At 64.3% G+C, this 54,908-nt stretch carries 55 protein-coding genes (1 of these 55 only partly in view); 29 read left to right on the plus strand and 26 right to left on the minus strand.

Annotated elements, in window-relative coordinates; genetic code table 11:
- Window positions 1–13 carry the 3' end of an FAD-dependent monooxygenase gene (locus HYH07_RS16625; protein WP_312016678.1) on the plus strand. The gene continues 1,583 nt to the left of window position 1, outside the view, so only the last 13 of its 1,596 coding nucleotides appear in the window; its start codon lies off the left edge, out of view; its stop codon occupies window positions 11–13.
- Window positions 14–44: 31 nt separating this feature from the next.
- Here the strand turns inward: HYH07_RS16625 and HYH07_RS16630 are convergent, their stop codons facing one another.
- From HYH07_RS16630 to HYH07_RS16645, 4 genes are all read right to left on the minus strand, one after another.
- On the minus strand, window positions 45–212 hold the full coding sequence (locus HYH07_RS16630; RefSeq protein ID WP_220003492.1) for a hypothetical protein: 168 nt from the start codon (window positions 210–212) through the stop codon (window positions 45–47).
- Window positions 213–363: 151 nt separating this feature from the next.
- The gene (locus HYH07_RS16635; RefSeq protein ID WP_220003494.1) at window positions 364–933 is read right to left on the minus strand and encodes an isochorismatase family protein; all 570 of its coding nucleotides are present in this window, start codon (window positions 931–933) and stop codon (window positions 364–366) included.
- Between the two features lie 25 nt (window positions 934–958).
- Window positions 959–1,579: a GNAT family N-acetyltransferase gene (locus HYH07_RS16640; protein ID WP_057757859.1), complete on the minus strand. Its 621-nt coding sequence runs from the start codon at window positions 1,577–1,579 to the stop codon at window positions 959–961.
- On the minus strand, window positions 1,566–2,183 hold the full coding sequence (locus HYH07_RS16645; protein ID WP_220003495.1) for a hypothetical protein: 618 nt from the start codon (window positions 2,181–2,183) through the stop codon (window positions 1,566–1,568). Before HYH07_RS16645 ends, HYH07_RS16640 begins: the two co-directional genes overlap by 14 nt.
- An 84-nt stretch (window positions 2,184–2,267) precedes the next feature.
- Between HYH07_RS16645 and HYH07_RS16650 the strand changes: the two genes are divergently transcribed.
- Complete coding sequence (locus HYH07_RS16650) at window positions 2,268–3,308, plus strand: LysR family transcriptional regulator (RefSeq protein ID WP_220003496.1); 1,041 nt, start codon at window positions 2,268–2,270, stop codon at window positions 3,306–3,308.
- Between the two features lie 19 nt (window positions 3,309–3,327).
- On the opposite strand, the gene HYH07_RS16655 is transcribed toward HYH07_RS16650, so the two are convergent.
- On the minus strand, window positions 3,328–4,506 hold the full coding sequence (locus tag HYH07_RS16655; RefSeq protein ID WP_220003497.1) for an autotransporter outer membrane beta-barrel domain-containing protein: 1,179 nt from the start codon (window positions 4,504–4,506) through the stop codon (window positions 3,328–3,330).
- A gap of 376 nt (window positions 4,507–4,882) precedes the next feature.
- Here HYH07_RS16655 and HYH07_RS16660 point away from each other — a divergent pair, with 376 nt between their 5' ends.
- Window positions 4,883–5,089 carry a cold-shock protein gene (locus tag HYH07_RS16660; protein WP_057757870.1) on the plus strand — a complete coding sequence of 69 codons (207 nt, stop codon included), beginning with the start codon at window positions 4,883–4,885 and terminating at the stop codon, window positions 5,087–5,089.
- 88 nt (window positions 5,090–5,177) lie between these two features.
- On the opposite strand, the gene purN is transcribed toward HYH07_RS16660, so the two are convergent.
- A complete protein-coding gene (purN, locus tag HYH07_RS16665) occupies window positions 5,178–5,831 on the minus strand; it encodes a phosphoribosylglycinamide formyltransferase (RefSeq protein ID WP_220003498.1) in 654 nt (217 codons plus the stop codon).
- A gap of 14 nt (window positions 5,832–5,845) precedes the next feature.
- Complete coding sequence (purM, locus tag HYH07_RS16670) at window positions 5,846–6,919, minus strand: phosphoribosylformylglycinamidine cyclo-ligase (RefSeq protein WP_220003499.1); 1,074 nt, start codon at window positions 6,917–6,919, stop codon at window positions 5,846–5,848.
- Between the two features lie 155 nt (window positions 6,920–7,074).
- Here purM and HYH07_RS16675 point away from each other — a divergent pair, with 155 nt between their 5' ends.
- From HYH07_RS16675 to HYH07_RS16705, 7 genes are all read left to right on the plus strand, one after another.
- Window positions 7,075–7,617, plus strand: a complete 543-nt coding sequence (locus tag HYH07_RS16675) for a CDP-alcohol phosphatidyltransferase family protein (RefSeq protein ID WP_220003500.1) — start codon at window positions 7,075–7,077, stop codon at window positions 7,615–7,617.
- Between the two features lie 93 nt (window positions 7,618–7,710).
- Window positions 7,711–8,388 (plus strand): DnaA ATPase domain-containing protein, encoded by a 678-nt coding sequence (locus HYH07_RS16680; protein ID WP_220003501.1) that lies wholly within the window; start codon window positions 7,711–7,713, stop codon window positions 8,386–8,388.
- Window positions 8,389–8,538: 150 nt separating this feature from the next.
- Entirely contained in the window at window positions 8,539–10,728 is a 2,190-nt protein-coding gene (locus HYH07_RS16685) for an RNA degradosome polyphosphate kinase (protein ID WP_057757885.1), read from the plus strand.
- A 15-nt stretch (window positions 10,729–10,743) separates the two neighbouring features.
- Window positions 10,744–12,246 carry an exopolyphosphatase gene (gene ppx, locus HYH07_RS16690; RefSeq protein ID WP_220003502.1) on the plus strand — a complete coding sequence of 501 codons (1,503 nt, stop codon included), beginning with the start codon at window positions 10,744–10,746 and terminating at the stop codon, window positions 12,244–12,246.
- 165 nt (window positions 12,247–12,411) lie between these two features.
- Window positions 12,412–13,485: an efflux RND transporter periplasmic adaptor subunit gene (locus tag HYH07_RS16695; protein WP_228749600.1), complete on the plus strand. Its 1,074-nt coding sequence runs from the start codon at window positions 12,412–12,414 to the stop codon at window positions 13,483–13,485.
- Window positions 13,486–16,560, plus strand: coding sequence for an efflux RND transporter permease subunit (locus HYH07_RS16700; RefSeq protein ID WP_220003503.1), 3,075 nt, complete (start codon window positions 13,486–13,488; stop codon window positions 16,558–16,560).
- Window positions 16,557–16,868, plus strand: a complete 312-nt coding sequence (locus HYH07_RS16705) for a DUF3240 family protein (RefSeq protein WP_220003504.1) — start codon at window positions 16,557–16,559, stop codon at window positions 16,866–16,868. Before HYH07_RS16700 ends, HYH07_RS16705 begins: the two co-directional genes overlap by 4 nt.
- A 4-nt stretch (window positions 16,869–16,872) precedes the next feature.
- Here HYH07_RS16705 and HYH07_RS16710 read toward each other — a convergent pair whose 3' ends face one another.
- Together HYH07_RS16710 and ndk are read right to left on the minus strand one after the other, a co-directional pair.
- Window positions 16,873–17,733, minus strand: coding sequence for a TerC family protein (locus HYH07_RS16710; protein ID WP_220003505.1), 861 nt, complete (start codon window positions 17,731–17,733; stop codon window positions 16,873–16,875).
- A gap of 34 nt (window positions 17,734–17,767) precedes the next feature.
- Window positions 17,768–18,190: a nucleoside-diphosphate kinase gene (ndk, locus tag HYH07_RS16715; protein ID WP_057757894.1), complete on the minus strand. Its 423-nt coding sequence runs from the start codon at window positions 18,188–18,190 to the stop codon at window positions 17,768–17,770.
- 322 nt (window positions 18,191–18,512) lie between these two features.
- Here ndk and HYH07_RS16720 point away from each other — a divergent pair, with 322 nt between their 5' ends.
- The 3 genes from HYH07_RS16720 to HYH07_RS16730 all read left to right on the plus strand — a co-directional run bounded on the left by HYH07_RS16720 (window position 18,513) and on the right by HYH07_RS16730 (window position 21,076).
- Window positions 18,513–18,767, plus strand: coding sequence for a sulfur globule protein precursor (locus HYH07_RS16720; RefSeq protein ID WP_220003506.1), 255 nt, complete (start codon window positions 18,513–18,515; stop codon window positions 18,765–18,767).
- A gap of 223 nt (window positions 18,768–18,990) precedes the next feature.
- Window positions 18,991–19,164, plus strand: a complete 174-nt coding sequence (locus HYH07_RS16725; protein ID WP_220003507.1) for a hypothetical protein — start codon at window positions 18,991–18,993, stop codon at window positions 19,162–19,164.
- A 46-nt stretch (window positions 19,165–19,210) separates the two neighbouring features.
- A complete protein-coding gene (locus HYH07_RS16730) occupies window positions 19,211–21,076 on the plus strand; it encodes an ABC-F family ATP-binding cassette domain-containing protein (RefSeq protein WP_220003508.1) in 1,866 nt (621 codons plus the stop codon).
- A gap of 102 nt (window positions 21,077–21,178) precedes the next feature.
- On the opposite strand, the gene HYH07_RS16735 is transcribed toward HYH07_RS16730, so the two are convergent.
- The 4 genes from HYH07_RS16735 to HYH07_RS16750 all read right to left on the minus strand — a co-directional run bounded on the left by HYH07_RS16735 (window position 21,179) and on the right by HYH07_RS16750 (window position 25,754).
- Window positions 21,179–21,850, minus strand: a complete 672-nt coding sequence (locus HYH07_RS16735; protein WP_220003509.1) for a 3'-5' exonuclease — start codon at window positions 21,848–21,850, stop codon at window positions 21,179–21,181.
- 1 nt (window position 21,851) lies between these two features.
- Complete coding sequence (locus HYH07_RS16740; protein ID WP_220003510.1) at window positions 21,852–23,654, minus strand: putative nucleotidyltransferase substrate binding domain-containing protein; 1,803 nt, start codon at window positions 23,652–23,654, stop codon at window positions 21,852–21,854.
- Window positions 23,655–23,763: 109 nt separating this feature from the next.
- Complete coding sequence (locus HYH07_RS16745; RefSeq protein WP_220003511.1) at window positions 23,764–25,455, minus strand: cation acetate symporter; 1,692 nt, start codon at window positions 25,453–25,455, stop codon at window positions 23,764–23,766.
- Window positions 25,452–25,754, minus strand: a complete 303-nt coding sequence (locus tag HYH07_RS16750; RefSeq protein ID WP_220003512.1) for a DUF485 domain-containing protein — start codon at window positions 25,752–25,754, stop codon at window positions 25,452–25,454. The genes HYH07_RS16745 and HYH07_RS16750 overlap by 4 nt, the downstream gene beginning before the upstream one ends.
- A gap of 470 nt (window positions 25,755–26,224) precedes the next feature.
- Between HYH07_RS16750 and HYH07_RS16755 the strand changes: the two genes are divergently transcribed.
- Both HYH07_RS16755 and HYH07_RS16760 read left to right on the plus strand, forming a co-directional pair.
- Complete coding sequence (locus HYH07_RS16755) at window positions 26,225–27,913, plus strand: AMP-binding protein (protein WP_220003513.1); 1,689 nt, start codon at window positions 26,225–26,227, stop codon at window positions 27,911–27,913.
- Window positions 27,914–27,937: 24 nt separating this feature from the next.
- Window positions 27,938–28,726: a class I SAM-dependent methyltransferase gene (locus tag HYH07_RS16760; RefSeq protein ID WP_220003514.1), complete on the plus strand. Its 789-nt coding sequence runs from the start codon at window positions 27,938–27,940 to the stop codon at window positions 28,724–28,726.
- Window positions 28,727–28,756: 30 nt separating this feature from the next.
- Here the strand turns inward: HYH07_RS16760 and HYH07_RS16765 are convergent, their stop codons facing one another.
- The 3 genes from HYH07_RS16765 to HYH07_RS16775 form a co-directional block, all read right to left on the minus strand.
- The gene (locus tag HYH07_RS16765) at window positions 28,757–29,254 is read right to left on the minus strand and encodes a hypothetical protein (protein WP_220003550.1); all 498 of its coding nucleotides are present in this window, start codon (window positions 29,252–29,254) and stop codon (window positions 28,757–28,759) included.
- A gap of 166 nt (window positions 29,255–29,420) precedes the next feature.
- Window positions 29,421–29,873 carry a DNA polymerase III subunit chi gene (locus tag HYH07_RS16770; protein WP_220003515.1) on the minus strand — a complete coding sequence of 151 codons (453 nt, stop codon included), beginning with the start codon at window positions 29,871–29,873 and terminating at the stop codon, window positions 29,421–29,423.
- Window positions 29,870–31,369 (minus strand): leucyl aminopeptidase, encoded by a 1,500-nt coding sequence (locus HYH07_RS16775; RefSeq protein ID WP_220003516.1) that lies wholly within the window; start codon window positions 31,367–31,369, stop codon window positions 29,870–29,872. The genes HYH07_RS16770 and HYH07_RS16775 overlap by 4 nt, the downstream gene beginning before the upstream one ends.
- 342 nt (window positions 31,370–31,711) lie before the next feature.
- Between HYH07_RS16775 and lptF the strand changes: the two genes are divergently transcribed.
- The 11 genes from lptF (at window position 31,712) to HYH07_RS16830 (ending at window position 41,647) form a co-directional block, all read left to right on the plus strand.
- Window positions 31,712–32,881 (plus strand): LPS export ABC transporter permease LptF, encoded by a 1,170-nt coding sequence (gene lptF, locus HYH07_RS16780; protein WP_220003517.1) that lies wholly within the window; start codon window positions 31,712–31,714, stop codon window positions 32,879–32,881.
- The gene (lptG, locus tag HYH07_RS16785) at window positions 32,878–33,975 is read left to right on the plus strand and encodes an LPS export ABC transporter permease LptG (RefSeq protein ID WP_220003518.1); all 1,098 of its coding nucleotides are present in this window, start codon (window positions 32,878–32,880) and stop codon (window positions 33,973–33,975) included. Before lptF ends, lptG begins: the two co-directional genes overlap by 4 nt.
- Window positions 33,975–36,461 (plus strand): LPS-assembly protein LptD, encoded by a 2,487-nt coding sequence (locus tag HYH07_RS16790; protein ID WP_220003519.1) that lies wholly within the window; start codon window positions 33,975–33,977, stop codon window positions 36,459–36,461. Before lptG ends, HYH07_RS16790 begins: the two co-directional genes overlap by 1 nt.
- Before the next feature lie 68 nt (window positions 36,462–36,529).
- Complete coding sequence (locus tag HYH07_RS16795) at window positions 36,530–37,474, plus strand: SurA N-terminal domain-containing protein (protein WP_220003520.1); 945 nt, start codon at window positions 36,530–36,532, stop codon at window positions 37,472–37,474.
- On the plus strand, window positions 37,474–38,484 hold the full coding sequence (gene pdxA / locus HYH07_RS16800) for a 4-hydroxythreonine-4-phosphate dehydrogenase PdxA (RefSeq protein WP_220003521.1): 1,011 nt from the start codon (window positions 37,474–37,476) through the stop codon (window positions 38,482–38,484). Before HYH07_RS16795 ends, pdxA begins: the two co-directional genes overlap by 1 nt.
- Entirely contained in the window at window positions 38,484–39,338 is an 855-nt protein-coding gene (gene rsmA / locus HYH07_RS16805; protein WP_220003522.1) for a 16S rRNA (adenine(1518)-N(6)/adenine(1519)-N(6))-dimethyltransferase RsmA, read from the plus strand. Before pdxA ends, rsmA begins: the two co-directional genes overlap by 1 nt.
- Window positions 39,339–39,363: 25 nt before the next feature.
- Window positions 39,364–40,422: an alcohol dehydrogenase gene (locus tag HYH07_RS16810; RefSeq protein ID WP_220003523.1), complete on the plus strand. Its 1,059-nt coding sequence runs from the start codon at window positions 39,364–39,366 to the stop codon at window positions 40,420–40,422.
- Window positions 40,423–40,473: 51 nt separating this feature from the next.
- Window positions 40,474–40,701, plus strand: a complete 228-nt coding sequence (locus HYH07_RS16815) for a hypothetical protein (protein ID WP_220003524.1) — start codon at window positions 40,474–40,476, stop codon at window positions 40,699–40,701.
- Between the two features lie 259 nt (window positions 40,702–40,960).
- Window positions 40,961–41,152 (plus strand): hypothetical protein, encoded by a 192-nt coding sequence (locus HYH07_RS16820; protein WP_220003525.1) that lies wholly within the window; start codon window positions 40,961–40,963, stop codon window positions 41,150–41,152.
- Between the two features lie 38 nt (window positions 41,153–41,190).
- The gene (locus tag HYH07_RS16825) at window positions 41,191–41,367 is read left to right on the plus strand and encodes a hypothetical protein (protein ID WP_220003526.1); all 177 of its coding nucleotides are present in this window, start codon (window positions 41,191–41,193) and stop codon (window positions 41,365–41,367) included.
- A 58-nt stretch (window positions 41,368–41,425) separates the two neighbouring features.
- On the plus strand, window positions 41,426–41,647 hold the full coding sequence (locus HYH07_RS16830; RefSeq protein ID WP_220003527.1) for a hypothetical protein: 222 nt from the start codon (window positions 41,426–41,428) through the stop codon (window positions 41,645–41,647).
- A 38-nt stretch (window positions 41,648–41,685) separates the two neighbouring features.
- On the opposite strand, the gene cax is transcribed toward HYH07_RS16830, so the two are convergent.
- Complete coding sequence (cax, locus tag HYH07_RS16835; RefSeq protein ID WP_220003528.1) at window positions 41,686–42,786, minus strand: calcium/proton exchanger; 1,101 nt, start codon at window positions 42,784–42,786, stop codon at window positions 41,686–41,688.
- Window positions 42,787–43,052: 266 nt separating this feature from the next.
- On the opposite strand from cax, the gene HYH07_RS16840 reads away from it, so the two are divergent.
- The 3 genes from HYH07_RS16840 (at window position 43,053) to HYH07_RS16850 (ending at window position 46,357) form a co-directional block, all read left to right on the plus strand.
- A complete protein-coding gene (locus HYH07_RS16840; RefSeq protein WP_220003529.1) occupies window positions 43,053–44,399 on the plus strand; it encodes a caspase family protein in 1,347 nt (448 codons plus the stop codon).
- 39 nt (window positions 44,400–44,438) lie between these two features.
- The gene (locus HYH07_RS16845) at window positions 44,439–44,954 is read left to right on the plus strand and encodes a hypothetical protein (protein WP_220003530.1); all 516 of its coding nucleotides are present in this window, start codon (window positions 44,439–44,441) and stop codon (window positions 44,952–44,954) included.
- A 215-nt stretch (window positions 44,955–45,169) separates the two neighbouring features.
- Window positions 45,170–46,357 carry a hypothetical protein gene (locus tag HYH07_RS16850; RefSeq protein ID WP_312016679.1) on the plus strand — a complete coding sequence of 396 codons (1,188 nt, stop codon included), beginning with the start codon at window positions 45,170–45,172 and terminating at the stop codon, window positions 46,355–46,357.
- Here HYH07_RS16850 and gmk read toward each other — a convergent pair.
- The 9 genes from gmk to HYH07_RS16895 form a co-directional block, all read right to left on the minus strand.
- Complete coding sequence (gmk, locus tag HYH07_RS16855) at window positions 46,290–46,943, minus strand: guanylate kinase (protein ID WP_220003532.1); 654 nt, start codon at window positions 46,941–46,943, stop codon at window positions 46,290–46,292. The two genes, HYH07_RS16850 and gmk, sit on opposite strands and share 68 nt — an antisense overlap.
- A 3-nt stretch (window positions 46,944–46,946) precedes the next feature.
- Window positions 46,947–47,834: a YicC/YloC family endoribonuclease gene (locus tag HYH07_RS16860; RefSeq protein ID WP_220003533.1), complete on the minus strand. Its 888-nt coding sequence runs from the start codon at window positions 47,832–47,834 to the stop codon at window positions 46,947–46,949.
- A 131-nt stretch (window positions 47,835–47,965) separates the two neighbouring features.
- The gene (gene mltG, locus HYH07_RS16865; protein ID WP_220003534.1) at window positions 47,966–49,237 is read right to left on the minus strand and encodes an endolytic transglycosylase MltG; all 1,272 of its coding nucleotides are present in this window, start codon (window positions 49,235–49,237) and stop codon (window positions 47,966–47,968) included.
- A 125-nt stretch (window positions 49,238–49,362) separates the two neighbouring features.
- Complete coding sequence (fabF, locus tag HYH07_RS16870; protein WP_220003535.1) at window positions 49,363–50,628, minus strand: beta-ketoacyl-ACP synthase II; 1,266 nt, start codon at window positions 50,626–50,628, stop codon at window positions 49,363–49,365.
- A gap of 108 nt (window positions 50,629–50,736) precedes the next feature.
- Window positions 50,737–50,976 (minus strand): acyl carrier protein, encoded by a 240-nt coding sequence (locus HYH07_RS16875; protein WP_008130699.1) that lies wholly within the window; start codon window positions 50,974–50,976, stop codon window positions 50,737–50,739.
- 310 nt (window positions 50,977–51,286) lie between these two features.
- Complete coding sequence (gene fabG, locus HYH07_RS16880; protein ID WP_220003536.1) at window positions 51,287–52,024, minus strand: 3-oxoacyl-[acyl-carrier-protein] reductase; 738 nt, start codon at window positions 52,022–52,024, stop codon at window positions 51,287–51,289.
- A 58-nt stretch (window positions 52,025–52,082) separates the two neighbouring features.
- Window positions 52,083–53,042: an ACP S-malonyltransferase gene (gene fabD / locus HYH07_RS16885; RefSeq protein ID WP_220003537.1), complete on the minus strand. Its 960-nt coding sequence runs from the start codon at window positions 53,040–53,042 to the stop codon at window positions 52,083–52,085.
- Window positions 53,043–53,224: 182 nt separating this feature from the next.
- Window positions 53,225–54,250 (minus strand): fatty acid desaturase family protein, encoded by a 1,026-nt coding sequence (locus tag HYH07_RS16890; RefSeq protein WP_220003538.1) that lies wholly within the window; start codon window positions 54,248–54,250, stop codon window positions 53,225–53,227.
- Window positions 54,251–54,253: 3 nt separating this feature from the next.
- A partial coding sequence (locus HYH07_RS16895) for a TetR/AcrR family transcriptional regulator C-terminal domain-containing protein (RefSeq protein ID WP_220003539.1) occupies window positions 54,254–54,908 on the minus strand: 655 nt, incomplete at its 5' end.

Genomic DNA, 54,908 nt, shown 5'->3' on the forward strand with positions numbered 1-54,908 from the left:
CGGTCGATCCTGACGAGATCGCTTCGGCCGCTGGCACGCCAACGTCAGGCCGCACCGTCGTCGTCATCGCCGGCAGCATCGATGGCTTCCCTCACCTCGACCAGGGCCATCGACAGCAAATAGACGGTCGTGGGCAGGCCGATCCGGCGCGCCGCCTCGAGGGCACGCGACAGATCGCTTGCCAGCTCCTTGAGCTCGTTTCCCCGTGACAATGTTCCGCCTGTCCATCCGCCGATCGCGTCCGCCTAAACCATGATCCGGAAAAGTGCGAAGCTGTTTTCCCTCGCGACATCAGCGGAACGCGTTTGCGCGGAGATCATGCTCAAACAAGAACCTAAAGCGCGATGACGATTCATCCTAATCTCATCGCGCTTTAGACGCGACGGCGCCGCTGGTTCTGATCAATTCGGCGCTGGACTGGACAGTAGCAAAATTGCCGATCACATTCACCACCGACTGCTTGTAGACGGCCGCCTCGCCTGTGACCGGCTGCCAGCAAGCCACGGCATCGTCGAGCACTCGATAGCGGTGGCTGCGATGAAACCCTTCGACCACGGTAGCCAGGATGGTCTCGTCGAGGGAAAAGCCCGTCATCACGCAGCACACGTGACGTAAGCTGGACATGTGGTCGGCGAAACGCGACGAGCTGTAAGCCGATGGCAGCGCGTGCTCGAACGTCATCTCGCCCGGCCGGGGCTTGGCCTCCGCAATCCAATCGGTCAGCCTGGATGACGGATCGAACCAGGCCGCCTCCGCAACCCGTTTCAGATGCATCACCGGCCATAGGTTGCTCCGCCACAGCGCCAGTAACTGAAGGCAGTGCATGATTGCGGTGTCGCCGTCGAGAATGACGTGGCGACGCCCCGGGATCAGATATTCCGCCTGGAGGTCCGCGCAGACCAGGACCAGCGGATCGTCGTGGGAGACCGGCATTGTCTTGCGCAGAGCTGCACCAGTTTCAGCGGTCAGCGAGCGCGAGGTCGCGCAGCGGCGAGGTCACCGCCCGCCCCGCCGAGGCGTCCAGCACGCCCGGGCGATCCCAGTCGCCCTCGGGACGGATGATCACGTAGGGATCGCTGTCCAGCGTGATGGCGTCCGGTCCTGGCTCGATCTCAAGCAGCATCTCCGTGTAGGAGAAATCCGAGAAGGTGATCTTCCTGTTATGGCCGAGCGGCTTGGCGCCGAAATGAGCCCAGAAGTCCACCAGCCGGTCCTGCGCCTGGCCGTAGATCTTACGGAACCCTTTGCGCTTCACGAAGTCGATGCTGGCCTGCACCAGCTTGAACGAGAGGCGCGAGCGCCGATACTGGTGACGCACCGCAAGCCGTTCCACCTTGGCGAAGTCGCCGAAGAAGCGCACCCGCAGACAGCCCGCCGGCTCGTTGCCGATATAGCCGATGAAATGCGCGGCAACCATGTCATTGCCGTCAAACTCCTCCTCGAACGGGCAATCCTGCTCGGCAAGATAGACCGCTGAGCGAATGGCCGTGACCAGCATGAGGTCGCTCGGATCGCGCGCGAGGCGGATGGTGATGGCACGGGAGTCAGGCTTGGCGAGAGGAATCCTAGTGCCGTGCATCTGAAAAACTCCTTGCTTGGATGATCGCGCCAGGCATGCGCATCGGCTGCCGATGCCACGGTCGCTCGTAACACCAGAGGTCCGGCTGAAAGCTCGAGATCGGCTCGAAGCCAGTCGCCTTCATGATTTCGCGTCCGGCCACGGTTGACGGCTGCGCATAGCAGTCCGCGCCGCGAAACCTTATCTGGCGAAGATGAGCCGCAGCCTTGCCAAGACCGGCGATGCCGCGGCCGGTCGCGGCGAGCGCCCAGATGTAGATCGCAGAGACCTCCTCATTCGCCGCGGCCAGATGGCGCGTGTCGGGCGCGGTCAGGCAGATATCGTCGAGCAGCAATGCGTCATGCCCGCGATCGCTAAGGAACAGAAAGGCCATACCCCCGAGCAGAGTGCCGTTCCGGGTGAAGGTCAGGATGCTCTGCGGATCGAAGTCGAAATATCTTGCAAGCTCCACCGCCCCGATCTGCACACCCGGCACCAGCCGGTGCGCCATATCCGAAAGCGCGCCGATTTCGGAAAAATGCGCGCAGCGAACATCGACCTCGGGGCTGAGCGGCAAGGCATCGAAATCATGCCTCGCGACAAACGAGCCCCTTTCCATACTCATGTCGTCCCTCTATCGTTATCGTTCAGGGGTTTGGGGTTTTGTACGCCGCAACGAGCGGAAGCTTAGCGGTTGGAGATCAGGAGTATGCAGCAAGTATTGCACCGGGGTGCTGCAATGATGCAGCACCATGAAGAAGCGCTAAATGCGTCCTGGGACGATTTGAAGCTGTTTTTAGCTTGCGCGAAGTTTAAAAGTTTCCGCAACGCTGCCGAAGAGCTCGGGCTCACCTCCACCACATTGATGCGCAGGATCGACCGGCTCGAAGAGAGCATCGGTTGCAAGCTTTTCCTGCGTGACCAGAGCGGGCTCACGCTCAGCGACGAAGGCACCGCGATGATTGCCGATGTCGCGCATATGGAGCGTCACGCCTTCAACGTCTTCCGCCGCGCCTCACGCGCATCGAACGATACGTGGGGCACCGTGCGCGTCGCGGTGACGGAAGGTCCCGGCAATTTCTGGATTCTGCCGCGGCTGATCGATTTCCAGAAGACCTATCGCAAGATCACCGTCGATTTGCGTTGTGCGATGGAACAGGCCGACGTCGCACGACTGGAGTCGGACATCGCGATCCAGCTCGAGCCACCGACCAATCCCGATCTCATCGTCGCCAAGCTCGGCCGGTTGCACATCTACCCCTTCGTCTCCAGGGAATACGCGAATCTCTACGGCCTGCCTGCGACGCTTGCCGAATTGCCGAACCATCGCATTATCAAGCAGAGCTCGCCACAGGTCGATGACGGCGCCTATGCGCGCGTGCTCGGGCTCAAATCGCTCGAAGGCATTGTCGGGATCAAGACCAACTCGTCCGTCGGCGTGCTCTACGCGGTCGAGCGCGGCGCCGGCATCGGCTTCCTGCCGACGGTGTCGATCGCGCTCGGCGCGCCGCTCGTCGCGGTCGACCTCAGCGTCAGCCACCACGCCGACCTCTGGCTCACCTATCACAAGGAGTTCCGCACCTCCGAGCGACACAAGATCGTGGTCGACTGGCTGAAGAAGATCTTCGATCCAAAGACCCATCCCTGCTTCCGCGACGATTTCATCCATCCGAACGCGTTGGTACCGATGATGACGGCGGCGCGAGAGGGCTTTGGATTGTCCGGATACATTGCGGCGACGCCGACGTGAGTGGGACGGAGCGGTCCCTTCACCACCGATATTCGAAGCCGACCGTGCCCTGGTGCGATGTCAGCTCGTTGCGGAACTTGCCGTCGTAATTGACATACAGCCGCGCGGTATTGGTCAGGCTGAGCGAGGCCGAGGCGCCAGCGTCCATGCCGTAACGGCTCTCGCCGATGCCGGGGACGATGATGTTCTGGGTCCCGAGGTTGACCTGCACCGAGCCGAGGTCCTGATAAAAATTGTCGACGAACTTGCCGTAGGCCGAGAGGTCCAGGATTTTCCGATCGAAAATGAAGTAACGCCCGACCTCGGCGCCGATCATGACGCGCGCACGCGAGATAGCGCTCGAGCCGACGTTGAGTGGGTCAAGTCCCCCGGCTTCCTGGAATGCCGCGCTGGTCGCGCGCACATATTCGAGCGCGCCCTTTGGCACGATGCGCATCTGATCCTTGGTCCAGTAATAGTTGATCTCGGTGAGCGCACCGTCGACTGTGGCGTGATACCCCGCGACCGCGAGGCCGAAGCCGGTATCACGGCTGGAATGGACCTTGCCGAAACCGTGCACCAGCGCAAAGGCCCAGGTCCAGGGTCCCTTGTCGAGGGAACCGTTGAAACCGATCTGCGTCAGGTCGAGTGTCGCCGACTGAAGCGCGAGCGGCACGTCGATGTCGGTGTGGCTCTGGTCGACGGAGAAGCCGAGGTTGACGCCTGGCGCGACCCGCGCCCCGAAGCCGGCGACACCGCCGAACGTGGTGCGCTTGTCACCGACGAAATCACCCTGCGGATCGGTGCGGACCGATATGCCGTAACCCTCGAACCAGGTGCGGTAGCGCGGATCCTCTGCATTCTCCGACGCACCGCCGCCGCCGGGATTGGTGCGGGAGGCCCGGTTGACGCCATTCGAGGCCTGACCGCCCAGCCGCTCCAGAAAATTCGAACCCAGATTGAGCGTGCTGTTGCCGGCTGACTGGTTGGCATTGGTCGACGTCGCGCCCGGGGACGGCGAAGGCGACGGTGTCGGGGTGGGCGTCGGCGTTGGCGTCGGTGTCGGAGACGAAGTCGGCGTCGGGGTCTGCGCGAAGGCCGCGGTCGCCGGCAGCATCGCAACAACCGCGAGCGTCATGGCGATCGCCGTCACGATCCGGCGGACACGGTCCAGCCCGATCGTCTGCCGTATCCCTTGTGGCTGCTGAGTGCAGCACATGACGACTATTCCCGAAGCAAAATGGCGGCCCGCAAAAATACAACACGGAGGGCGAGCAGGTGCGACGATTTGTGCTGAACTGCCACGAGGGGTCAACCGGTCCGCGTGCTTTCGCCGGGGTGATTCCTCCAATTGTGGTTCCGCTGCCACAGGTCACAAATTGCCGGCGGCCATTTCCTGCGCAGTCTTGAAGTTTGCACGCCAGCTTGCGAGCGCACGGTTTTCGTGTTGGAATATCGTACACAATCGGAATTGGCCGCTCGGCTGTGCGTTTCGCGACAGGCTCAAGACTCGAACAGACTTCCGGAAGCCCGTTTGTGACGTGGCACGCGAAAAGCGGCCGCGTCTTTTTAGTATCTAGCGGAGGAGACTGAGGATGCCACAAAAGGGCACCGTCAAATGGTTCAACCCAACCAAGGGCTACGGATTCATCAAGCCGAACGGCGGCGACAAGGACGTGTTCGTCCACATCTCGGCGGTCGAGCGTGCCGGACTTTCTACCCTTAACGAAAACCAGGTCGTTGAATACGACCTCGTGGAGAACCGCGGCAAGACATCTGCGGAGAACCTCAAGGTTTCCTGATTTCTCTCGAAGATATCAGCGAGAGATCATGACGATGCCCCCGGCTCTGCCGGGGGATTTGTTTGGAGCGACGAAACGCGAGTGCGCGTCAGGTCGCCACCGGCGCAATCAGAAAATTCTCTGACGCCCCACTCCCCGCGGTCTTGCAGACGTCGCCCTCGATCCTGACCTTGCCGGTCGCAAGCAGGCTCAGGGCCGCGGGATAGATGCGGTGCTCGAGTTCGAGGATGCGCTCGGACAGGGTGTCGGCCGTGTCGTGATCGCTGACGGGCACCGCGCCCTGCATCACGATCGGGCCGGCGTCGGTCTCGGGGACCACGAAATGGACTGTCGCGCCAGACAGTTTGACGCCGGCGCGCAAGGCTTGGCCGTGCGGGTCGAGGCCGGGGAATGACGGCAACAGCGACGGATGGATGTTGAGCATCCGCCCGTACCACGCCCTGGCGAACTCGGCCGTGAACAGGCGCATGAAGCCGCCGAGGCAGATCAGCTCGATTCCGTGCTGATCGAGCGCGGCCTGCAGCACTTTCTCGAACCCCGCGCGATCCTTGCCGAACGGCTTGCTTTCGATCACCAACGTTGTCACGCCGGCGGCCCTGGCCCGTTCGAGCCCGAGCGCGTCAGCCTTGTTCGAGACCACGAGCGCGATCTCCGCCGGGAAATCCGCGGCGCTGGCCGCCTTGATCAGCGCCGACATGTTGGAGCCGCGGCCTGAGATCAGGATGGCGACGCGCCGTTTCATCGCAGCGGCCGTCATCACAGTGCCAGGTCGAGGTGGCCGTTATAGACAACGCGGTGCTCGCCCTCGGCCGGGATCACGGTGCCGAGCTGCGCCACGGTCTCGCCGGCATCGGTGAAGACCCGCACCACCTCATCGACCCTCTCGGGCTCGACGATCGCGATCATGCCGATGCCGCAGTTGAAGGTCCGGAGCATTTCGAGCTCAGCGATGCCGGCTTGGGCGGCCAGCCATTTGAACACCGGCAGCACCGGCAGGCGTGCCAGATCAATGCCGACGCCGAGATGTGCAGGCAGCACGCGCGGAATGTTGTCGGTGAAACCGCCGCCGGTGATATGGGCGAGGCCCTTCACTGCCCCGGTCTCGCGGATCGCCCGGAGGCAGGATTTGACGTAGAGCCTCGTCGGCGTCAGCAGCGCGCCGCCGAGCGTCATAACAGGGGCAAACGGCGCCTGCGCCTCGAAGCCGAGGCCGGACTGTTCCACGATCTTGCGCACCAGCGAGAAGCCGTTGGAATGCACGCCCGACGAGGCAAGACCGATCACGGCATCGCCCGCGGCGATGTCCTTCCGCGGCAATAACGTGCCGCGCTCGGCCGCGCCGACGGCAAATCCGCCGAGGTCGTAGTCGCCGTCCTTGTAGAGGCCGGGCATCTCCGCGGTCTCGCCGCCGATCAGGGCGCAGCCGGACTCGCGGCAGCCCTCTGCGACGCCTGCCACGATGGCGGCGGTGGCCTCCGGGTCGAGCTTGCCACAAGCGAAATAGTCGAGGAAGAACAGCGGCTCGGCGCCCTGCACCACGAGGTCGTTGACGCTCATGGCGACAAGGTCGATGCCGATCCCGCCGTGCAGGCCAGTCTCGATCGCGATCTTGACCTTGGTGCCGACACCGTCGGTGGCCGCAACCAGGACGGGGTCCTTGAAGCCGGCCGCCTTGAGGTCGAACAGGCCGCCGAATCCGCCGATCTCGGCATCCGCGCCCGGCCGGGCGGTGGCGCGCACCATCGGCTTGATCAGGTCGACCAGGCGGTTGCCCGCGTCGATATCGACGCCTGAATCGGCGTAAGTGAGGCCGTTTTTGCGGTCGGTCATGCCCGATTTCCAGTGGGTTTGCGGCTGGTTACGTCGAATTCCGGGGACGCGCAATGGCAAGCGTGGCGCCCCGCCCTATACTATGTAGAGATATCAACCGGTTCAGCCTCTTAGAGGCCGGATTCAAGGTCAGGTCGGGTGCCGGGAAGCGCCGTGTGAGTATTCCGAACATTATTACCCTGGGCCGCATCATGCTGGTCCCGATCATCGTTTGGGCCATCGTGTCGAGCCAAATGGAGGTGGCGTTCGCCGTCTTCCTGATCGCAGGCATCAGCGACGCCGTCGACGGCTTTTTGGCCAAGCGCTTCAACATGACCAGCGAGCTCGGCGCCCTGCTCGATCCGCTGGCCGACAAGGCGCTGCTGGTGTCTATCTACCTGTCGCTCGGCATCTGGGGCGACATCCCGCGCTGGATCGTGATCCTGGTGGTGTCCCGCGACATCATGATCGTCACTGCGGTGATCGTGTCCTGGCTATTCGACAAGCCGGTCGAGATGAGGCCGTCGAAAGTATCCAAGCTAAACACAGCGGCACAGGTCGCGTATGCGGCGCTGGTGCTGGCCGCCCTCGCCTTCGGCTTCAGGTCGTCGCCGTATGATATCGTCCTGATGGGCCTCGTCACGGTGTTCACCCTGTCCTCGGTGTCGCTCTATCTCGTGGAGTGGCTGCGGCACATGAGCACGATCGAAGCCAAATGAGAGGGGATGCGGCCCCGCAAAAGGCCAACTCCCGATCGAATAAGTCCATTCTCGTTAGACAACGCCGGCGCGCCGGTAAGGAGCAAAGCAAGCGTGGCAGGCCGCGTTCATCCCCGACAATTGGCGTTTTCGCTTCCACATGCGGAGAGCCTCAGCCGGGACAATTTCCTGGAGGGCCCTGCCAATGCCGCCGGTCTCGCCCTGATCGACAGCTGGCCGGAATGGCCCAACCGGATCATGTGGCTCGCCGGCCCCGAGGGCTCGGGCAAGAGCCATCTCGCCGCGATCTGGGCCGAGCAATCAGGCGCCCGCTCCACCACAGCCAGCGCTCTGAGTGCCGCCGCCGTCCCCGGCGCGCTTGCGACCGGCGCGCTAGTCGTTGAGGATCTCAGGGCTGGTGATTTTGACGAGCGTGCTCTTTTCCATCTGATGAACCTCGCCCGCGAGGACGCAGCCTATGTGCTGTTCACCGGACGCGAGGCGCCAGCGGCGGTGGAGGTCGAGCTCCGCGACCTGCGCTCCCGGCTGCGGACGATCCCCGTGATTTCGCTCGCGCCACCGGATGACCAGCTGTTCCGCGGCCTGATCGTCAAGTTCTGTACCGACCGCCAGCTCACCGTGGACGAGGCTGTTGTGAGCTACCTTGCGACCAGGCTGGAGCGCTCCTCGGCTGCCGCACGGCGCGCGGTGGAACAGCTCGACAGCGAGGCGCTGCGGCTCGGCCGTCCCGTCACAAGGGCGCTGGCCGCTGAGCTGCTTCGGGACGCCTGACCGCAGGCGCCGCCTAGGCCCTCTTGGCCCGCTTGACGCGGCGCGGCGGCGGAACATCAATGTCATCGAAACGTCATCGCATTAACACATGCTCCGGCCGGTTTTGCGCATAAGTCGCAAATTGGGGCGAAATGGATGGACCGACTTCTCATGGATTCCGCGCAAGCTGTTGAAACAAAGGAGAAAGCCACGGAAACCGGGGGCTTGCCGGCGATCGCCTCAAGCCCCGAGCGATTCATCAATCGCGAGTTGTCCTGGCTGCATTTCAACCGTCGCGTCCTGGAGGAATCGGTCAACCCCAGCCACCCCATGCTGGAGCGGGTGCGATTCCTGTCGATCTCAGCCAATAACCTCGACGAGTTCTTCATGGTCCGCGTCGCCGGCATCAAGGCGCAGGTCCGCGAGGGCATTGCCGAGCGTGCCCCTGACGGGCTGACCCCGTCCGAGCAGCTGGCGCTGATCAACCGCACGGTTTCGCAACTTGCCAGTGATCAGCAGGCGATCTGGCGTGAGTTGCGCGGCACGCTGGCCGACGTCGGCATCGCGCTGGTCGACGGTAAGGACGTCACCAAGGCGGAGCGAACCTGGCTCGAGGAGTATTTCCTCAACAATGTGTTCCCGCTGCTGACGCCGCTGGCGATCGATCCAGCCCACCCCTTCCCGTTCATCCCGAGCCTCGGCTTCACCATCGCACTCCAGCTGACGCGCGAGGCTGATGGCAAGCCGATGAACGCGCTGATCCGCATGCCCGGCAAGATCGACCGCTTCATCCGCCTGCCGGCCGAGAGCAAGGTCCGCCTGATCTCGCTGGAGCAGGCCACCAGCCTGTTCATCAATCGCCTGTTCCCCGGCTACAGTCTCCACGGCCAGGGCGCCTTCCGCATCATCCGCGACTCCGAGCTCGAAATCGAGGAAGAAGCCGAAGACCTCGTCCGCCTGTTCGAGACCGCGCTGAAGCGGCGTCGCCGCGGATCGGTGATCCGGCTTGAGATCGACGCCAAGATGCCGGAAGAACTGCGCAACTTCGTGCAGCACGCGCTGTCGGCGGCCGACGACGAGGTATTCCTGGTCGACGGCGTGCTTGCCATGAACGAGCTGTCGCAACTCACCCGGCTCGACCGGCCTGACCTCGAATTCACCCCTTACGTGCCGCGCCATCCCGAGCGCGTGCGCGAGCATGGCGGCGATATCTTCGCGGCTATCAGACAAAAGGACCTGATCGTCCATCATCCTTACGAATCCTTCGACGTGGTGGTGCAGTTTCTGCAACAGGCCGCGCGCGATCCCGACGTCGTCGCGATCAAGCAGACGCTCTACCGCACCTCCAACAACTCGCCGATCGTGCGCGCGCTCGCCGAAGCTGCCGAAGCCGGCAAGTCCGTCACCGCGCTGATCGAGTTGAAGGCGCGGTTCGACGAAGAGGCAAACATCCGCTGGGCGCGCGACCTGGAGCGCGCCGGCGTGCAAGTCGTCTACGGCTTCCTCGAACTGAAGACGCACGCCAAGCTCTCGATGGTGGTGCGTCGCGAGGGCGGCAGCCTCACCACTTACGTCCATACCGGCACCGGCAACTATCATCCGGTCACCGCGCGTATTTATACCGACCTGTCCTACTTCACCTCGGAACCAACCATCGGCCGCGACGCCGCGCGCGTGTTCAACTTCATCACCGGCTACGCCGCGCCGAGTGATCTGGAAAAGATGGCGGTGTCGCCGCTGACCTTGCGCAAGCGCATCATCGAGCACATCCAGGGCGAGACCGAGCACGCCCGTCACGGCAAGCCCGGCGCGGTCTGGATGAAGATGAATGCGCTCGTCGATCCTGATATCATCGATGCGCTTTATGAAGCCTCACAGGCCGGCGTGCAGGTCGAGCTCGTGGTCCGCGGTATCTGCTGCCTGCGCCCCGGCATTCCCGGCCTGTCGGAGAATATCCGCGTCAAGTCGATCATCGGACGATTCCTGGAACACGGCCGAATCTATTGCTTCGGCATGGGCCAGGGCCTGCCGAGCGCGAAAGCGGCTGTGTATATCTCATCGGCGGATATGATGCCGCGCAACCTCGACCGCCGTGTCGAGGTGCTGTGTCCGCTGCAAAATCCGACGGTGCATCAGCAGGTTCTCGAACAGATCATGGTCGCCAATCTCAAGGACAACGAGCAGAGCTGGCAGTTGTTGCCGGACGGGTCCTCAACGCGTATGAAGGCCGCGAAGGGCGAAGAGCCTTTCAACGTGCACAATTACTTCATGACAAATCCGAGTCTGTCTGGCCGTGGAAAGTCGCTCAAGGAATCCTCGCCGCGCCGTCTCACGCGCCGGAACGAACGCCATCAGTCCTGACCGGAGATCCTTGCCTTGAAACGGCCGCGCAAGCGTGGCGCTAGCGTCGCGGTCATCGACATCGGCTCCAACTCGGTTCGTCTCGTCGTCTACGAGGCGCTGGCGCGGAGCCTGATTCCGATCTTCAACGAGAAGACGCTGTGCGGCCTCGGGCGCGAGGTGCAGAGCACGGGCCTGCTCGCGCCGGACGCCGTCGACAAGGCGCTGACATCGCTGAAGCGCTTTCGCGCGCTGTGCCGCGTGATGCAGGTCGGGCGCGTGTTCGCGATCGCGACCGCCGCCTGCCGCGATGCTTCCAACGGCCCCGACTTCATCGCAAAAGCCGAGCGCATCTGTGCCGTGAAGATCGAGATCCTCTCGGGACCCCGCGAAGCAAAGCTGTCGGCGCTCGGTGTGATCTCCGGTATCCACCGTCCTGACGGCATCGTCGGCGACCTCGGCGGCGGCTCGCTCGAACTGATCGACGTACGTGGCAACAGCGTGCGCAGCGGCGTGACGCTGCCGCTCGGCGGCCTCGCGCTCCAGGACCTCGCGCACAAATCGCTGAAGCGCGCCGATCGCATCGTGCGCGAGGCGATTGACGAGGTCGACCAGCTCGCCACCGGTCGCGGCCGCACCTTCTACGCCGTCGGCGGCACCTGGCGCGCGCTTGCGCGCATCCACATCATCCAGAGCGGCTATCCGCTACAGGTGATGCACGGCTATTCCATACAGGCGGCCGAGGCGCTCGATTTTGCCCGCCGACTGCGGCGCCTCGCCGCCGCCAACATGCTCGCCGACATCGAGGTCGTCGCGGATGCGCGGCGCCCGCTCCTCACCTACGCAGCACTCGTGCTCGAGCACATCATCCGCGTTGCTAAGCCGAAGACCATCGTGTTCTCGACCTTCGGCGTGCGCGAAGGCCTGCTGCACGAGAAGCTGCCGGAGTCCGAGCGCAACAAGGACGGGCTGATCTGCGCGGCGGAGGAGCTCAACCAGCTGCTGTCACGCTCGGCCAAGCACGCCCGTGAGCTGATCGCCTGGACCGATCGCCTCGCGCGCGTGGTGAAGCTGCGGGAGACCGAGGAAGACCGTCGCCTGCGTCATACCGCCTGCCTTCTGTCCGACATCGGCTGGCGCGTCCATCCCGATCATCGCGGCGAGCAGACGCTGAGCCTCGTGGTCAACGCCAATTTCGGAGCGATCGACCATCGCGAGCGCGCCTTCATCGGCCTGTCGGTATTCTATCGCTATGCCGGCCTCAGCGAAGAGAACCAGCCGCCACTGACCGTGCAGGAATTGCTGACGCCGGCCCAGCTCGAGCGCGCCCGCCTGCTTGGCGCGGCCTTCCGCGTCGCGCATCTGATCTCGGCGGCGCGCCCGGGCGTACTGCCCGCCACGCATTTCCGCAGCCATGGGCGCAAGCTGATGCTGGTGTTCGAGCACAGGTTAGGTGATCTCGTCGCCGACCGCGTCGGCAGCCGCTTCAAGCAGCTCGCCCGCCTGATCGGACGATCGGGGTCGATCGTCAGACGCTGACCAGCGCTGCATTCTGTCGCAGAACCGATTCCGGTTGATGCAAATCAAATCGACCGAGCTATATCGAATTAACGTGCCGCCACGTTGTTTCGGACCGCTTCTGCCATGCAACTCAAATATGAGCTTCGCCTGCCGACCCGCGGTCGGAAAATGGCTGCCTGGGTCATGTTTGCGTTCGCCATTGGCTTTTCGCCTCCGGGGTTTGGAGCGCAGGATGAAGTCAAGCTGAGCGAGCCGCAGGCGCGAAATCTTGGCGTGCGCGTCGCTCATCCGATCGCGAGCCGAACTGACCTGACTCTGCCCTACCCCGTCCAGATCGTGATCCCCACGCCGCAATTATGGGTCGTCAGCGCGCCCGTGGCCGGCATGGTCGCCAGCCTCCTGGTTGGCCGCGGCGATCGCATCTCGGCTGGCCAGCCGTTGGTCATCCTGGAAAGTCCAAGCTTCGTCTCTCAGCAGCGCGACTACCTGCACGCGATCGCGCAGGAGCAACTGGCAACCCAGCAGCTCAAACGCAACATGGATCTGTTCGACGGCAAGGCCGTGCCGCAACGCGTGCTTGAGGCGAGCCAGGCCGAAGCCCGTCAGGCCACGCTCGTGGTCGCCGAACGTCGGCAGATGCTGCGCCTGAGCGGAATGTCCGACGAGGCCATTGCGCGGCTGGTCGAAGAGACCGCGATCAGCGCCACGCTGACGGTCAACGCACCACAGACCGCATCCGTGGTCGATCTCGTAGTATCGCCTGGGCAGCGGCTCGAACAATCCGCGCCTCTGGTCAAGCTTGCGCGGCTCTCACCGCTCTGGGCCGAAATCGCGGTTCCCGCTGCAAGCATTCGAGCGATCCGCACCGGCGCGAAGGTCGAGATCGAGGGCTATCCAACGCCCGGCAAGGTCGTGCTGGTCTCGGAGACGATAGATCCCGCCACTCAGACCATCCTGGTTCGTGCGGAAGTCGCCAATGACGGCGCGTTGCATCCCGGCCAGACGACTGCGGCTCGTATCGGCTTTCTCTCCGCCGGCGAAAGCGCCTGGGAGATTCCTTATCCCGGCCTCGTCCGGCGCGGTGAGCAGACGTCGGTATTCGTCGCTTTCGACGGCGGCTTCCGGCTCGTTCCGGTCACTCTGCTGGCTGAAGACCAGGACCATGTCGTGATATCCGGCCTGATCACCGACCGCGACGAGATCGCGATCGGCGGCATCTCGGCGCTCCGCGGCATTCTGTCGGGACTGGGGCAATAAATGCTCCGGCGGCTGGTCGCTTTCGCGCTTTCGCAGCGGCTGTTCGTCGTGCTGAGCGTGCTGCTGCTGATCGGGTCCGGTGCCGTCCTGTTACCCGGCCTGCCGATCGACGCGTTTCCCGACGTCTCGCCCGTCCAGGTCAAGATCATCATGAAGGCGCCCGGCCTTACCCCCGAAGAGGTTGAGCAACGCATCACGGTGCCCGTCGAACTCGAACTGCTCGGATTGCCGAACAAGAAGATCCTGCGTTCGACCACGAAATACGCGCTGGCCGACATTACCGTCGATTTCGAAGACGGCACCGACATCTACTGGGCGCGCAACCAGGTTTCGGAACGCCTATCGAACATCTCGCGCGATTTCCCGGACGGGGTGAGTGGCGGCCTTGCCCCGATCACGAGCCCTCTCGGCGAAATGTTCATGTTCACGATCGACAGCGACGAGCTCTCGCTCGCTGAGCGCCGCACCCTGCTCGACTGGGTGATCCGACCAGCCCTGCGCACCGTCCCCGGCGTTGCGGACGTCAACGCGCTCGGCGGTTACGTTCGCGCGTTCGAGATCATTCCGCGCGTCGACGCGCTGGCCGCGCGGGGCATTTCCTACGACCTGTTTCGCCGGGCGATCGAATCCAACAGCCGCAACGACGGCGCCGGACGGGTGAACCAGGGCGAGGACAGCGCCCTGGTTCGGATCGAAGGCAGCATCCGTTCGATCGAGGATATCAAGGCCATTGTCGTGGACACGCGCGATGGCGTCCCGATCCTCGTCAACGACGTCGCGAGCGTCAAAGTCGGGACGCTGACACGCTATGGTGCAGTCACCTCGAACGGGCGCGGCGAAACCGTCGAGGGACTGGTGCTCGGTTTGCGCGGCGCCAACGCAGGCCAGCTCGTCCGCGACGTGCGGGCCCGCCTTGCGGAGCTGCAACCCTCGCTGCCAAAGAGCGTTTCGATCAACGTGTTCTACGACCGCAGCCGCCTGGTCGATCGAGCGGTGGGAACCGTTGTGCGGGCCCTTGGCGAGGCCACCGCTCTCGTCATCGTGCTCCTGCTGCTTTTCCTCGGTAACTGGCGGGCCTCGCTGGTGATCGCCCTCAGCCTGCCGCTCGCCATCGTCATTGCGCTGATCGTCATGCGAGTGGTGGGGATGTCCGCCAACCTGATGAGCCTCGGCGGACTTGCGATCGCGATCGGCATGTTGATCGACGCGCTCGTCGTCGTGGTCGAGAACATCGTCGGCAACCTCGGCAAGCACGAACCCGGCAAGACGGCGCCGCTGATCCATCTGATCTACCGATCGGTTTGCGAAGTGCTGGAGCCGGTGGCCTCGGGCGTCCTCATCATCATCATCGTGTTCGTTCCCCTGCTGACGCTCCAGGGCCTTGAAGGGAAGCTGTTCATCCCTGTCGCGCTGGCGATCATTTTCGCGCTCGCGAGCTCGCTGCTGCTGGCGCTGACGGTGATTCCTGTCGCGACGTCCTTCCTGCTCAAATCTGCCTCACATCGCGATCCCCTGGTCGTTCGCGCGGCCCAGCGCGTCTATGCGCCGGCGCTCGACTGGGCCTTGCGCAACGAGCGCAAGGTGATGAGTGCAGCGCTGGTCGCCCTACTCGCCGCGGGCTTTGCCTATGCAAGGCTCGGCAAGACCTTCATGCCGACGATGGACGAGGGCGACGTCATCGTCAGCGTGGAGACGCTTCCCTCCGTCAATCTCGACGAATCGCTTGCCATGAACAGAAGACTGCAGAGTGCGCTCCTCGCAGCGCCTGATATTGCCGGGATCGTCGCACGGACTGGATCCGACGAGCTAGGTCTCGACCCCATGGGGCCCAACCAGACCGATACGTTCCTCGTGCTAAAGCCTGCGGCCGAGCGACAGACCGACGATCGAGAAGCCCTGCTGCAGAAGCTGCGCGAGGTTCTCTCCGGCTTTCCGGGCATCTCGCTCAGCTTCACCCAACCGATCGACATGCGCGTGCAGGAGATGATCAGCGGCGTGCGTGGCGACGTAGCGGTCAAGATCTTCGGTCCTGACATCGCCAAGCTGAACGAAACTGCGGCGAAGCTGTCGGCCATCCTGTCCGGCATCGACGGTGCCGAGGACGTCTACACCACGCTCAACGAAGGCGCTCAGTACTACACGGTTTCCGTCAATCGAATGGAGGCCGGACGTCTCGGCCTGACGGTTGACGCCATTGCCAACTCGCTCCGCACCCAAATCGAGGGGCGAACGATCGGCACCGCGCTCGAGGAGGGACGCCGTACCCCCATTCTCGTCCGCGGCAGCAACACCACTCGGGAGGCGCCGACCCTGCTCGCGAGCCTTCCGCTGACGCTCGCATCGGGACAGCACGTCGCGCTGTCGCAGGTTGCTCGAATTCAACGCGTGGACGGCCCGGTCAAGATCGACCGCGAAGATGGCGCCCGGATGAGCGTCGTCCGGGCCAACATCCGGGGCCGTGACATGGTCGGCTTCGTCGAAGCGGCCCGCCAGAAGGTTGCGGCGGAACTCCCGCTTCCGGACGGCTATCGATTGACGTGGGGCGGACAGTTCGAGAACCAGCAACGTGCCTCTGCCCGCCTGTCGGTGGTCGTCCCTGTGGCGATCGGTCTGATCTTCGTCCTGCTCTTCACGACGTTCGGCGCCATCCGCCAGGCCTTGCTCGTGCTCGTGAACATTCCCTTCGCCCTGATCGGCGGCGTGTTCGCGCTAGTCGCCACGGGTGAGTACCTGTCGGTACCCGCCTCGGTCGGATTCATCGCACTGCTCGGAATTGCCGTCCTCAACGGTGTCGTGCTGGTCTCCTACTTCAATCAACTGCGTGCCCACGGCCTGAGCGAGCATCGTATCGTGGTGGAAGGCGCCATGCGCAGGCTTCGGCCGGTGCTGATGACCGCGAGCATCACGGCGCTCGGCTTGATTCCGCTGCTGTTTGCCTCGGGTCCGGGATCGGAAGTTCAGCGACCGCTTGCTGTCGTCGTCATCGGAGGGCTGTTGTCCTCCACGGTACTGACCTTGATCCTTCTGCCGATCCTGTATCGCCGCTACGGCGGCACCTCGAAGGTGGCCAAATGACCGATCAGCCGGTCTGCCTCACACTGATCGTGCCGCATCGGCTCCGTGAGGAGGTGTTCGACTATCTCGCCGAACAAATCGACCTTGTCTCGGGCTTCACCGCCTCCCACGTGGCCGGCCACGGCGGCGAAGTCCAACTGCACACGGCCGCTGAACGCGTCCAAGGCCACGCCGATCAAGCCATGGTGCAGGTCATACTGGCGCGGAACGACGCCACCCGCCTGCTCGAGCGGCTCGGGGTTTCGTTTGCCGGCGCCAAGCTTGTTTACTGGGCGATGCCCGTGACGGAATTCGGCAAGATCGACTGAACAATCAGCCTTCGGCCGACGCCTTGGCGTGTGCCTCGGAGGCTTCGAGCGCAGCGGCCTGCAGGCTGCGCCGGCGCCAGATCGCGCCGACCAGCAGCACGACGACGACGCCGAGGGCGGCGCAGAGATATTCAGCGCTATCGCCGCCGTGGGTGAATTGCGGCGGGATATGCAGAGTGCCGAGCATCCGGTCCAGCGAGGCTCCGAACGGACCTTCGGAGAGCGAATGCAGCTTCGGCTCTACCCCGGGATCGGTCGCGATCACCTCACCGGCGATCCAGCCGAGCAGCGCCGCGCCGGCCCACACCAGGATCGGCAGTTTTGCGAGCAGCGCCATGATCAGCGCAGCGCCTGCGACAATCAGCGGCACCGAGATGGCGAGACCGAGCACCAGCAGCGGCACGCTGCCATTGGCGGCGGCGGCGACCGCGATGACATTGTCAAGACTCATGATGATGTCGGCGACGACGACGATCTGCACCGCCTGCCACAGATGCGAGGCGGACTCGACGTCCTCGTCCTCGTTGTCAGGCACCACCAGCTTGGCCGCGATCACGATCAGTGCGAGGCCGCCGACCAACTTCAGATACGGCAGCGCCATCAGGCTGGCGACGATGCCGGTGAAGATGATCCGCAGCAGCACCGCGGCGCCGGCGCCGAGCACCATGCCCCACAGCCGGTGCCGCGGCTTGAGGCCGCGGCAGGCAAGCGCGATCACCAGCGCGTTGTCGCCGGAGAGCAGGACGTTGATCCAGATGATCTTGCCGACCGCGATCCAGAAGGTCGGCTCGGCCATCTCATTGCGGAACTGGGTGAAGAATGCCCCGATCGTGGCGGGATCGAAGATCTGCCCGAGCCAGTTCACAATGAGTCCCCTGTCGACTTAACCTGCCGGCTGGTTAGCCGACGATCTCGTTGCCCGAGAAGAACTGCGCGATCTCGATCGCGGCGGTCTCCGGAGCATCCGAGCCGTGAGCCGAGTTCTCGCCGATCGACTTGGCGTAGAGCTTGCGGATGGTGCCGTCGGCCGCCTTGGACGGATCGGTAGCGCCCATGACGTCGCGGTACTTGGCGACGGCGTTCTCGCCTTCCAGCACCTGAACGACGACCGGGCCCGAGGTCATGAACTCGACGAGCTCGCCGAAGAACGGGCGGGACTTGTGGACGGCGTAGAAGGTCTCGGCCTGTTCCTTGGTCATGCGGATGCGCTTCTGCGCGACGATGCGCAGGCCCGCCTTCTCGATCACGGCGTTCACGGCGCCGGTCAGGTTACGTGCGGTGGCGTCGGGCTTGATGATCGAGAAAGTGCGTTCGATGGCCATGATCTTGTCCTTGAAGAGAAAAAGGGTGGTTCGGAGTTGCGGGGCTTATATCGGCGCCTTCGCGATCCGGCAAGCGAGTGGCGGATCCGCCTCACGGCCGCTTCGCCCCAGACGAGGGGCTGAACCCCGGCCGGATTCCAGCATGGATTACAACGATTTCACCCAGATGAACCCAATCTGAAGGCGCTGTCAGGGTTTGGTTCAGCCTCGCTGGCGTATCGTCAGCGCCATCGAAACCAAAGCCTCCTTGCCGAGGCGCATCGTTTCGGCGGCCTTTCCATCGACGCGATAGCCCCGCGCCGGCAGTTTTGAGGAGATCATCATGTTGAGGAAACTTTCGCTCGCTGCAGTCGCCGCGGTCGCCCTGGGTGCCGCGCTCGCTCCCACCTCCGCCTCCGCTCACTGGCATGGCGGCTGGGGCTGGCATGGCGGCGGCTGGCATCACGGCTGGGGCTGGGGCGGACCGCGCTTTTATGCCTATGCCCCTGTCTCCTACGGCTATGGCGGCTGCTATGTGCGCCGGCTGGTCCCGACCCCCTGGGGACCCCGCTGGCGGCTGATCAACCGCTGCTACTGAGCCCGACAGCACATTTCTGAATACGTGAGGTACTGTTCCCCCCTGCGGTACCTTCCAAGGAGAGGCCCCGGTGTCCCCCGCCGGGGCCTTATCTTTTTTGGGCAGATACAGCGAATTCATACAATTTTTACTAGAAGGCCAGTCATCCCCGAGGCCTGGCGAAACAATTTGGGGGCCAATGACTTGGTAGGGTGTCGTTACTTTAAATACTGGGAACTCCGAGATGGCTGCCCTTCTTGCCAATGACAGCGAACAGATCGACCGGCGCACCAGCCGCTCGATCTGCGATGCCGTGGGCGAGCGGCTTCAGCAGAGCCTCCGGCCCGAGTCGCGGCTCCCGACCCATCTCGAGCAGCTTTTGAACGAGCTGAGGAAGCGCGACCTCGATACGCATTGACGAAAAATCGGGTTGCGTTTGATCCCGCCTGCGGTGACAAGGCCGCATGCTCACCATCACCGACCTCTCCGTCCGTCTCGCCGGACGCCTCCTGATTGACAGCAGCTCCGTGCAGATCACGCCCGGCGCGCGTGTCGGCATGGTTGGGCGCAACGGCACCGGCAAATCGACGCTGTTCAAGGTGATCCGCGGCGAGCTTTCGGCCGAGCACGGCTCGGTGACCCTGCCGCCGCGCTGGCGCGTCGGCAGCCTAGCGCAGGAAGCCCCGAACGGACCGGAAAGCCTGATCTCGGTGGTGCTCAAGGCCGACATCGAGCGCGAAGCGCTGCTCGCAGAGGCCGACACCGCCACCGATCCGCACCGGATTGCCGAGATCCAGACCCGGCTCGTCGACATCGACGCCCATTCGGCGCCGAGTCGCGCCGCCGCGATTCTCTCGGGCCTCGGCTTTTCCGCCGCGGACCAGCTGCGTCCCTGCGCCGAATTCTCCGGCGGCTGGCGCATGCGCGTCGCGCTCGCCGCGACGCTGTTCGCGGCTCCCGACCTGTTGCTGCTCGACGAGCCCACCAACTATCTCGACCTCGAAGGAACGCTGTGGCTGGAGGACCATCTCGCGCATTATCCGCGCACGGTGATCGTGATCAGCCATGACCGCGACCTCCTGGAAAGTTCGGTCGACCAGATCCTGCATCTGGAGCGCGGCAAGCTCACGCTCTACAAGGGCACCTATTCCTCTTTCGAGGAGCAGCGCGCCGCGCGCGAGCTGCTCGATGCCAAGGCCGTCAAGCGGCAGGAGGCCGAACGCGCCCGCCTGCAGGCCTTCGTCGACCGTTTCAAGGCCAAGGCGTCGAAGGCGCGTCAGGCGCAGTCTCGCGTGAAAATGCTGGAGCGGCTGAAGCCGATCACGGCGCTGGTGACCGAGGACGTGCGCGAGATCACCTTTCCGGCTCCTGAGAGATTGCTGTCGCCGCCGATCATCGCCGTCGACAACGTGTCCGTCGGTTACGATCCCGCCATGCCGGTGCTCACCCGCGTGACGCTGCGCATCGACAATGACGATCGCATCGCGCTGTTAGGCGCCAACGGCAACGGCAAGTCGACGCTGGTCAAGCTGCTCGCCGCTCGGCTTGCCCCCTTCTCCGGCAAGGTGACGCGCGCCGACAAGCTGTCGATCGCCTATTTCGCGCAGCATCAGCTCGACGAGCTGAACGAGGACGCCTCGACTTACGATCACGTCCGCAAGCTGATGGGGAACGATGCGCCCGAGGCCAAGGTGCGCGCCCGCGCCGGCGCGATCGGCTTTTCCGGCAAGGCCGCCGACACCAAGGCGGGAAAGCTCTCGGGCGGCGAGAAGGCGCGGCTGCTGCTGGGGCTCGCCACCTTCTTCGGCCCCAACATGATCATCCTGGACGAGCCGACCAACCATCTCGACATCGACAGCCGCGCTGCTCTCGCCGAAGCCATCAACGAGTTTCCCGGCGCGATCATCATGGTCTCGCACGACCGCTATCTGATCGAGGCCTGCGCCGACCAGCTCTGGATCGTCGCTGACCGCACCGTGGCCACTTACGACGGCGACCTCGACGAATATCGCCGCCTGGTGCTATCCGCGCGCAATGCGGAAGCCCCCGCGCGCGAGCGCAGCGCTCAAATCGAAAAGCCGCAGCGTGCAAAATCGGACAATCGCGGCTCGCTGAAGAAACGCATCGCGGAGGCCGAGGCCGAGATCGCCCGCGTCACCGAGATCATCGCCAAGATCGACACGGCGCTCGCCCTCCCCGACATTTTCACGCGGGATCCCAAGCAGGCCGCGCAATTGTCGAAGGCCCGCGCCAACGCCGCCGACGCGCTGGCGCGCGCGGAAGAGCAATGGCTCGAGGCGAGCGCGCAGTTCGACGAGGCGGCGAGCTAGAGCAAAACTGCGAAACAACCCCATGCACAGTACAGGTGTCACGATACCCTAACTGATCCCATTTGTAATTGTTGGGCAATCGGCTCCCGCACAGAGCCTCGATCAAGCCCCGGTCGGGTTGAAGACCGGGCTGGTACGTTGGCGCGGGATGCGCACGCCGCGCCGGGTCAGGTCGCGCAACTGCACGAACATCATCGCCGTCATCAATGCGTCGTTGAACGCATCATGCTGTCCGAGCGGCGGAATGCCGAGGTCGCCCAGCATCGCGGCGAATGACAGATCGACCGAGGTGTTGGGCGGCGCGTCGCCGTATTTGCGGTCGTAATAAAGCCGCGACACTTCGATGCGTTCGTTGGGCAGCTCAATTCCCACCAGCGGCAGGATGTACTTGTCCAGCATGGCGATATCGAAGTCGACATAGTAGCCGATCAGCGGGCGCGGCCCGATGAAATGCAGAAGGCTCGGCAGCACCTTCCAGACGATCGGCGCGGCTTCGACGTCGGACCGGCGCAGATGGTGAATCCTGATCGCCTCCGCTCCGAGCTCCCTGTCGGGATGGATGATGGCTTCGAAACGCGCGCTGGTCAAAATCCGATTGCCACGGATCTTGATCGCGGCGATCGCGACAACGTCGTCCGTTCGTACGTTGAGACCCGTGGTCTCGCAATCGATGACGACGAACTCGTCGTCAGGGGCACGGCCGAACATGAAGCGGTAGGATTGGTCGCTCAGGGTGGCCTGGTGCAACAGTCGCTTGATCGCGCGAGGCAGCATTCTAGAACATGCCGAGCTTGAAATGATGACCGACGATCTCGCGAAACCTCTTCACCACCTGGAGTGCGTCACGCAGGAGGTGGCGTTCCATGCTGGACAGGTGCGACGGTCGCACCAGCGTCCCCGATGCCCCGGCGGAGGCGGCCAGTTGGCCGTCGAGCCGAAGCATCAGCAGGAACCGGAAGGCCTGCTTCAGGTCGCGTCCAAAGTCCGCTTGCAGCACCCCGAGGTCACAGAGCCGAGAGATGCGCTTGTCGGTGGAGGTCTCGCGCAGCCCCTGTCCGAGCGCCAGGCTGCGAATGCCGTGCACGATCGGAAAGATGCCACCTTTCTTGAGGTCGAGCGCGTCCCCCGTACCCTCGGACGTGATCAAATTGTTGAAGAGGCCGATCGGCGTCTCGAACGCGTCGACCGCGCGCGCAAAGTGGGCCATGAACGCCTGCTCGCCCCGGGTCATATCGATCAGCGCCGACTTGGCGTCGTCCAGGAGTTGTTCATCGCCCGCGATCGCCTGCGCATCGTAGATGATGGCCACATTCATGTGCCCGGCCTGGTCGGGAAGCACGATCCAGCGGCGCAGATCTGCGAGATAGTCGGAGAGCGGCCTGGACCAGGCCGGATTGCGCACCATGATGTCGCCAGGACACGGTGGAAAGCCGAAGCTCTGAAGAGCGTCGAAGAAGTCGTGACGGAACGCGTCCAGGATTTCACCCTGCACCGGGCCGGCCAGGATGAGGCCGTTGTCCTGATCGGTCCGTACGGTCTGCTCCCCCCGCCCCTCGCTTCCCATCACGATCAGACAGCTGCCAGTGCGCAGCTTCGCCGGCGCGACCATGTCAAATACCCGCAACAGCAGGCGGCGGTTGAGATCGGAGACGATCTCCGCAATGACCTCCACCTTGACCCCTTGCCGCCGCAGCACGCGCGTTTGCGTCTCGATCTCGCGCGCCGCGGTGGCAAGGTCCTGCCGGCTTGAGGCACGATCGATGCGGCCGGCCGTGACCTGGGCGCTTCCTGCCAGAAATCCCAGCAGGTCGATCTCCTCCAGAATCCCGACGAAATCCTCATCCTCGCGCACGGCAAGCCGCCGCTTGTTGTGCTTGGTCATCAGCAAGAGAGCCGAGGACACGAAATCGTCGCGTCGCAGGGACACGATGTCGTAATTCGCGAGCGTGCCCACCGCCGTCTGGATGGACTGGCGCCCCAGCACCACGGCCTTGGACAGATTCATGCCGGTGATGATGCCGACCCGCTCGCCGTCCCGGACGAACAGCGCATTGCTGTTGATCTCGCGCATCAGGTGTCCGGCGGTCTCGATCGTGTCGCTGGCCGCCAGAAACACCGGCGGATGCAGGAACAAGTCGCCGACCTTGGCGTGCATCAACGAGCCGTAACGTCGCGCCTCCTCGTCGTTGGCGAGTTCGTCCAGCTTCCGGGATATCTCGCGGTAGAAGAACGCGGCAAAGCGTGGATTGGCCCTGATCAGATCGAGAGCGACCTTCCGGGGGATGACATAGCAGAGCGTCTCGTCGCGAGCGAAAAACTGGTGGCCGTTATGATCGTGAACGAGCGCGCGGCTGTCGAACGTGTCCTTGGGGCCGAGCAATGCGAGCAGGTCGACCTCGCTCCGCTCCTCGACGATGCCTTTGATCACGACATAGAGCGCCTCCGCCGGAGCGTCGCGCCTGATGATCGCTTCTCCCGGGCTGAAGTAGGCGATGTCGAGCGCGGACCGCAACGTCTCGGCCTCGTTCGGCGTCAGACGATCGAACGGCGGGTTGCCGATATCGAATGCCTTGGGCATTTCGACCTTCCGAAGCTGCGGACGACCTGAGGACCCGGCGATTGACCATCCAGTCGCACCGGCAGGCAACTGACCCGCCGGTGTCGAAGCAATGTCCTCGAACCCTCGTTCAGTGAGCCGTCGCTGAAGCCGCTCCGATACCGGTCTGGGACCGGACATATTGCGCATCGAAGCCATCGCGGTCGACCGCGGCACGCTTGCTGCGATCCAGCATCGAGACCAGCCAGATCCCCGCGAAGGCGATGGCCATCGAGAACAGCGCCGGATTGTCCAGCTTGATCGGAGCCGAGCCCTTGGCGAAACCGAGCGTCACCTCCCAGACCGCCGGCGAGAGCACCACGCCGACGACCGCGCTGACCAGACCGAGGAAGCCGCCGATCACCGCTCCCCGCGTCGTCAGTCCCTTCCAGAAGATCGACATCACCAGCACAGGGAAATTGCAGGAGGCCGCGATCGCGAAGGCAAGGCCGACCATGAAGGCGACGTTCTGGTTCTCGAACACGATGCCGAGGAAGATCGCAAGCACGCCGAGCACCAGTGTCGCGATCTTCGACACGCGGATCTCGTCCTGCTCATTCGCGTTCCCGCCCTTGATCACCATGCCGTAGAGATCGTGGCTGATGGACGATGCCCCCGCCAGAGCCAGCCCCGATACGACGGCAAGGATGGTGGCGAAGGCAACTGCCGAGATGAAGCCAAGGAACAGGTTGCCGCCCACGGCGTTCGCGAGGTGGATCGCCGCCATGTTGGAGCCGCCCTTGATCGCCGCGATTCCGCTCTTGGTCTTCTCGAGGATGCTGCCGTCCAGGAACATCGCGTCGGTCGAAACCAGCGTGATTGCGCCAAAGCCGATGATGAAGGTCAGGATATAGAAGTAGCCGATGAAACCGGTGGCGTAGAACACCGACTTGCGGGCAGCCTGGGCGTCCTTCACGGTGAAGAAGCGCATCAGGATGTGCGGCAGGCCCGCCGTTCCGAACATCAGCGCCAGGCCGAGTGAGATAGCCGAGAGCGGGTTGGAGATGAGGGTGCCCGGCTCCATGATCGCGAGTTTCTTGGGATGCACCTCGGTTGCCTTGGTGAACAGGGCTTCCGGGCTGAACCCGAACTTGTAGAGGACGGCCCCGGCCATGAACGTCGCCCCCGAGAGCAACAGCACCGCCTTGATGATCTGCACCCACGTCGTCGCTTTCATTCCACCGAACGTCACGTAGATCATCATCAGGCCGCCGACCAGGACGACCGCGATCCAATAGTCGAGACCGAACAACAGCTGGATCAGCTTGCCGGCCCCGACCATCTGCGCGATGAGGTAGAATGCAACGGTCACCAGCGAGCCGCACGCCGCCAGGATCCGGATCTCGGTCTGCCCGAGCCGAAACGACGTGACGTCGGCAAAGGTGAACTTTCCGAGATTGCGCAACTGCTCGGCGATCAGAAAGGTGACGATCGGCCATCCCACCAGCCAGCCGACCGAGTAGATCAGGCCGTCGTAGCCCGAGGTGTAGACGAGACCGGATATGCCGAGGAACGAGGCCGCCGACATGTAGTCGCCCGCGATCGCAAGTCCGTTCTGGAATCCCGTGATGCCGCCGCCGGCCGAGTAGAAATCTGCAGCCGACGCGGTCCGTTTGGCGGCCCAATAAGTGATGGCGAGCGTCAGGCCGACGAATCCGACGAACATGCCGATGGCCGACCAGTTGGTCGCCTGCTTCGTGCCGCCCTCGACGGCGCCGGCCGCGAGCGCGATGGTGGGCACGCTTGCGAGCAAAATGACCGATAGAAAGGCGAATCTCTTCACGAGCGGTTCTCCTCGACGATCTTGCGGATGAGTACGTCGTAGCTGGAATTGGCCTGACGGACGTAGATTCCCGTCAGCACGAAGGCGAGCACGATGACGGACAGTCCGATCGGAATACCGATCGTCGTCACGCCGCTGCCCAGCGGTATTCCCAGAAACTTCGGAGCGTAGGCCACCAGCAGGATGAAGCCGAAATAGATGACAAGCATGACCGCCGACAGCAGCCAGCCCAGCGACGAGCGCCGGCGTACGAGCTCCTGGTAATTCGGATCGCGTTCAATCTTTGCGAGGTTGCTCACGTCAATGACCCCTGGATGATCCTCTGAAATGTCTTGCCATGATGGCAGCCCCTTCTCTCGGGGTAGCCGTCCCAGCCTGCACTGGCGGCCGCACGAGCTCCATGATCCAGATCAAGCGCGGTCGATCCCGTGCGATGTGTCTGCAAGGGGGTGTCAGCGCATCGCGAATGATCCGGCCCCACGGCGGAGAGGCGCGCGCGGAAGAGCAATGGTTAGAGGCGATGCGCAGTTCGACGAGCGGCGAGCTAAGGCGCTGTATTCAACCACCGATCGGGCCGTGCCAGTGCGACAAGCCTCCAGCCGAGATTTCATTGCAAACTTTTGCTACACCTGTTCACTACTTGCTTGCGCGTTGGCCCGGCGCCTCATAGGCTTGCGCCAATTTTTAGTTTTGCTGTTTTGTGGCCCGGCGATCGCAAGCCGTCGGCCGAATTGATTTCGATTTGGATGAAATTGGCGAAGGAGGTGTCATGCCGATCACCGAGAGCCACGTCCGCGGATCAACCGATACGCCCCTCATCGAGGACACGATTGGAGCTTTCTTCGACCAGGCCTGCGAGCGGCTGTCGGAACGCGAAGCTCTGGTCGTCCGGCATCAAGGCATCCGCTGGAGCTTCAAGCAGGTGCGCCAACAGGTCGATGACCTGGCCGCCGGCTTCCTGGCGCTCGGTTTGAAACGCGGCGAACGCGTCGGGATCTGGTCGCCCAACAATGCGGAATGGATCCTCACGCAGTTCGCCACCGCCAAAGCCGGCCTGATCCTGGTGAACATCAACCCGGCCTATCGCGTCGGTGAGCTGGAATACGCGCTCAACAAGGTCGGATGCGCCGCGCTGGTCACCGCGGCGTCTTTCAAGACCAGTGACTACATCAGCATGTTGAACACGCTTGCACCGGAGATTGCGACCTCATCGCCCGGTCACTTGAATGCGGCGAAACTGCCGTCCCTGAAACTTCTGATCTGCATCGGCACGGATGCCCCAGGGTTCATCCGCTTCGATGCGGTTCAGAAGATGGCGACGGATCGCTCTCGCGCGCAGCTGAGAGAATTGAGCACGGAGCTGAAGAACACCGACGCGGTGAACATCCAGTTCACCAGTGGCACCACGGGCTCGCCCAAGGGCGCCACGCTGAGCCATCGCAACATCCTCAACAACGCCTTCTTCGTCGGCCGGACCATGGGCCTGACCGGCAACGACAGATATTGCATCCAGGTGCCGCTCTATCACTGTGGCGGCATGGTGGTGGGTACGCTGATGTGCATCGCCCACGGCGCCACGATGGTGTTGCCGTCCGAATGGTTCGATCCGCTCGCTTCGCTCGAAACGATGGCGGCCGAACGCTGCACCGGCGTCGGCGGTGTCCCGACGATGTTCTTGGCAATGTTGAACCACCCCGAGTTCTCGCGCTTCGACTTGGGCTCGCTGCGCACCGGCTGGGCCGGCGGCGCCCCCTGCCCGATCGAGATGATGAAGCGCTGCCTGTCCGACATGCACTTGCGCGATCTCACCATCATCTTCGGCATGACCGAGACCAGCCCGGTCTGCCTGCAGACCTCGACCGATGATCCGATCGAACGCAAGGTCGGCAGCGTCGGCCGCATCCATCCGCATGTCGAGGTCAAGATCGTCGACACAGATGGCAACACCGTCCCTGTCGGCGCGCCGGGCGAGTTCTGCACGCGCGGTTATTCCGTGATGCTGGGCTACTGGAACGATCCGGAGAAGACCCGCGAGGCGATCGATGCCGACGGCTGGATGCACACCGGCGATCTCGGCACCTTCGACGCGGAGGGCTACGGCAATGTCGTCGGCCGCAGCAAGGACATGGCGATCCGCGGCGGCGAGAACGTCTACCCCGTCGAGATCGAGAACGTGCTCTACCAGCATCCGGCGGTTGCCGACGCGCAAGTGTTCGGTATCCCCGACGAACGCTTCGGCGAAGAGCTTTGCGCCTGGATCAGGCTCAAGCAGGGCGGCACCATGACAGAGCTGGACGTCAGGTCGTTCTGCAAGGACCGCATCGCCCACTTCAAGATCCCGCGCTACATCCGCTTCGTCGATGAATTCCCGACGACGGTGACCGGCAAGATCCAGAAATTCGTGATGCGCCAGCGAATGATCGATGAATTGCAATTGAACGTGCAAAAGACTGCATAAAATGCGCGCGCAGGGAGATGCCAGGTGTCTGCACCCGAACCGATCAAATTCACCGACGGCGCGGCTTACGAGCGCTTCATGTCACCCTGGAGCCGATCGGCCGGAACGCTCTTCCTCGACTGGCTGGCGCTCCGCCCCGGATTGAGCTGGGTGGACGTGGGCGCCGGCAACGGTGCATTCACCGAGCTTCTTCTGGCGAAATCCGCCCCGTCATCCGTTTCCGCGATCGATCCCTCGGACGCACAGATTGCAACGGCGCGCCAGAAGTTCTCGGCAAAGGCGGTCGAGCTCTCGATCGGCGATGCGATGGCCCTGCCCTATGACGCCAACCGCTTCGATGCCGCTGTGATGGCCTTGGTGCTGTTCTTCGTCCCCGACCCGCGCAAGGGCGCCTCGGAAATGGTCCGCGTCACCAAGCCCGGCGGCATGGTCGCATCCTATACCTGGGACATCGTGCGGGGCGGCACACCGACCCAGCCGCTGTGGGAAGAGCTGGATGCCCTCGGCATCCCCGCAGCCCGTCCGCCGAGCGCCGACATCTCGCGCTTCGAAGCGCTGAAGGCGCTGTGGGCGGAACTCGGCCTGCATGAGATCGAAACCCGCGAGCTGGTCGTCGAGCGGACCTTCGCCGACTTCGAGGATTATTGGCTGTCGATGGTCGTCAGCAGCCCGAGCGGCATCGTGGGCAAGCTGTCGGACGCGGAGAGCGCGGAGCTCAGGCGCCGGTTAGAGGCGCGACTGCCGGCGAGTGCGTCCGGGAAGATCACGGTTCATGCTTCCGCGACTGCGATCAAGGGACGCAAAGCCGCTTGATGATCTCGGCGACGGAGGCCCGACGATGCGTCAGGTCGCCGCCTTCTTCTTCGCCTTCGGCTTCGCCGGCTTGGCGACCACCGGCGGCTCCGGCGTGCCTTCGATCGCGGAGAGGCGCCCCGAGGTGAAGGTGTAGATGCCCGCGCGCGGACCCGTCGTCCAGGTGACCAGCGCGACGCGACGGCCGGCGGCATCGCTGGAGAGATTGACGGTCGACGGCGCGCCGATGCCGCGCACCACGTCGCATTCGGTGTGACCGAGCGCGACCGTCCCGCCCGTGGGCGCCGGCGGCGTGGTCGATGCATTGGCGTCGGCGGGACCGGACGGCGCCATGCCGGGACAGGCACCGTCGGCGCTGACGAGATCCTCAGCTCCAACAGGCTTGTCGGGGGTCAGCGGCGGCGACTCGATCGAGATGTTCTTGATGAACAGACGGCTCGGCTTATTGAACCACTCAGCGTCCTTGGCGGACGTCAGCATATCGGATGCGCCAGCGCAGCCCGCCATCAGCGGCGCGACGGCGACCAACACGACGATGAGTGACTTTGGAAGCTTTTGATGTCGCACGATAACCTGAATTCCCCGCATGAAGGAGCAGCCCTAAGCGATTGTCCCAACATCACTTTGCGGCACGAAGGTGGCCGAAACCAATCTGCCCTTGAAAGTCCAAATTATCATTAATTGCAAGTGGCAGCTAATTCCGCCGCTGCCACCGGCCGCGTTCGTCGGCCTGCCAATAGGTGACCTCAAATCCGCGCGCCTTGCAATCCGTCCAGGTGCTGCGGGCCATCGCAAGCGCGTCCGGATCATCGCCGTTGAATAGCAGCACCACGCGCTCGTAGCCTCCCGCATCCTCGGGCAACGCGGCGCTGTCGACCAGGAAGCGGACATTGGCGCCGTTCGGATTGTCGGCCTCGATCGCCAGCACGATCGGCTGCTCGGCAACATCGTTCACCCGCCATGTCGCATGCGGCAGGAAGGAATCGTCGCGATAGGTCCATAGATGTGCGTCGAGTGCATCGGCGCGCTCGGGCGAGGTCGACTGCACCACGACGCGCCAGCCGCGCTCGAGCGATTTCTCGAGAAGCGGCGGCAAGACGTTCTCAACCGTCATGTTTTGCAGATGGTAGAACAGAACTTCCGTCATTTGCGCTCGTAATGATCCGCCACCAGGCGATCGAGCAGACGGACGCCATAGCCGCTTCCCCAGCTCTGGTTGATGTCGGTCTTGGGCGCGCCCATCGCGGTGCCGGCGATGTCGAGATGCGCCCAGGGCACACCGTCGACGAAACGTTGCAGGAACTGCGCCGCGGTGATCGAGCCACCGTGACGGCCGCCGGTGTTCTTCATGTCGGCGAACTGGGAGTCGATCAGCTTGTCGTATTCGGGGCCGAGCGGCAGGCGCCACACCTTCTCGCCGCTCTCGATGCCGGCCGCGAGCAGGCGCTCGGCGAGCTCGTCATTGTTGGAGAACATGCCGGCATGATCGGTGCCGAGCGCAACCACGATCGCGCCGGTCAGCGTCGCCAGGTCCACCATGAATTTCGGCTTGGTCTTCTTCGCGACGTACCAGAGCACGTCGGCCAGCACGAGGCGGCCTTCGGCGTCGGTGTTGATGATCTCGATGGTCTGGCCCGACATCGAGGTGACGATGTCGCCGGGCCGCTGCGCATTGCCGTCGGGCATGTTCTCGACGAGGCCGATGGCGCCGACCACATTGACCTTGGCTTTGCGCGCCGCCAGCGCATGCATCAGGCCGACGACGCAGGCCGCCCCGCCCATGTCGCCCTTCATGTCCTCCATGCTGCCGGCCGGCTTGATCGAGATGCCGCCGGTGTCGAAGCAGACGCCCTTGCCGACGAAGGCGACCGGCGCCTCGCCCTTCTTGCCGCCGTCCCAGCGCATGATCACGGTGCGGCTCGGCCGGGCCGAACCCTGGCCAACGCCGAGCAGCGCGCCCATGCCGAGCTTCTGCATCGCCTTGACGTCGAGCACCTCGATCCTGACGCCGAGCTTCCTGAGCTGGCCGGCGCGGCGCGCGAACTCTTCGGGATACAGCACGTTCGGCGGCTCGTTGACGAGATCGCGCGCGATGATGACGCCGTCGACCACCGCGCCGGCCGAGGCAAAAGCCTTCTTCGCAGCAGTCGCATCGCCGACCGCCAGCGAGACGTCGGCGCGCAAGGCGCCCTCCTCGCCGTCCTTCTTCTTGGTCTTGTAGCGGTCGAACTTGTAGGCGCGTAAGCGCAGGCCCGAGGCGATCGCAACCGCCTGCTCGGTGGTCATGGCATCATCAGGCAGTTCCGCCATGATGGTCATGGACGCGGAACCCGCCTTGAGCTTGCTGGCCGCCATGCCGCCGAACTTGAGGAAGTCGCTGCCCTTCAGGCTTGAGGCCTTCCCGGTCCCGATCACGATCAGCCGTTCGGCCTTGAGGCCTTCGGGGGCGAGGATGTCCAAGGCGGTACCGCTTTTGCCCTTGAACGAGCCGGCCGCCGCCGCCCGCTTCACAACTTCGCTGGCGCCGCCGAGCGCCTTGGCGCTTGCCGGCCCAACCTTCAGGGCGTCGTCACAGAACACGACCAGAATGCCACGGGCGGCGGAAGCGAGCGGGACGAAGCCGACCTTGATGGCATCGGACATAGGTAACTCCTCGAAAACATGGGGCTTTTTGCCGATCGATCGATACGGCCGAGAGCCGGACCTGAACGGCGATTCACTCTGCGTTCGACACTATGGGCGAGATCAGCGGTCGATGCCAAGCACCGCCCGTGGCGTGGAGGTCACATCGAGGGAAATATTAACCATATATTGACGGTGCCACGGGTCAGCCATTTTGTTGACGGATCAAAGGGATGGTAGTGAGAAGGTAAGCTGCCGGAAGAGGTGGTTGGGCGACCTGGGGGATCCCTGTCAGGGATTGGTCGACCGACCGGAATTTTCGGTGCGCGCGTTGGGGCTTTGGTGGGATTCGTGCGGTAGCGCATGGGGTCGATCGATAGGTATATTTTCCGCACGACGCTGGCGTCGTTTGCGCTGGTCCTGGTCAGCCTCACCGGCGTGATCTGGATTACGCAGGCGTTGCGCGGCATCGACCTGATGACGAGCCAGGGTCAGACCATCATGACCTTCCTCGGCATCACCAGCCTCGTCATCCCGGCGCTGGTCCTGATCATCTCGCCGATCGCGCTGATGATCGCGATCTCACACACGCTGAACAAGCTCGCGACCGATTCGGAAATCATCGTGATGAATGCCGCCGGCTTCTCGCCGTTCCGGCTGTTCTATCCGTTCTTCTACGCCACCTGCGTGGTGGCGCTGCTGGTCGCCTTCATCGCGGCCTACCTCGCCCCCGATGGCATGCGGCGGATCAAGCAATGGGACGCCGAGATCACAGCCGACGTGCTCACCAACATCCTGCAGCCAGGCCGCTTCGCCCAGCTCGACAAGAACCTGACGATCCGCATCCGCGAGCGCAAGCCCGGTGGCATTCTCGAGGGCATCTTCATCGACGACCGCCGCGATCCGAACGAGCGCGTCTCGATCGTCGCCGAAGAGGGCGAGGTCGTGAAGAACGAGAACGGCTCGTTTCTGGTGCTGAAGACCGGCAATCTCCAACGCTTCGAGGCCGGCAAGCGCGACCCCGCACTGGTGGCCTTCGGCCGCTACGGCTTCGACATGTCCAAGTTCGGCAACCAGGGTCGCGACGTCACCCTCGGCATTCGCGAGCGCTATCTCTGGGAGCTGTTCGCCCCTTCCGAGGACGATCCCGTTTACAGGCAGATCCCCGGGCAATTCCGTTCGGCCCTGCATGACAGCCTGTTGGCGCCGATCTATCCGTTCGCCTTTGCGGTGCTGACCTTCGCCTTCCTTGGCGCGCCCCGCACCACGCGCCAGAGCCGCAATTTCTCGATCGGCACCTCGATCCTCGCCGTGTTCGGACTGCGCATGGCGGGCTTCGCCTGCTCGGTGATGGCGGTGAAATCAGAAGGTCCGGTGCTGGTCCAATACGCGATGGTTCTCGGAGCCATCTGCGTCGGGCTGTGGATGATCATCGGCGGCATCGTGGTCGAGCCGCCGCCCGGCCTGCTGGAGGCCATCAACAGGTCGAACGCGCGGATCGCGCGGCTGTTCGGACGGCCGGCCGCCGCATGAGCATGCTCACCAACACGCTCGGGCGCTATTTCGCCGGCCGCTTCGTGGTCAACGCGCTTGGCGTGTTCGCGGGCATTTTCCTGCTGCTGGTGCTGGTCGACTACATCGAGATGGTGCGCAAGACCTCAGGGCTCGCGTCCGCCTCCGCTGTCATGGTGGCCGAGACCTCGTTGTTCCGGGTGCCGCAACTGCTGGAGAAGCTGACACCATTCTGCATGCTGATCGGCGCGATGACCTGCTATCTCGCCCTCTCCCGCCGGCTCGAGCTCGTGGTGGCGCGCGCCGCCGGCATCTCGGCCTGGCAGTTCATCTCGCCGGCGCTCGGCAGCGCACTCGTGATCGGCGTGCTCGCCACGGTCGCCTACAACCCGATGTCGGCCAATTTGCGCGAGCTGTCCAAGCGCATGGAAGCCGAGCTGTTCGGCTCGGCGCCCGGCGGCGGCATCCAGGACGCCTCGGGCTTCTGGCTCAACCAGGTGACCAGCGACGGCCAGACCATCATCAACGCCGCGCGCAGCGAGCAGCAGGGCATCCGGCTCACGGGCCTCACGCTGTTCCGGTTTGACACAGATCAGCACTTCAAGGAGCGGATCGAGGCGCGCGAGGCGACGCTCGAATCCGGCCATTGGCTGTTCAAGGGCGTGCGCCGTTTCACCCTCGACTCCCCGCCGGTCGACCAGGCCAGCCTCGAGATTCCGACGACGCTGACCGAGGCGCAGGTTCGCAACAGCTTTTCCACACCCGAGACTGTGTCCTTTTGGCAACTACCGAGCTACATCAGTTCGTCCGAGAGCTCGGGCTTCGCGACAGCCGGCTATCGACTCCAGTATCACAAGCTCCTGGCACAGCCGTTTTTGCTCGCAGCCATGGTGATGCTCGCGGCCTCCGTGTCGTTGCGCTTCTTCCGGATGGGCGGCGTACAGAAGATGGTTTTGAGTGGCGTGGGCGCAGGCTTTCTGCTCTACGTTCTGTCGAAAGTGACTGAAGACTTGAGCAAGGCTGAGTTGATGCATCCGATCGCTGCGGCGTGGTTGCCCGTAGTGGTGGGCGGCCTCACCGGCTTTTTGGCCTTGCTGTACCAGGAGGACGGATAGTGACGGCCGTCCGCCGAGGACATCTGGCTGGCTGGGCGCAGCGCAACATGGTGCGCGCGAACGGATGCGGCTTGTCCATCCGCAAGCTCGCGCTGGCCGCTCTTGCCGTCGCCTCGCTCGCCGGAATGATGGATCTTGCCGCGCTCGCGCCCGCTGCCGCGCAAGGCTTCACCTACAATCCGCTGCCGCCGCGTCCGAAGCCGCCGCGGGCCAGCAATGACGGCCAGATGCTCGTGCAGGCGACCGAGGTCGACTACGACTACAACAATTCGCGCGTCTCGGCGGTCGGCAACGTCCAGCTGTTCTACAACGGCACCAGCGTCGAGGCCGACAGGGTCATCTACGACCAGAAGACCAAGCGGCTGCATGCCGAGGGCAACATCCGCATGACGGATGCCGACGGCAAGATCACCTATGCCGAGATGCTGGACCTGTCCGACGACTACCGCGACGGTTTCGTCGATTCGCTGCGCGTGGACACCGAGGACCAGACCCGCATGGCCGCGACCCGCGCGGACCGCTCCTCGGGCAACTACACCGTGTTCGAGAACGGCGTCTACACGGCCTGCGCGCCGTGCCGGGACGATCCGAAGAAGCCGCCGCTCTGGCAGGTCAAGGGTGCCCGCATCATCCACGACCAGCAGGAGAAGATGCTGTATTTCGAGACGGCGCAGCTCGAATTCTTCGGCGTGCCGCTCGCCTACATGCCCTATTTCTCGACGCCCGACCCGACCGTGAAGCGCAAGACCGGCTTCCTGATGCCGGGCTTCACCTCGAACACGCCGTTCGGCTACGGCGTCGAAGTCCCGTTCTATTGGGCGATCGCGCCCGATATGGACGCGACCTTCAATCCGCGCATCACCTCCAGGCAGGGCGTGCTGTTCCAGGCCGAATTCCGCCAGCGCCTGCTGGACGGCGCCTACCAGGTGCGCGTCTACGGCATCGACCAGCTCGACCGCAGCGCGCTCGCCGGTCAGCCCGGCGATCGTCAGTTCCGCGGCGCCGTCGAGACCAAGGGCCAGTTCGCACTGAACGACAAGTGGGTCTGGGGTTGGGACGGCGTCCTGATGTCCGACTACTATTTCTTCTCGGACTACCGCCTGTCGGCCTATCGCGACCCACAAGCCTCGTTCCTGTATCTGCCGACTGAAGCGATCTCGCAGCTCTATCTCACCGGCGTCGGCAATCGCAGCTTCTTCGATGCCCGCACGATGTACTTCCTGAGCTTCTCGGGCAACCAGCAGCAGGTCCCGGTCGTCTATCCCGTGATCGACTACTCGAACGTGCTCAACTATCCGATCTTCGGTGGCGAGGTCTCCTACAAGACCAATTTCGTCAATCTGACGCGTAACGATGCGGCGTTCGATCCGATCACGACGACGGCCAACACCAACGGCCTGTGCACGATGACCTCGGCCGATCCGCTCGCGCGCACGCCGACGCAGTGCCTGCTGCGCGGCTTCCCCGGCACCTACACCCGCCTGTCGGCGGAAGCGCGATGGCGCAAGTCCTACACCGATCCGTTCGGCGAGATCTGGACGCCGTTCGCGATCCTGCGCGCCGACGCGATCAACTCCGACGTCTCGAACCAGCCGGGCGTGTCGAACTACCTGCCCGTCGGCGACACCCAGGCGTTCCGCCTGATGCCCACCGTCGGCCTCGAATACCGTTATCCCTTCATCAACGTTCAGCCCTGGGGCTCGACCACCATCGAGCCGATCGCGCAGGTCATCATCCGTCCGAACGAGACCTATGCCGGCAGGCTTCCGAACGAGGATGCGCAGAGCATGGTGTTCGACGCCTCGAACCTGTTCAATGTCGACAAGTTCTCCGGCTATGACCGCGTCGAGGGCGGCGGCCGCGCCAATGTCGGCGTGCAGTCGACCACGCAGTTCGACCGGGGCGGCGCGGTCAAGGTGCTGTTCGGCCAGTCCTACCAGCTGTTCGGCATGAACTCCTTCGCAGTCCAGGACTCCATCAATACCGGCATCAATTCCGGCCTCGACAAGCCGCGCTCGGATTATGTCGCCAGCGCCAGCTATTCGCCGAACAGCACCTATACGTTCAGCGTCCGCTCCCGCATGGACGAGCAGACCTGGAACGTGGAGCGCTTCGAGGCCGAAGGCCGCGCCAACTTCAATCGCTGGTCGGTCAGCATGATGTACGGCAATTACGCGGCCCAGCCGGAGCTCGGCTACCTGACCCGCCGCGAGGGCATCCTGACCTCGGGCTCGCTCAAGGTCGCCGCCAACTGGGTGGTGACAGGTTCGGCGCGCTGGGACCTCGAAGCCAACAAGATCAACCAATATGTGCTCGGCGCCGGCTATGTCGACGATTGCTTCGTGCTGGCGGCGAACTATGTAACTTCGTATAGCTACTCCGCGGGCACCGCGCCGCCCGTGCTGAGCCACGCGTTCATGTTCCAGATCGGCTTGCGCACTCTGGCCACCTCCACGGGGTCCAGCAGTTCCGCCGGCATTCAGTGAACCCGTCCAAATGCCGGCCGCGCGATCCCTATCGCAGGATCATTTCGGCTGACATGCGAGCGACAACCATGACGACCTCCTTGCCTGTGTTCCGCCTCCTCCCTCCTGTACTCGGCGCCTTGTTGATCGCCGTGCTCGTCCTCGCCGGTGCGCCGGCGCGGGCGCAGAACATCGTGGTAATGGTCAACGGCGATCCCATCACCGATTTCGACATCGAGCAGCGCTCCAAGCTCGACGCGCTGACGACGCAGAAGACGCCGAGCCGGCAGGACGTCATCAACACGCTGATCGACGACAAGCTCAAGCTCAAGGAAGGCAAGAAATACGGCGTCGATCCCACCGCCGCCGACGTCAACCAGTCCTTCGAGGCCATGGCGCAGCGCATGCGCATCACGCCCGACCAGCTCGCCAAGTCGCTCGAGGTCAAGGGCGTGCGTCCTGAAGTTCTCAAGAACCGCATGAAGTCCGAGATGGTCTGGACCAGCCTCGTGCGCGGCCGGTTCAAGGAGAAGCTGATCGTCGGCGAAAAGGATGTCGCCGACAAGGTGCGCGAAGGCGGCACCGAGAAGCTCCAGATCGAGGGCACCGAATACAAGATGCAGCCGATCGTGCTGATCGTGCCGCGCGGCTCGTCCGCGGGCTTGCAGGAGTCGCGGATGAAAGAAGCCGAGACCTATCGCGCCCGCATCGGGAGCTGCGAGGAAGCCAATTCGCTGTTCCGCTCGACGCCGAACGCCACCATCCGCGAGAGCGTCACCAAGACCACCGCCGACCTGCCGGAGGCGCTGCGCAAGGTGCTCGACGACACTCCAATCGGTCATCTGACCGCGCCCGAGGTGACCAAGGCGGGTATCGAGATGGTGGTGCTGTGCGACCGCAAGCCGACCACCATCGATACGCCGAAGAAGCGTGAGATCCGCGACAAGATGTATGTGGAGAAATACGAGAAGACCCAGAAGGCCTATCTCGACGAGCTCCGCAAGGCGGCGATGATCGAATATCGCAACCGCTGATGGCCGCTCCCGCAAAGCCTCTCGCGCTCACGCTTGGAGAGCCCGCCGGCATCGGCCCCGACATCACCATCGCCGCCTGGCTGAGGCGCCACGAGCTCGACCTGCCCGCCTTCTACCTGCGCGGCGACGAGGCCCTCATCGCCCGGCGTGCCAAAGCGCTCGGCGCCGATATCGAGATCGCCTCGGTGAGCCCGGGCGAGACCGAGGCCGCCTTTGCCGGCGCCCTGCCCGTAGTTGCGACCGGCAAGCACGCGACCGCAGAGCCGGGCAAACCCGACGCATCGAGCGCACCGGCCGCGCTTGCCTCGATCCGCGAGGCGGTCGCCGACGTGCGGGCGGGCCAGGCCAGCGCTGTCGTCACCAATCCCATTGCCAAGAGCGTGCTCTACCGCGCCGGCTTCCGCCATCCCGGCCACACCGAATTCCTTGCTCTACTCGCGGAAGCGGACGGCCGCGTGCCGCAGCCGGTGATGATGCTGTGGTCGCCGCGGCTCGCCGTGGTGCCGGTGACGATCCACGTGTCGTTGCGCGATGCCCTCACCCAGCTCACGAGCGATCTCATCGTCTCGACCGTACGAATCGTTGCGACCGAGCTGAGATCCCGTTTCGGCATTGCGCAACCGCGTATCGCGGTATCAGGACTGAATCCGCATGCCGGCGAGGACGGCTCGCTCGGCCATGAGGAGCAGACCGTGATCGCGCCGGCGCTCAAGGTTCTGCGCAACGACGGTATCGACGCCAGGGGGCCGCTGCCCGCCGACACCATGTTCCATGAAGCCGCGCGCAGCCTCTATGACTGCGCCGTCTGCATGTATCACGACCAGGCGCTGATCCCGATCAAGACCGTTGCGTTCGACGACGCCGTCAACGTCACGCTCGGCCTGCCCTTCATCCGCACCTCGCCGGATCACGGCACCGCATTCGACATCGCCGGCACCGGCAAGGCGAACCCCGCGAGCCTGATCGCCGCGCTGAAGCTTGCCAGCCGCATGGCGGCTGCGAACAGCTGATGAGCGCGATCGACGACCTCCCGCCGCTGCGCGAGGTCATTCGCCGGCACGCTCTGTCGGCGCGCAAATCGCTCGGTCAGAACTTTCTGCTCGATCTCAACCTTACCGCGCGCATCGCCCGCGCGGCCGCGCCGCTCGAACAGAGCGTCATCGTCGAGATCGGCCCCGGCCCCGGCGGACTGACCCGGGCGCTGCTCGCGCTCGGCGCCAGGCGCGTCATCGCCATCGAGCATGACGAGCGGGCCATTCCCGCCTTGCAGGATATTTCCGCCCGCTACCCTGACAGGCTCGAGATCGTGCATGGCGATGCCATGACTTTCGACCCGCGCCCGCTGCTCAACGGCGAGCGCGCCAAGATCGTCGCCAACCTGCCCTACAACATCGCGACCCCGCTTCTGATCAATTGGCTCACCACCGAGCCCTGGCCGCCTTGGTACGACATGATGGTGCTGATGTTTCAGCGCGAGGTCGGCGAGCGCATCGTCGCGCGAGAGGATGAGGAGGCCTATGGCCGGCTCGGCGTGCTCGCCAACTGGCGCTGCGAGACGAAGATCCTGTTCGACATTGCGCCGTCCGCCTTTGTGCCGCCGCCGAAAGTCACCTCCTCCGTCGTGCGCCTGGTGCCGCGCCACGAGCCTCTGCCGTGCGATCGCAAACTGCTCGAGCAGGTCGCAGCCGCGGCCTTCGGCCAGCGCCGGAAAATGCTGCGGCAGAGCCTGAAATCGCTTCAAGCTGATCCGGCGCGGCTTGCTGCGGCCGCCGGCGTCGATGCGACGCGGCGCGCCGAGACGATTCCCATCTCCGGTTTTGTTGCCATGGCGCGTGAATTGGCGGATATACGCAGCGAAGCCTGACAATGAGAATTCCGGAGGAAGAAAAATGGCGTTGATGCGTCGGCAGTCGCTGGTCAAGTTCGATGCGCCTCTGTGCGAGACCATCGTCGATACGCCAAAGCCCAGGGCTGCCGAGGTGCTGGTGCGCATCGAGCGCTGCGGCCTCTGCCATTCCGACCTGCACATCCAGGATGGCTATGCCGATCTCGGCGGCGGCAAGAAGCTCGACACCACACGCGGCATGACGCTGCCCTTCACGCTCGGTCATGAGATCGCCGGCGTCGTCGACGAAGTCGGCCCTGACGTACCGGCAGGCCTCGTCGGCTCGAAGAAAGCGGTGTTTCCCTGGATCGGCTGCGGCCAGTGCCACGACTGCAAGAACGGCGACGAGAATCTCTGCGCCAAGCAGCGCTTCCTCGGCGTCTCCATCGACGGCGGCTTCGCCAGCCACGTGCTGGTGCCCGACGCCAAATATCTGCTCGATTACGATCCCCTGCCCGTCAACCAGGCCGCGACCTTGATGTGCTCGGGCGTCACCGCCTACGGCGCGCTCAAGCGCCTCGTCGATCGCCCGCGCCAGCGCAATCTGCTGCTGATCGGTCTTGGCGGCGTCGGCATGATGGGCCTGTCGTTCGCGCAGGCGATGTTCAAGCAGCCGATCACGGTTGCCGATCTGTCGCCGGCCGCGCGCGAGACCGCGCTGAAGAACGGCGCAGCCGTCGCCTATGATCCATCCGAGCCCGAAATCATCAAGCGTATCCTGAAGGAGACCGATGGCGGCTTCGACGAGGTGGTCGATTTCGCCGGCAACGAAAAGTCGATGGCGTTTGCGGTCGCGGTCGCCGCGCGCGGCGGCAAGGTCGTGGTGTCGGGCCTGATGGGCGGCCAGTTCACGCTGCCGATGGTGCAATGGGTCTACAAACGCCTCACCGTCGAGGGTTTCATGGTCGGCACGCTTGCCGAGGCGCATGAGCTGATGACGCTCGCGCGCGCCGGCAAGATCAAGCCGACGCCGATGCGCGAAGAGCCGATGGGCGACGTCCAGAAGTGGATCGACGAATTGCGCGCCGGCAAGGTGGTCGGCCGCATCGTGCTGAAGAACTAACGTCTCGCCGCCGCGCGCGGAACGGCTTCGGCCGCACCGCGTTGGCAGCGCATGTCCATTCGCTGTACGGTCGAAAGCGCATTCTTCATCGCCTGGAGCTTCCTCGAGAAGACCGGCGAGCTCGGGCCGCCCGATGCGTCTGCGGACATCATTCTCGACGCGATCGAAGCGCAACTCAGAACCGGCGAGCGCCGACCGCTGATGCTCGCCAACCGAGCGATCGATGCGTACCGGCGCGCGAACCGGGAGTCGGCGGCGCGCGAGGCCCGCCTCGGGTAGGGGCCGCAAGCCATCTGCGCATACGCTCTGTTTACTGTTGAACAGAGCGTATGTTCCGTTTTCGAACCATCCGGTGTTCTCCGGTGAAGAACAGAGTTCGAAGCGTGGCGGAGAGGCAACACAGCGGGCGAAGCGCTTACTGATGCCGAGGCCGCCTGGCATGAAGCGTCCATCTCGCCCGCGATCCAATTAAGCTTGGAACACCGTCTGCGTCCAGCGCGTTGACCTCTCGTCAAGGCAACGACGGAGTCTGAACCGCATGACGAAGCCGCTGACAAAGTCCGTGCGGCCTGTTCCCGACGAGAACAAGAGCCATATGGGCGCCGGCAGCGCGCCCACCGTTTGCGTCGACACGACCAAGGGCCATCGCGACGACGAGAAACAGAACATCCGTGAGCAGGCCGCCCACGGCAATCTGACCCAGAACACCAGCAACCGGCGCATGGGATAGGCGCAGAAACGAAGGGGGCATGAAGAGGAGATACGAACTTGGTGAATCCCGGCAAATGGTACGATCCGATCTCCGAACGTTGGATCGCGCCGCGCGAACTCAACCCCGTAGCTCCCTCCTCCCGTGCCAGCGAGAACCGCGTGCTCGAGATGCAGAGGTCCGTCGAGATCCAGCGCATCTGGCGCCTACTGGTCGATTGTTGCGCAAGCAAGTGATGCTTCATCCCGTGCCTGCCGGTCGAGAACTCCGTCAGCGCCTGGTCATGATTCCCGCATGAACCATTCCGCATCTGGTGCCAGGCCTGTCGCAGTCGCTATACGCGTTCTTGCGCTGATCGTCGGCTTCGCCTGCCTGCTTCTCGCCGCCATTTGCTTTGCCATCGCGGCACAGGTCTTTGTGCAGACCGGTGTGTTTGCGCAGTCTTATGCGATGATCGGGCTGATCAGCGGCGTGCTCGGGCTGCTGGCGCTGAAGCTGGGGCGCGTGTGGAGGTGAGCCTTGTCGCTCCGAGATCGAGCTGACAGCGCGGGACGTCAGATCTGACCATGGGCCCCGGGCGGCACCATATACAGGGTCATGGCGAAGATCGCGTAGATGAACAAAAGCAAGGCTCCGATGAACCATGCTGACCGGCCGCCATTGGTGATGAAACAGGCGGTCACGGTCGCGATCATGACCATGGTTACGGCGCCCGGCCAGAACTGCAAGTCCATCGGCTTTGGGCCGACGACATAGCTGAGCAGCACCAGCACCGGCGCAACAAAAAGGGCGATTTGGGACGCGCTTCCGAGCGCGATGCTCACGCTCATGTCGAGCCGGTTCTTGCGTGCCGCAGAAAACGCCACCGCCATTTCAGCGGCGGCGCCGACCAGCGCGACGATGATGAAGCCGACAAAAGCCGGGCTCAATCCCAACGTCTCGCCCGCCTTCTGTACCGAACTCACGAAGATCTCGCTCACCAGGGCAACCAGCACCGTCACCACGAGGAGCGTGCCGACGGCCAGTCCGATCGGCCAGCCGCCGCCGACCTCGCCATGGTCTTGGCTGGCAAATAGCTCCTTGTGGGTCCGAAGCGAGAACAACAGACCCAGTCCATAAGCAGATATCAGCAGCACGGCGAGGCCCGCACTGAGCTTCTGCGCCATCACGTCGCCTCGCGCCAGATCAAGGTCGGCAACCGCGGCTGGCGTGAGAAGCGCAATCGTCGCCATCAACAGAAGTGACGCGTACAGCCGTCCGCCGGCACGATTGTATTCCTGGACATGAGTCCGAAGTCCGCCGAGCAGAAACGAGGCGCCAAGCATGAAGAGCGAGTTTGTTACGATCGCGCCGGCAATCGATGCCTTTACCAGCATGTATTCTCCCGCCTGGAGCGCGGCGATGGCGATGATCAATTCGGTGAGGTTTCCCAATGTTGCATTGAGCAAGCCGCCAATCGCATCGCCCGTCCTTTCCGCAACACTTTCGGTCGCCTGGCTCAGCAGCGCGGCAAGAGGCACGATGGCGAGAACCGACAGCACGAACAACGTCGTGTGAGAGGATGGAGCTGCGTGCTCGACGACCAGCACAATGGGCACGAACACGAGCATCCAGAGCAAAGGATTAGATCGGACTTCCTTGAACAGCAGGTTCATGGCCCCAGCCCCACCACCCGACGACGCCCAAACCTCGCAAGGCCGCCCACCGCGGCTGTTGATGTATGTCAAGTGGCGCCCGGATCGGCGCGGGTGCCGCCGGCGATCTCACAAAGCAAGCCTCGGGCAAAAGCTGCCGCGGCAGGATGCGTCCTACTCCTTTCCGGCCACGAGCTACGGAAGGCCGCAGCGGTACGGAATGTCCACACCGCTTTTCGCGAGCGCGCCGAGCTGGTAGATTACACACCATTGATTTGGGGGCTTTCATGCACGCGAGGATTTTCAATCGCGTCCTGATGCTGGCGGCGCTGGTCGCGGCCGCGCTCGCCGTCGCGAGCCAGCCGGCTCTCGCCGAGAAGCGCGTCGCGCTTGTGGTCGGCAACTCCGCCTACAAGAACATCACGCCGCTCGACAATCCGTCCAAGGACGCGACGCTGATGGCCGACACGCTCGGCGCGCTCGGCTTCGCGCTTGTCGGCGGCCATGCCCAGCTCGATCTCGACAAGGCCGCGATGGACATCGCCGTGCAGAGCTTTGGTCGCCAAGTGCAGGGCGCCGACGTTGCGCTGTTCTACTATGCCGGCCACGGCGTCCAGGTCGCCGGCTCCAACTATCTCGTGCCCGTCGGCGCCAATCCGACCCGCGAGGCCGACGTCGACTTCCAGATGACCGACGTGAACCTGGTGCTGCGGCAGATGCAGGGCTCCGGTACGCGGCTCAACCTCGTCATCCTCGACGCCTGCCGCAACAACCCCTTTGGCTCGCGCGGCCTGCGTGCCTCCGAAGGAGGCCTTGCGCAGATGCGCGCGCCCGAGGGCACGCTGATCTCCTATGCGACCCAGCCCGGCAATGTCGCTCAGGACGGCAGCGACGGTCACAGCCCCTACACCAAGGCGCTCGCCACGACCGTCCGCACCGCAGGCCTCGACGTGTTCCAGACCTTCAACCAGGTGGGCCTCGCCGTGAAGCGCGCCACCGGAGGCGCGCAGCAACCCTGGGTGTCGTCCTCGCCGATCGACGGCACGTTCTATTTCGTGCCACCGACGCAAACTGCGCCACCACCGGTCGCGGCGATGCAGCCAGATCCATTGCCGTCAGAGCGCCTCCGCGCCGATCCCGACCGCGTTCCGCTGCGCGATGCCGCGCTGCTGAGCGAGTTGAACGAGCGGCTCTACGAGCTCAATTTCGATCCTGATACGCCCGACGGGCTGACGCGCGCCATCACGAAACTTCAACAGCGCATTGCCATGGCGCCAACAGGCGAAGCCACCGAGGGCCTGCTGCTGCGGATGCGCAAGATGGAGGATCTCAAGCCGTGGGGCTCGATCGTCTACGGGCCCGACAGCAACAAATGGGGCATCTCGTGGAATCACGCCTCGCGCCGCGCGGCGGTGGCGGATGCGCGCGGCAATTGCGCCGGCGCCAAATGCGCGATCGAGCTCTCCTTCTACGGCAAGAGCTGTGGCGCATTCGCGATCTCGGACAAATCCTGGTCGCTGGTCCAGCGCGACAGTATCCAGCGCGCGAAAGACGCCGCGCTTGACGATTGCGGCAAGGCTGGCAAAGCTTGCCGCATTATTGGCGCCGTCTGTGCCGACGGCTCCGGTCGTTGATCTTGCCGCCGATATTTGATGATGATGGATTTCTGGCTCATGTCGAACAATGCAAGCCGCCCTGTTATCCTCACCGCGCTTCTCCTCGCCCTTCTGCAGGCCTCATCGGCTTTCGCGCAATCCGGCAGCGCCGGCGGCTCGATCGGCAATGACGAGAAATCCCTGTCCGGCTCGCGCCAGGATAGTTCTGCAGGCCGCTCCGCCGAACCCGCACCGTCGGCGCGCCGGAGCAAGCCGGCCGCTGACGAACAACGCTCGTCGCGGCGCGGCGGCGGAGGTGGAGGTGGAGGCGGCGGCAGCTTCGACGGCGCCTGGGCGGTCGTTAGTGTCGGCTGCGGCGGCTCGTCGAGCGGCGCAACCGTCGTGACCTCGGGCCGCGTCATCGGCGAAGGCGTCAGCGGGACGGTCAGCGCGAACGGCGCCGTGCACACATTCGGCCAGGCCGGAAACGGCATCACTTATACCGGCGCCGGCCGCCTGTCCGGGCGCAGCGGTTCCGGCACCTTCCGCCGCTCCGACGGCTGTTCGGGAACCTGGACCGCAAGCAAGCAATAGCGCCGACAAAAAGCCTGAATTCGCGGTGGAACGAACGCCGCGCAGGCCCTATTCAAGCCACATCCTCTCCGGATTTGCGGCTCATTGCCACCCAACTCTTTGTTGAGAAGGGGAACGTAACGAGTTGCGTCATGCGTAACCGGGAGACCAGGATGGGCAACCGCACCGCAAAGTTTTTATCCGCGCTAATCGGCAGCATTATTGCGGGCGCACCCTTGGCCGCTGTCTCACAGAACGCGCCGAGCGCCGCTGCCGCTGCAAGCACGGCAGCTGCCGCGAGCGACTGTCTCGCCTCGCCGAAGGGCACAGCGCCGCAGGGACAGCATTGGCACTATCGCGTGGAACGCGGGACCAAGCGGCAATGCTGGTATCTGCGCGCCGAGGGCGCCAAAGCCACGACCACTGCGCAAACCGAGAATGGCTCGCCGCAACCGGATTCACCGCCGCAGCAATCGGTGCAGAATGCGCGCGCCGAATACATCGCGCCGCAGAGCATCGCGCAAGCTGCGCCTGCGACTGCGACTGCGCCGCAGGCAACTCAACCGGCGTCCGCTACCAGCAGTGATACGCAGCAGCCGGCCGTCGCCACGCGCTGGCCGGACACCCCAGCCGCGCCGGCGCCGCAGTCGGCAGCGGCACCCGCAACGGCAGTCGATCAGCCGAGCGCGCAGCCGCCGGCATCCCCTGCCCCTGTGGCGCTCGCCTCGGCCGACAGTGCTGACAAGCCGACCGGCTCGCTCCCGACATTGCTGCTCGTCATCATCGGAGCGCTCGCGCTCGCCGGCCTCATCGCCAGCGTGATCTACCGCTTCGCCGGTGGCCGCTCGCGCGCCCAGACGGCCGATCGCCGCGTCATTTGGGATAACAGGCAGGATCACGACGACAGCCGCGCGCCGTGGCTCAACGCGACGCCAGTCCCCGCACCGCGCCTGGAGCGACCGCTCCCGGTCGACTTCGACGCCGTGCGTCCGGAGCCCCCCGTGCGTCCAGAGGCACCGCAGATCGCCACATTCACCGACGGGATCCGCCGGATCGCAGCGCAAAACCGTCTCCTTGAGGTCGCGGCTGCAGAGCGAGAGGAGACCGAGATCGACTATTTCGACCGCGAGTTCGCGATCGAGGCCGCGGCGCCTCTGGCGGCCGACGGCCAAGACGACGGTCAGGACGAAAGAACGGCCGATCACGATGTGAACGCGGATCAGGAGCACGTCCGCGACGCAGACGTGCACGCCGACCATGCGCCCGACGACAATGCCGTCGACGTCGATATCATCACGGCGATGCTGGAACGGCTGGCGAGCCAAGGACCGCGGCTGACCAAGCCGGGCTCTGAGCCTAGCCTTGAAGCTGACCTTGCAGCCCTCGCACGAAGCTCACGAGCCCGGTCTGCCGCTCGCGCTTGAGGCGCTCAGCCTTCAGGATCGACTGCACCTCGGCGAAGGCGTCATCGACATTGTGGTTGATGACGATGTAATCGTACTCGGCCCAGTGACTCATCTCGTCGCTGGCGCGGCTCATGCGCTTGCGGATCACCTCGTCGGAATCCTGCGCGCGCGACTGCAGCCGCTTCTCGAGATCGGCCGCCGAGGGCGGCAGGATGAAGACGCTGACGACGTCGGCGCGCGCCTTCTGCTTCAATTGCTGAGTGCCTTGCCAGTCGATGTCGAACAGCACATCCTGGCCTGCCGACAGCGCCGCCTCGACCGGTCCGCGCGGCGTGCCGTAGCTGTTGTCGAACACCGTCGCCCACTCCAGCAGTTCGTCGGCCTTGACCATCGCATCGAAGGTCGCCTTGTCGACAAACGTATAATCCTTGCCGTTGACCTCACCCGGGCGCATCGACCGCGTGGTCGCCGAGACCGACATTTTCAGGCCCGGCATGCGGTCGATCAGCATCCGCGACAGCGTCGTCTTGCCCGCGCCCGATGGCGAGGACAGCACGAACATCAATCCGCGCCGCTCGACACCGTCAGTTCCGCCCGTCGTCATCGATCACTCCAGATTCTGGACCTGCTCGCGGAATTGCTCGACCACGTTCTTCATGGCGAGCCCGGTGTTGGTCAGCTCGATGTCGTTCGACTTCGAGCAGCAGGTGTTGACCTCGCGGTGAAACTCCTGCGCCAGAAAATCGAGCTTGCGGCCGATCGGGCCGCCCTTGCCGATCAGCTCGCGCGCCTGCGCGATGTGGGACGCGATGCGGTCGAGCTCCTCGCGGATGTCGGCCTTGGTCGCGATCAGGATCGCCTCCTGCATCAGGCGATCGGAATCGAAACGGTCTGAGGTATCAAGCAGAGCTGCGATCTGCTCGGCGAGCCTCGCCTTGATCGCCTCCGGCTTGCGGCCGGGCGAGCTTTCCGCCCTCTTCGCGAGCTGCTCGATCTCGTCAACCCGCTGGGTCAGGATCTCGCCGAGCGAGATGCCCTCGCGCTTGCGCATCGCCACGAGCTCGTGGAGCGCCTTGTCGAAGGCGTCAGCGGCAGCAGCGCGCGCGGCCTTGTCCTCCTCCTCGTCGCCCTCGGGCTCGGCGACCTCGACGACACCCTTGATGGCGAGCAGGCCGTCGATGCTCGGCGCAACCGCATCGACCTTGCCGGAGATCATTGCGGCGGCCTTCAGCACAGCGTTGAGCACGTCCTCATTGACCCGGACCGTGGCGGCGGCATTGGCGCGCTTGACGTTGAGATTGGCGTAGACGGTGCCGCGCGACAAAAGCTCGCCGGCGCGCTTCTTGGCGTAAGCCTCGAGCTCGTCGAATCCCTGCGGCAGGCGCACCCTGAGGTCAAAGCCCTTGGCGTTGACCGACTTCAACTCCCATTCGAACGTATACGGCCCGCTTGCGCCGTGGCATCTCGCAAAGCCGGTCATGGACGACAGCGCCATCAGGTCAAATTCTCCGGAAAACTGGGATTCGCGAGGCCATCAAGCCACGCGAATCTTAAGACTATTTTGCAGGAAAGTGGAATCCGCAAAGTCGGCAAGGCAAGTCTACAGGGACCTCGATGGGTGCAGGCCTAGCGCTGGACCACCGGCGGCGACGGCTGCACAGCACCCTGGCGGGCGGGCGCCGGGCTTGCGGGCCGCGCCGGCGGCTTCTTCTGCTGGCTCGGCCTGGGCGGCGTGGCCGCGGTCGGCGCCGTATCGGTGGCTGCGGGCGCCGCGGCGGCCGGTGGCGCGTCATCGGCGGGCTCGACCGTGTCGTTCTGGATCTGCTTCTCCATCGCGCGGAGTTTGGCGACGTTCTTCTGGTGGGCGTCGTAGGTTTCGGTGAAGGCGTGGCCACCCGAGCCGTCGGCGACGAAATAGAGGTCGCGGGTGCGGGCCGGGTTGGCTGCGGCCTCCAGCGAGGCACGGCCGGGATTGGAGATCGGGCCCGGCGGCAAGCCCTCGATCACATAGGTGTTGTAGGGCGAGGGCTGCGTGATCTCGCTGCGCTTGATCGGGCGTCCCAGCGTGCCCTTGCCGCCGACGAGGCCGTAGATGATGGTCGGGTCGGACTGCAGCTTGATCTTCTGCTTGAGGCGATTGACGAACACGGCCGCAACACGGCTGCGCTCGTCCGGCTTGCCGGTCTCCTTCTCGACGATCGAGGCCAGCGTCACCAGCTGCTCCGGTGTCTTGACCGGCAGGTCCTGGCTGCGGCGCTCCCAGATCTCGGCGAGCACGCGCTTGTGCGCCTGCTGCATGCGCTGGATCACCTGGTCACGCGGGGTCCCGCGCGGGAACTTGTAGGTCTCGGGTAGCAGCGTGCCCTCGCGCGGCAATTCGTGCACGCTGCCGGTGAAGATGTCGTTGTCGCTGAGCCGCGCCACGATCTGCTCGGAGGTCAGGCCTTCGGGAATCGTGACCGCGTGCTGGACCACCTTGCCCTCGACGATGGTGGCAATGACGTCGCGCAAGCTCGCGTTCTTCTGGAACGAATATTCACCGGGCTTCAGGTCCGAGCTCGCCTTCAGCGCAGCCACGGCGCCGATGAACACCCATGGGTTGACGTCGGTGACGCCTTCCTTGTTCAGGGTCTCGGCGATGTCGCGCTTGCCCGCACGCTGCGGGATGTTGACGACCTTGTCTTCCTTCAGCGGCCCCGGCGATTCCAGCACCTGACGGCCGTAATAATAGGCCGCGCCGGCGCCGATCATTCCGATCAAGAGCAAGGTGATGATGGCGTTACCGACCACGACGAACGGATTGCGCGCCCGCTCCGAACGCTTCGGCGGCGGCGGGACCTGCTCGGGCTCGAGCGCTGCCCGCGGACTCCGGGGCGAAATGGGCGGCCTTTCACTCATCGAAGCAACCTGAATCCTGCCGGTTCAATCGCAGCCAGACAATTGCTTGCCGAGCCCAATGCACGCGCCCACTGATATGACTATCGCCGAATACGGCAAAACGGTGGATTCGTCTCGAACGCAAACTATTGGACCAGACGCCGGACGATCACCGACGCATTGGTACCGCCGAAACCGAAAGAGTTCGATAACGCGACGTTCACCTCGCGCTGCTTCGCCTTGTGCGGCACGAGATCGATCGCGGTCTCCACCGACGGGTTGTCCAGGTTAATGGTCGGCGGCACGACATTATCGCGAATCGCCAGGATCGCGAAGATCGCCTCGATCGCGCCGGCCGCGCCGAGCAGGTGGCCGGTCGACGATTTGGTCGAGGACATCGCCACCTTGGAGGCGGCATTGCCGAGCAGCCGCTCCACCGCACCGAGCTCGATCTCGTCGCCGAGCGGCGTCGAAGTGCCATGCGCGTTGATGTAGTCGAGATCGGACGCGGTCAGGCCGGCGCGCTTGAGCGCGGCCGACATGCTGCGAAAACCGCCATCACCATCGGGCGACGGCGACGTGATGTGATAGGCGTCGCCCGACAGGCCGTAGCCGATCACCTCGGCATAGATCCTCGCGCCGCGGCGACGGGCATGCTCGAGCTCCTCCAGGACGAGGACGCCGGCGCCCTCGCCCATCACGAAACCGTCGCGGTCCTTGTCGTAGGGACGCGATGCCTTCTCGGGCGTCTCGTTGAAGCCGGTCGACAGCGCGCGCGCGGCATTGAAGCCGGCAATGCCGATGCGGCTGATCGGCGACTCGGCACCACCTGCAACCATCACGTCGGCATCGCCGAGCGCGATCAGGCGGGCCGCATCACCGACCGCATGGGCGCCGGTCGAGCAGGCCGTGACCACCGAATGGTTCGGGCCCTTCAGGCCGTGCGCAATCGAGACATAGCCGGAGGCGAGATTGATCAGGCGGCCCGGAATGAAGAACGGCGACACCCGGCGCGGGCCGCGCTCCTTCAGGAGGATCGCGGTGTCGGCAATGCCGTTGAGGCCGCCGATGCCGGAGCCGATCATGGTGCCGGTGGCGCACTTATCCTCTTCGCTCTCGGGATGCCAATTGGCATCGTCGAGCGCCTGGCCGGCCGCAGCCATGCCGAAGATGATGAAGTCGTCGACCTTGCGCTGGTCCTTCGGCTCCATCCATTTGTCTGGATTGAAGCTGTCGTTGCTGCCGTCGCCGCGCACGACGGTGCAGGCGATCTTGGTCTGCAGATCGGAGACATCGAAGCTCTCGATCCTGCGCGCACCGCTTTCGCCGTTGAGGATGCGTTTCCAGGTCGGCTCGACGCCGCAGCCGAGTGGCGACACCATGCCGAGACCCGTGACGACAACCCGCCTCATATCCTAAAACTCCGCATCGAAAGATTCACGGCCAATAACAAGAAACCGGCTGGCCGCTGCGAAGCGGCCCGTCCGGTTTCAATGTTGTCCCCGCGAAAATGAAGAGCCTTAGCTCTTCGCGTTCTTCTCGAGAAACTTCGTGGCGTCGCCGACGGTGAGAATCGTCTCAGCGGCGTCATCAGGAATCTCGCAACCGAATTCTTCTTCGAACGCCATCACCAGTTCGACGGTGTCCAGACTGTCGGCGCCGAGGTCATCGATGAAGCTCGCTGCGTCGACAACCTTCTCGGGTTCAACACCAAGGTGTTCGACCACGATCTTCTTAACCCGCTCGCCAATGTCACTCATTGCATAACCTCGTGTTGTTCCCTGTAGACCCGACCCCCCGGGACGATACGAGCCGTCGTGGTCGTTGACTGCCTTCGCTTACGAACTTTGATTTGGCCCCATCTTAACCGATGGAGGCCCGGCGAACGACGGCCAAGGCTCCGCATCGCCAATATACAGGGTTTCAAAAACCTGCAATGGCGTTCTTTGCCCATCCGTTGAAGGTCCGGTTATCATACTTCAACTGCCTTGACTACACGCCTCAATTCGCTCCGGAAACGGCCGTTTGCCGCATCCGCACCAGCCATGTGGGCAGTGCGGAACGACGAAGTCAGATCATGGCCATGCCACCGTTGACGTGGATGGTCTGGCCGGTGACGTAGGCTGCTTCGTTCGAACTCAGGTAAACGGCGGCGGCTGCAATGTCCTCGGGCGCACCCAGGCGGGCAGCCGGAACCTTGGCCAGAATGGTCTCGCGCTGCTTGTCGTTGAGCGCATCGGTCATCGGCGTCTTGATGAAGCCGGGCGCGATGCAATTGGCGGTGACACCGCGCTTGGCGTATTCGGCGCCCAACGTCTTGATCATGCCGATCAGGCCGGCCTTCGACGCAGTGTAATTGCCCTGCCCCGGGTTACCGGTGACGCCGACGATCGACGTGATCGCAATGATGCGGCCGAAGCGCTTGCGCATCATCAATTTGGTGGCGGCACGGGCCAGGCGGAAGGTCGCGGTCAGGTTGACGTTGATGACCTCGTCCCAATCCTCGTCACGCAGCTGAACAAACAGATTGTCACGCGTGATGCCGGCGTTGGCGATGAGAATGTCCACCTGCCCCATCGCAGCTTCCGCAGCCGGCACCAGCGCCTCGACCTCGTCGGCCTTGGAGAGATTGCAAGGCAGCACATGGGTGCGCTCGCCGAGCTTGCCCGCAAGCTCATCCAGCACCTCTTTCCGCGTCCCTGATATCGAAACGGTGGCGCCCTGCGCATGAAGGGCCTGCGCGATTGCGCCGCCGATGCCGCCGGTCGCACCGGTGACGAGCGCCTTTTTGCCAGTCAGATCGAACATCGAAAACTCCTCCAAAGCACGATCCGGAAAAGTGTGTCCGGAAAGATCGTGCGCAAACTCAAGCCTGCTTCGCGGCGGCCAATGCGTCCCTGGCGGCGGCAATATCGTTGGGACCGCCGACTGCAACGCCGACGGCGCCGTCCGCAATGCGCTTGACGAGTCCCGTCAGCACCTTGCCCGCGCCGATCTCGAAGAAACGGGTGACGCCCTGCCCGGCCATATAGGCAACCGACTCGCGCCAGCGCACCGTGCCGGTGACCTGCTCGACCAGCCGGCGGCGAATCTCGTCGGGATCGGTGATGGCGCTCGCCAGCACGTTCGACACCAGCGGCGCGGCCGGGGCCCTGATCGTGACCTTGGACAGCGCCTCGGCCATCGCATCGGCGGCGGGCTGCATCAGCTGACAATGGAACGGAGCGGACACCGGGAGCAGCATCGCGCGCTTGGCGCCCTTGGTCTTGGCGATCTCGACGGCGCGGTCGACCGCGGCTTTGTCGCCGGAGACAACAACCTGGCCGCCGCCATTGTCATTGGCAGCCTGGCAGACCTGGCCCTGCGCCGCCTCCCTGGCGACCTCCATGGCGGCGTCATAGTCGAGGCCGAGCAGCGCCGCCATGGCGCCGGCGCCGACGGGCACGGCCTTTTGCATTGCGAGACCGCGGGTGCGAAGCAGCCGCGCGGTATCGGAGATTGTCAGGCTGCCCGCCGCCGCCAGCGCCGAATATTCCCCGAGCGAGTGACCGGCGACGAAAGCGGCATCCCGTCCCACGGAAAATCCGGCCTCAGTCTCCAGCACGCGCAGGGTGGCCACCGACACTGCCATCAGCGCCGGCTGAGCGTTCTCGGTGAGCTGAAGGGTCTCGGCCGGGCCGTCCCAGATGGTCGCTGTCAGCTTCTCGCCAAGTGCGGCATCGACCTCGTCGAACACGGCGCGCGCCGCCGGAAACGCGTCGGCCAGGGCCTTGCCCATGCCAACCGCCTGGGAACCCTGCCCTGGAAATGTGAATGCTGCCGTCATCGGCGCGCTCCCTGGATCGCTCGAGCCGTGTGCTTCGAGAACCCGGCAGCCGATGACGTCCGGCCCGAGCCTTGGTTCCCGACCATGCTCCGAAAAGGGCCGTAGACACTGTCCGGGGTCGGAATGTCAAGCCAAGATAGGAACTTCGGCCAGCGCTCGACCGGGGATGAGGCTCCTAGAATCTAGAATCCACCATCGGTCTGGTTGGCATCGACCGCCGCCCCTGCCCGCGCGCGGCGCGCGCTGTTCACCAGCTGGCCCGGGCGGTCATCCCGATCGGGCTTCGCGGTCGCAAGGCGCAGCACTGCTGCGTAGCTCGGCTGTACTTCCATCCGACTGGCATGCCGGCTCTCGCTGAGCAGCCGATGCACCTTTGGCAGATTGTAGCAGGGCACGTAGAACAACAGGTGATGCTCGAGGTGGTAGTTCACGTAATACGGCGCGATGAACAGACGCTCGAAGAAATTGGCGTGCGTGGTGCGGGTGTTGCGCAGGGGATCGCTGCTGTCGGGCACGACGGCGTGTTCGGCGACGTTGCGGATGCGGGTGATGACCATCATCCAGGTCAGCAGCGGCACCAGCCATAGCAGCGGATAGGCCCACCACACGCCGGCCGCGGCAAGGCCAGCAAACATCGCGGCGTTGACGAGGCATTGCGGGCCGAGCTTCTCCCGGAAATGCGCGGCGCGCTGGCGCCACGGCCAGTCCGTCGGCCCGAGCGCGTTGAGCAATTGCGCCTTGCGCTGCTGGTAGCCAGTCTGTCCAGTGATGTCGCGAATGAACTTGCGGCGGTAGCTCAGTTTCGTGATCGGAAACGGCGCCGATAGCACCAGATCAGGATCGTCTTCCTGCTGCGTGCGCGCGTGATGCTGCAAATGATAGCGGCGATAGCTGCGCGTCTCGGCAAACAGCGGATAGGCGCAGAGCCATTGGCTCAGGGCCAGATTGGTCTTCTCGTCCGCAGACAGACAACCATGCGCGCCGTCATGCATCAGGATCGCCAGACCTAGCTGTCGCGAGCCGATGAGGGCGACGGCGAGAACATAGGTGAGCGGATTGGGCCACCACGCGACCAAAGCGATCGCACCAATGATGAGCGCCCAGGCGTGGGCGATCATCGCGACGCCTTTCCAGGTCACGCGCTGACGCACGTCGGCGAGTTGATCATCGGTCAGGAAATCGCGGGCGCGCATGCGAAGCGCGGTCATCGCCTACCCCTCCTCATTCGAATTGCGCGGTGTGTCACGCTCGTCGACGAGACGCAGGCGCGCAGTATCACCCGTCGATTTCGCCTGCTCGCCGAGCACACGCAGCATCTCGGCGCAGAGCGCTTCGGGCGAGCGGCCCACCGCGTAACCCTCCAGGATGACGCCGATGGCGACGGCCCAGAACCGCCGCGAGCTTTCATCGGGCGCACGCAGCGAACGCCAGCCGTGGCGCGCCACCTGGCCAGCATAGGCGCGCGCGCCTTCAGCGTGCAGGCGCTCGATGGTGCGCTCGACCAGCGGCGCGAGATCCTGGCGCCGCCGCGTCAACGTCAGCGCCTCGGCAAAGAAGGCGATAGAATCGCTCGCCGTCACGGTCTCGGCCAATGCGTGCGTGTACTCCCGCGGCGTACGCGCCTTCAGCGCCGCCTGCTCGGTCGCGCGGGCCAGATACAGCAGATCGCGGCAGGCGCATTCGACGAACAGCGCCTCCTTGGTGCGGAAGTAATAGGTGATCTGGCTTGGGAACGCGTCCGCGGCGGCCGCGATGTCGGTGATCGCGGTGCCCGACAGCCCCCGCTCGCGAAACAGCGGGCTCGCCGCATCCAGCAGCAGGGACCGCATCTTGCGCCCCGCCGAGCGCGTCGCCCGCGCCGCATGC

Origin of the sequence: Bradyrhizobium sp. BR 10261, from assembly GCF_019455395.1 — a bacterium.
GTDB classification, from domain to species: domain Bacteria; phylum Pseudomonadota; class Alphaproteobacteria; order Rhizobiales; family Xanthobacteraceae; genus Bradyrhizobium; species Bradyrhizobium manausense.

Bases quoted from the DNA above. Each gene is read 5' to 3' on its own strand.
- cax (WP_220003528.1), bottom strand. From the start codon at position 42,786: ATGAACCTGCTGTTCAAGGAAGTCCGATCTAATCCTTTGCTCTGGATG.
- fabF (WP_220003535.1), bottom strand. From the start codon at position 50,628: ATGAGGCGGGTTGTCGTCACGGGTCTCGGCATGGTGTCGCCACTCGGC.
- HYH07_RS16695 (WP_228749600.1), top strand. From the start codon at position 12,412: ATGTTTGCGTTCGCCATTGGCTTTTCGCCTCCGGGGTTTGGAGCGCAG.
- HYH07_RS16640 (WP_057757859.1), bottom strand. From the start codon at position 1,579: ATGCACGGCACTAGGATTCCTCTCGCCAAGCCTGACTCCCGTGCCATC.
- HYH07_RS16705 (WP_220003504.1), top strand. From the start codon at position 16,557: ATGACCGATCAGCCGGTCTGCCTCACACTGATCGTGCCGCATCGGCTC.
- HYH07_RS16725 (WP_220003507.1), top strand. From the start codon at position 18,991: ATGGCTGCCCTTCTTGCCAATGACAGCGAACAGATCGACCGGCGCACC.
- HYH07_RS16860 (WP_220003533.1), bottom strand. From the start codon at position 47,834: ATGGCGCTGTCGTCCATGACCGGCTTTGCGAGATGCCACGGCGCAAGC.
- HYH07_RS16720 (WP_220003506.1), top strand. From the start codon at position 18,513: ATGTTGAGGAAACTTTCGCTCGCTGCAGTCGCCGCGGTCGCCCTGGGT.
- HYH07_RS16815 (WP_220003524.1), top strand. From the start codon at position 40,474: ATGTCCATTCGCTGTACGGTCGAAAGCGCATTCTTCATCGCCTGGAGC.
- lptF (WP_220003517.1), top strand. From the start codon at position 31,712: ATGGGGTCGATCGATAGGTATATTTTCCGCACGACGCTGGCGTCGTTT.
- HYH07_RS16685 (WP_057757885.1), top strand. From the start codon at position 8,539: ATGGATTCCGCGCAAGCTGTTGAAACAAAGGAGAAAGCCACGGAAACC.
- HYH07_RS16645 (WP_220003495.1), bottom strand. From the start codon at position 2,183: ATGAGTATGGAAAGGGGCTCGTTTGTCGCGAGGCATGATTTCGATGCC.
- HYH07_RS16770 (WP_220003515.1), bottom strand. From the start codon at position 29,873: ATGACGGAAGTTCTGTTCTACCATCTGCAAAACATGACGGTTGAGAAC.
- pdxA (WP_220003521.1), top strand. From the start codon at position 37,474: ATGGCCGCTCCCGCAAAGCCTCTCGCGCTCACGCTTGGAGAGCCCGCC.
- HYH07_RS16845 (WP_220003530.1), top strand. From the start codon at position 44,439: ATGTCGAACAATGCAAGCCGCCCTGTTATCCTCACCGCGCTTCTCCTC.
- purM (WP_220003499.1), bottom strand. From the start codon at position 6,919: ATGACCGACCGCAAAAACGGCCTCACTTACGCCGATTCAGGCGTCGAT.
- HYH07_RS16735 (WP_220003509.1), bottom strand. From the start codon at position 21,850: ATGCTGCCTCGCGCGATCAAGCGACTGTTGCACCAGGCCACCCTGAGC.
- mltG (WP_220003534.1), bottom strand. From the start codon at position 49,237: ATGAGTGAAAGGCCGCCCATTTCGCCCCGGAGTCCGCGGGCAGCGCTC.
- HYH07_RS16755 (WP_220003513.1), top strand. From the start codon at position 26,225: ATGCCGATCACCGAGAGCCACGTCCGCGGATCAACCGATACGCCCCTC.
- HYH07_RS16890 (WP_220003538.1), bottom strand. From the start codon at position 54,250: ATGACCGCGCTTCGCATGCGCGCCCGCGATTTCCTGACCGATGATCAA.
- HYH07_RS16700 (WP_220003503.1), top strand. From the start codon at position 13,486: ATGCTCCGGCGGCTGGTCGCTTTCGCGCTTTCGCAGCGGCTGTTCGTC.
- HYH07_RS16840 (WP_220003529.1), top strand. From the start codon at position 43,053: ATGCACGCGAGGATTTTCAATCGCGTCCTGATGCTGGCGGCGCTGGTC.
- HYH07_RS16795 (WP_220003520.1), top strand. From the start codon at position 36,530: ATGACGACCTCCTTGCCTGTGTTCCGCCTCCTCCCTCCTGTACTCGGC.
- HYH07_RS16875 (WP_008130699.1), bottom strand. From the start codon at position 50,976: ATGAGTGACATTGGCGAGCGGGTTAAGAAGATCGTGGTCGAACACCTT.
- gmk (WP_220003532.1), bottom strand. From the start codon at position 46,943: ATGACGACGGGCGGAACTGACGGTGTCGAGCGGCGCGGATTGATGTTC.
- fabG (WP_220003536.1), bottom strand. From the start codon at position 52,024: ATGTTCGATCTGACTGGCAAAAAGGCGCTCGTCACCGGTGCGACCGGC.
- HYH07_RS16660 (WP_057757870.1), top strand. From the start codon at position 4,883: ATGCCACAAAAGGGCACCGTCAAATGGTTCAACCCAACCAAGGGCTAC.
- HYH07_RS16810 (WP_220003523.1), top strand. From the start codon at position 39,364: ATGGCGTTGATGCGTCGGCAGTCGCTGGTCAAGTTCGATGCGCCTCTG.
- lptG (WP_220003518.1), top strand. From the start codon at position 32,878: ATGAGCATGCTCACCAACACGCTCGGGCGCTATTTCGCCGGCCGCTTC.
- HYH07_RS16775 (WP_220003516.1), bottom strand. From the start codon at position 31,369: ATGTCCGATGCCATCAAGGTCGGCTTCGTCCCGCTCGCTTCCGCCGCC.
- ndk (WP_057757894.1), bottom strand. From the start codon at position 18,190: ATGGCCATCGAACGCACTTTCTCGATCATCAAGCCCGACGCCACCGCA.
- HYH07_RS16740 (WP_220003510.1), bottom strand. From the start codon at position 23,654: ATGCCCAAGGCATTCGATATCGGCAACCCGCCGTTCGATCGTCTGACG.
- HYH07_RS16730 (WP_220003508.1), top strand. From the start codon at position 19,211: ATGCTCACCATCACCGACCTCTCCGTCCGTCTCGCCGGACGCCTCCTG.
- HYH07_RS16830 (WP_220003527.1), top strand. From the start codon at position 41,426: ATGAACCATTCCGCATCTGGTGCCAGGCCTGTCGCAGTCGCTATACGC.
- HYH07_RS16635 (WP_220003494.1), bottom strand. From the start codon at position 933: ATGCCGGTCTCCCACGACGATCCGCTGGTCCTGGTCTGCGCGGACCTC.
- rsmA (WP_220003522.1), top strand. From the start codon at position 38,484: ATGAGCGCGATCGACGACCTCCCGCCGCTGCGCGAGGTCATTCGCCGG.
- HYH07_RS16650 (WP_220003496.1), top strand. From the start codon at position 2,268: ATGCAGCAAGTATTGCACCGGGGTGCTGCAATGATGCAGCACCATGAA.
- fabD (WP_220003537.1), bottom strand. From the start codon at position 53,042: ATGACGGCAGCATTCACATTTCCAGGGCAGGGTTCCCAGGCGGTTGGC.
- HYH07_RS16820 (WP_220003525.1), top strand. From the start codon at position 40,961: ATGACGAAGCCGCTGACAAAGTCCGTGCGGCCTGTTCCCGACGAGAAC.
- purN (WP_220003498.1), bottom strand. From the start codon at position 5,831: ATGAAACGGCGCGTCGCCATCCTGATCTCAGGCCGCGGCTCCAACATG.
- HYH07_RS16655 (WP_220003497.1), bottom strand. From the start codon at position 4,506: ATGTGCTGCACTCAGCAGCCACAAGGGATACGGCAGACGATCGGGCTG.